Genomic DNA, 52,558 nt, shown 5'->3' with positions numbered 1-52,558 from the left:
GTCGGCCAAGACGCTGGCCGATCCGCGCAGCCGGCAGGCGCGCGCCGATCTCGCCACTTTCGCGTCCGATGAGCGCATGGTGCAGTTGTGCAATCTCGAAGCCATGGATCAGATCCGGCGATGGCGCACGGATTATCAGCCGGAGCGGGTCGTACCCTATGCAACGGCGCAGGAAAAAATCACTGGAACCACGATCGCCGCGAATGGTGCGGCTTTCCGCAGTCGCAGAAACTGGTATGGTCTGAAGTTCAGATGCCAACTGGCTGGCGACGGCGAAAGCGTCGTCGGCTTCGAATTCCTGGTTGGCGATCTGGTTCCCAAGGAAAAATGGGACGAGCTTGGCCTGCCGGCGGTGCATTGACCTGATACCGGCAGGCTTCATCAGGCAGCCAGCCGGCCGCAATTCCACGGCCGTTGTGTGGTGACCCAAAAAACCTTATCAAGGCGCACGACCGGGCGGTGGTCGTTGCCGTGATTTTGGCACACCTCATTCGCAACAGGATCGCGCTTCGCGCGTGGAAAAATGACAAAAACCCTTCGCAAATCCCTTCGCAAATTCGCCATTGCCATCCCGCTTCTTGCCCTTGGCTTCTATTTCATTCCCATCCTGACGACGATCTTCATCATCTGTGGCCTGATCGACGTGCTGCGCAACGACAGGAAGGATTTGTCACTGTTCAGCGGTTATTTCCTCGGCAATGGCCTGTTCACCTGGCTGCTTTCGCCGTTCAATCTGCTGGTCGATCTGCTGTGCTACAGAAATCCTGGCGTCTGGAAGCTGGAGCAGTTTCCCGCCGACTATCAGCGCGAGGTCAACGAGGTCCTGGACATCTTCAAGGCGCGCAAGGACGAGATCATTGCCGACATCGACGCCAATTTCGGCGCCGGCCGGCGCGGCATGTATGTCTATCAGTGGTACGGCAAGCACAGGATCGACAACGTCGCCGAGTTCAACAAGGATTTCAAATACATCAAGACCATCGCCGTTTCCGTGTTCAGCAAGCGCGAATCGACCTCCTGGCACTTCGGCCCGCTGCGGCTCAGCCTGCGCATTCTCTACAATCTGATCCCGGTGAAATCGGAGATTTTCGTCGAGTGCGGCAACGTCAAGAACTATTGGTACGACAATCCGCTGTTCATCTTCGACGACACGCTGCTGCATCGCTCGGTCAACGAGTATGACGGGCGCCGCTACTGCGTGTTCATGGACATCATCCGTCCGTCCCCGGTTCCCCGCCTCATCGCGGCCATGCTCGCCATCGTCTCGGTCAGCGTCGAGCGCATCAATTCCATGTTCTACAAGAACTGGAAGATGATTGGTTCGACCAAGAAGAAGGCCGGGACGACCTGAGCAGGCAAGTCCTCTAATGCAGCCGGCGCTGCAGGCTGCATTTTAGAATAGGTATGGCAAGCGACGATGTTCAATCTGCTTCTCGTTGTGGTCGGCGGCGGCATCGGCGCCGGCATTCGTCATCTCACCAGCATGGGCGCGCTGCGCCTTGTCGGCCCCAACTATCCCTGGGGTACGATGGCCATCAACATCGTCGGTTCGTTCGCCATGGGCCTGTTCATCGCCATCCTGGCGCGCCGCGGCGGATCGAACGAGCTCAGGCTGTTCGTCGCCACCGGCATCCTCGGCGGCTTCACCACTTTTTCCGCATTCTCGCTCGATTTCGCGACGCTGTGGGAGCGGGGAGCCACGCTGTCGGCGTTCGGATATGCCCTCGCCAGCGTCATTGGCGCCATTATCGCCCTGTTTCTGGGACTTTGGCTCGCAAGAACCGTTTCATAATGCTATTGCCGCGCCGAGAGCAGGCCGAGCCTGCTCGGGAAACGGATAAGCGAAAAGAATATGGCAGGCGTTGAACAGATCACGGTGGAGGCCGGCGAGGCGGGCATGCGGCTCGATCGCTGGTTCAAGACCCATTTCCCGGGCCTTGGTTTCGGCCACCTGCAAAAGCTGCTGCGCTCCGGCCAGATCCGCGTCGACGGCGGCCGGGTCAAGGCCGACACCCGCGTCGAGCCCGGCCAGATGGTCCGCGTTCCACCGCTCGAGGTGGACAAGAAGGGCGAGAGCGCGCTGACCGGTCACTCGATCCGCAACCAGGGCGATGCCGACGTCCTGGCGAAAATGCTGATCCACGAGGATCCCAAGGTTTTCGTCTTCAACAAGCCGGCGGGCCTTGCCGTGCAGGGCGGCTCGGGTGTCACCCGCAATGTCGACGACATGCTGGAGGCCTGGCGCAACCAGAAGGGCGAGAAGCCGCGGCTGGTGCACCGGCTCGACCGCGATACCTCGGGCGTGCTGGTCGTCGCCCGCACCCGCCTTGCCGCCATGAAACTCGCTGAAGCGTTTCGCGCCCGCGAGACCAAGAAGACCTATTGGGCGCTGGTCAAGGGCGTGCCGCCCAAGCGCGAGGACAAGATCTCGACCTGGCTGATCAAGGAGCCGACGCCGGACGGTGACCGCGTCCGTGTCGCCGCGCATGGCGAAAAGGGCGCCGACCACGCCGTAACCTACTACCGCATTATCGAGCAGGCGGCGCAGACGATGACCTGGCTGGAAATGGAGCCCTATACGGGCCGCACGCACCAGCTTCGCGTCCATGCCGCTTACATCGGCTGCCCGATCCTCGGCGATCCGAAATATTTCGAGGCCGACACCAACTGGGATTTTCCCGGCGGCATTCAAAACCGCCTGCACCTGCATGCGCGCCGCATCATCATTCCGCATCCAGACAAGGGCGTCATCGATGTCACCGCGCCGATGCCGCCGCATATGCGGCAGAGCTGGAACCTGATCGGCTTCGACGACGCCAGCGCGGAGGATTGATTGTGAGCGGCGCCGCCGACACGCTCGACCGGCGCGACACGGTCGACTTGGCCGCCGCTGCCATCATGGTCGGCCTGACATTTTCCTGGGGGCTGAACTACGTCGCCGCCAAGATCTCCTACGCCGGCTACGACCCCGTCTTCCTGTCGATCGCGCGCTCGATCATCGGCGGTCTTTGCGTCTTCGCCTGGTGCCGGTGGCGCGGCATAGCGCTTTTCACCCGTGATGGAACATTGCTCGCCGGCATCGCGGTGGGCGCGCTTTTCGGCATCGAGTTCCTTTGCCTTTATGTCGGTCTGGAGCACACCACCGTTGCCCGCAACACGCTGCTGGTCAACACAATGCCGTTCTGGATGCTGCTCGGCGGCCATTTCCTGCTCGGCGAGCAGATCACCCTGCGCAAGTTCCTTGGCCTGCTGCTGGCGTTTGCCGGCCTTGCCGCGGTTTTTTCCGACAAGCTTGGCGGTAGCGGAGACATGCTGTTCGGCGATCTCCTGAGTCTTGGCTCCGGATTTTTCTGGGCCTTGACCAACATCCTCATCAAGCGCTCGAAGCTGGTGGAGGCGAGTGCTGAAAAGCTTCTGCTCTATCAGCTCGCCGGTGCTGCAATCGTCGGCATATTGGTGCTGCCTCTCGCCGGTCCGCCCGTTCGCGACCCCACCGTGTTGCCGACTTTGGCTCTGCTTTTCCAGGCGGTCTACATCGTCGCCTTCACCTATGTGCTGTGGTTCTGGCTGCTGCGGCGCTATCCGGCGTCTGGCCTGTCCAGTTTCACCTTCCTGTCGCCGGTTTTCGGCGTTTTGTGCGGCGCCATGTTCTTGAATGAGCCACTGACCATGCGCATTTTTCTGGCACTTGGCCTGATTGCCGCCGGCCTGATCATCGTCAACCGGCCGGTGCGCAAGCTGACGCCGGTGTGAGAGAGACTTTTATGCGTGATATCCTCAACGACCTTGAAGCGGGCAAATATCTTTCCGATCCCGATCCGGTGCGTCGCGCCCAGATCCAGATGAAGACGCATCTGCCGAAACGCTTCTACAAGACCGTCTCGGTCGCGCCGGTGGACGGTGGCTTTGCCGTGCATCTCGACGGCAAGCCGGTGCGCACACCGGGCAAGGCACTGCTGGCACTGCCGACCGAGGCGGCGGCAGCGCTCGTCGCCGACGAATTCGCCGCACAGGGCGAGACCATTGATCCGGTGGCCATGCCGGTGATGCGGCTGGTGAACACTGCCATCGATGGCGTCGCCAGCGACCCGCAGGCGGTGCTGGAAGACATTCTGCGCTTCGCCTCATCCGATCTGCTCTGCTACCGCGCCGACGCGCCGCAGGGGCTGGTGGAGCGGCAGAACCAGCATTGGGACCCGGTGATCGACTGGGCGAGGGCGACGCTTGGAGCTCGCTTCAATCTCGCCGAGGGGATCATCCATGTCGAGCAGCCACGCGAAAGCATCGCCGTGCTGGGCAGCCATCTTGCCCAGCGCGCCGACCCGCTTCGGCTCGCCGCCATCCATGTGATGACCTCGCTGACCGGCTCGGCGCTACTGGCACTGGCTGTCGATTTCGGCGAACTCGACGCTGAGGCTGCCTGGGCTGCCGGCCATGTCGACGAGGACTGGCAGATCGAGCAATGGGGGCAGGACGCCGAAGCGGTCGCGCGCCGCGCGGCTCGCAAGCGCGACATGATGGCCGCTATCGGCCTGCTCGAAGCGCTCAAGGGCTGACGGGTTTCGCCGCTCGCTCCGCTTCATCCCGCAGCGCACCTAATACCAAAGTCATAATCCCAAAGACGCGCTGCCTTTGGCGGGCGCTTTCTGTCATTTTTTCCGGGATGGCTGTGCTTGAGTCCCGCGTTCGGAGGAGAACACGGACAAATGTCGCGCAGCATCGAGGACAAGGGTCTCACGGGAGGACAACTCAATGGCAATGGCATCAACCGCCGGCGGAGCAAGCCGCGGCATGACGCGAGAGGAGAAGAAGGTCATCTTCGCCTCCTCGCTCGGCACCGTTTTCGAATGGTATGATTTCTATCTCTACGGCTCGCTGGCAGTGTTCATTGGATCGACCTTTTTCAGTCCAGCCATTCCGGAAGCGACGCGCAACATCTTCGCGCTGCTGGCTTTCGCCGCCGGCTTCCTGGTGCGCCCGTTCGGCGCATTGCTGTTCGGCCGCATCGGCGACCTTGTAGGTCGTAAATATACCTTCCTTGTCACCATGACGATCATGGGCCTGTCGACCTTCCTGGTCGGCTTGCTGCCTGGTTATGCGACCTTGGGCATCGCCGCTCCCGTGATCCTGATCATCCTGCGCATGCTGCAGGGCTTGGCACTGGGCGGTGAATATGGCGGCGCGGCCACTTACGTCGCCGAGCATGCGCCGGACAACCGGCGCGGCTACTACACCTCGTGGATCCAGACCACGGCGACGCTCGGCCTGTTCCTGTCGCTGATTGTGATCCTGATCGTCCAGGCTTCATTGAGCAAGGAAAACTATGCTGCCTGGGGCTGGCGTATTCCGTTCATCGTGTCCTTCCTGCTGCTGGGCATCTCGATCTGGATCCGGCTTTCGCTTTCCGAATCGCCGACCTTCCAGCGCATGAAGGATGAGGGCAAGGGCTCCAAGGCGCCGCTGACGGAAGCCTTCGGCCAATGGAAGAATGCCAAGATTGCACTGCTGGCGCTGCTCGGTCTCACCGCCGGCCAGGCCGTGGTGTGGTACAACGGCCAGTTCTACGCGCTGTTCTTCCTGACCAACGTGCTCAAGGTCGACGCGCAGTCGGTCAACATCATGATCGCCATCGCATTGGCGATCGGCTCGATCTTCTTCGTCGTCTTCGGCTGGCTCTCCGACAAGATCGGCCGCAAGCCGATTATTATGGCGGGCCTTGCCTTGGCGATTGTCTGCACCTTCCCGCTGTTCAAGGCACTGACCTGGGCTGCCAATCCGGCGCTTGCCACGGCCCAGCAGAACACGCGGGCGACGGTGACGGCCGCGCCTGGCGACTGCAAGTTCCAGTTCAATCCAGTCGGCACGGCGAAGTTCACGACATCCTGCGATATCGCGACTTCATTCCTGACCAAGAACTCGGTTCCCTATGATGTGGTGTCGACGGCCGCGGCCGGAACACCCGCATCGGTCAAGATCGGCAACGAGTCGGTGGACTCTTATGATGCCGTCGCCGCTGGCGATCAGGCCAAGGCCAAGGACGCAGCCTTCGTGAAAGCGGTCAACATGTCGTTGCGGGACGGCGGCTATCCGCTGAAGCGCGCGGCAATCAAGGTTGCGGACCAGAAGCTCGACGCGTTTGTCGCCGCCAACCCGGAACTCAAGCTGGACGCCGCCGCCATCCGCGCCGGTGAGAAGGCGACGGTGCCGATCGACCAGGCGGTCAAGGACAAGCTGCTGACCACCGACGAGGCAGCTGGCGCACCTGAAGTCACCGTCTACAATATTCCGGGCGGCGGCGCGTTCGCCATGTTCGCCGATCCGGCGGCCGTGAACTGGCCAATGACGATCGGCATACTGTTCATCCTGATCCTGTTCGTGACCATGGTCTACGGGCCGATCGCGGCGATCCTGGTCGAGATGTTCCCAACCCGCATTCGCTACACCGGCATGTCGCTGCCCTATCACATCGGCAATGGCTGGTTCGGTGGCCTGCTGCCGGCCACCGTGTTTGCGCTCAGTGCCTACAAGGGCGACATCTACTACGGCCTTTGGTATCCGGTGGTGATCGCGGCGATAACGCTGGTCATCGGCATGATCTTCGTCAAGGACACGCTTGGCACCGACCTGCACGCCAAGGAATAACCGGCGCAACACCCATGAAAAAGCCCGGCGCGAGCAATCGCGCCGGGCTTTTTCTTTTCAGGCCAATTCGTTGACGAGTGCCGGTTGCCCTTTGTTGTCAGCTCTTGTGGCCCTGGGCCTCTTCCTCGATCGCCGCCTCGTGATACCAGCCATCGCCGAAATCCGTCTGTACACCCCGCAGTGAGGCAAGCTCTGCCGCAAACCTAGCCTTGCCGCTCAAATTTGAGGCAGAGGCGCGCGCTGCCGCCGGGAACACCAGAATTTTAGCCGACGGTCGCGTGGAAATGATTTCCATTGTCGGGTTCCTTTCTTCTGCCGAACCTTGTCGATTCAACTTGTTTCGAAGATAGGGTCTGCAATCAAGATAGGCAATATGCCTACGAAAAGATCAGTATTTGCCTACTATTTGTGCGTATTGCGGCTGTGACTGATCCGGGCGCATTGCTTAGGCGGCTTGCCAACTTCAATGGAATGCCGCGTCAATTTTGCCGCACCCTCCAGGCGAAGAATGGCACACGAATTGCATTTTAAGGATCCGGCAGGGCCGGCTGCTGAAGGCAGACGCAAGTCGACGCCGTTCAGTGTTCGGTGATCAAGCAACGAGAGGCTAGAATGACGAAATACAAGCTCGAGTACATTTGGCTCGATGGATACACCCCGGTCCCCAACCTTCGCGGCAAGACGCAGATCAAGGAATTCGCCGAATTCCCTGATCTCGAGCAGCTGCCGCTGTGGGGCTTCGATGGTTCCTCGACCCAGCAGGCCGAAGGGCACAGCTCCGACTGCGTGCTGAAGCCGGTTGCGGTCTATCCGGATCCCGCCCGCACCAACGGCGTGCTGGTCATGTGCGAAGTCATGATGCCTGATGGCGTCACGCCGCATGCCTCCAACAAGCGCGCCACCATCCTCGATGACGAGGGCGCCTGGTTCGGTTTCGAGCAGGAGTACTTCTTCTACAAGGACGGCCGCCCGCTCGGCTTCCCCGAGAGCGGCTATCCCGCACCCCAGGGCCCGTACTACACCGGCGTCGGCTATTCCAATGTCGGCTCAGTCGCGCGCCAGATCGTCGAGGAGCATCTCGACCTCTGTCTCGCCGCCGGCATCAACCACGAAGGCATCAACGCCGAAGTGGCCAAGGGCCAGTGGGAATTCCAGATTTTCGGCAAGGGCTCCAAGAAGGCCGCCGACCAGATGTGGATGGCCCGCTACCTGATGCAGCGCCTGACCGAGAAATACGGCATCGACATCGAATACCACTGCAAGCCGCTCGGCGACACCGACTGGAACGGTTCGGGCATGCACGCCAACTTCTCGACCGCCTATATGCGCGAAGTCGGCGGCAAGGCCTATTTCGAAGCGCTGATGGCGGCTTTCGACAAGAACCTGATGGACCACATCGCCGTCTACGGCCCGGACAACGACAAGCGCTTGACCGGCAAGCACGAGACCGCACCATGGAACCGGTTCAGCTATGGCATCGCCGACCGCGGCGCCTCGATCCGCGTGCCGCACTCCTTCATCAAGAGCGACTACAAGGGCTATCTGGAAGACCGCCGGCCGAACTCGCAGGGCGACCCCTACCAGATCGCGTCGCAGATCCTGAAGACGATCGCTTCGGTGCCGGCAAGCGCCCAGGTTTCGGCTGCGGCGTAAGCATTTCGGTATAGATGACAAGAAAGCCCCGGCGTTCGCGCTGGGGCTTTCTGCTTATGAGCCGATGAAAATGGCGCGGTGTCCGTCTAAAGCAATTCCAGGAAAAGTGTGAAACGGTTTTCCGTCCGGGATTGCGTCAAAACAAAGAGTTAGAGCGGTTCGCCGTTTCCGTGAAACGGTGAACTGCTCTAGCCGGGGACCGCACCCCGCGCCTTCAGCGCAGCCACAACCCTGTCATGCGGCAGGGCAGGCGTGCGGTTGCCGTCGCGGCCGATCATCTCGTGGTTGGCGACCAGGGCGTTGAGCACGGCCTCCTCGGCCGCCTGCACGACAGCGGCGTAGAAAGCGTCCATGCGCCCCCAGGGAATGAAGTCCATATGGCCGTAGCTCTCTTCGGTGGGCGGGCCTTTCGGGAAGCGGCCGTTGAGCGCGTCGGGATTGCCTGTCGAGAAGGCGAGAAAAATGTCGCCGGAGAAATGCGAGCCGGTGGTGCCGGTCCGCGCCAGGCCGAGCGGCACACGCCGCGCCAGCGCCTTGCATTGGCCGGGCAGCAACGGTGCGTCGGTGGCGACGATGCCGATGCAGGAGCCGGCGCCTGTCGGCTGGCCGCTGAAATAGGCTTCCATCGGATTGTCGGTCGCCAGTTCCTGCCCAAGCGGCACACCGGCGATGCTGAGTTCGTGGCGCGAACCGAAATTGGCCTGCAGGAACACGCCGACCGTGTAGTCGCGATGGCCGTAGCCGATCACCCGCGAGGCGGTGCCTGAGCCGCCCTTGAAGGCGTAGCAGTTCATGCCTGTGCCGCCGCCGACCGAGCCTTCCTCGATGCTGCCGGAGGCAGCGCTGTCGATCGCTGCCATGGCGTGGTCGACGGTGACATGCGAGCCGTTGATGTCGTTAAGGTAGCCGTCCCAGGTTTCCGCCACCACCGGCAGCAGCCACTGGCTGGTCATGGCAGGCTTGTTGCGCGCGTCCCAGTCGATGACGCCGCGATGGCAGGTGCCGACGGCATGGGTGTTGGTGATCAGGATCGGCAGGCTGAGGCTGCCGGCCTCCTCGATCCAGGATGCGCCGGTCATCTCGCCATTGCCGTTGAAGGAATGATAGCCGGCTGCACAGGCGAGACCGACGCCGTCGCGGCCGAACGGCAGGATCGCGGTCACACCGGTGCGCACCGGTCCGTGGCCGAGGCTGAGCTTGCCGTCGCCCTTAACAACAGTCGAATAGCCGACGAGAACGCCATCGACATCGGTGATGGCGTTGGCGTGTCCGGGCTTGCCTTGCAGGGGAATGCCAAGCGCCCGGGCGCGCTGCTTGCCGGCGGGCGTCATGTTGAGAACGGCTCTTTGGTTCATTGTGGTGATGCATCCCTGTGGTGGCGCCGGGGTTCAGCCGAGACGGCAACTCGTCGCGAGCTCGGCATAATGGGTGAGGATTGTCAGGGCAGCCTGATGATCGACCGCCGGAACGATGTTGGTGAGGTGGAGACCGAGCCCGTCCTCAAGCACCACCAGGCTGCGCGCGATGGTGTCGCTGCCCGTCTGCAGCTTGAAGATACCGGTCGCGGCGCCGGCTTCAAGGATGCCGACATAGATTGCCACCTGGCGCTCGAACAGCGTTATGTGGCGGGCAGCATAACTTGCGTCCGAACGCGAATAGGCGCCAAGCTCGAGCAGCAGCCGGCAGAGCTGGTCGTCCTTGTCGACCGGCAGCCCGCTCTCGATCATCGCCTTCAGTCGCGCGCGGGGATCGGCGATCGCGGCGACCGATGCGGCGCGTAGCGTGCAGAACCGCTCGACCGCCTTGCGCTGCACATCGTCCAGCAGGTCCTTCAAGCCGGGATAGTAATAGAGCAGGGCGCTCGAGCTCATCCCTGCCTCGTTGGCGACGTCACGCAAGGTGACGTCGGCCAGTCCGCGCCTGGCGATCATCGATTCCGCGGCTGCGACCAATGTCAGGCGGCGGTCGGTCTGCGTTTTGGGTCTGCCCATCTATGTTTCCTGAATTCAATTCAGTTTAAAACCGGCGTGTGAAATTTTGCAAGCACGCATACACCATATTCGTTGACGATTTCCGATCGTGTCGATAGGTTCCGCTGCGGAGGATAATTTTTATCTTATTAAAAAAATGGGAGGACAATGTCTACAAACGAAGCAACTACAGCGGCCCAGGCCGCGCCGGCCGCCAAAGGGCTCGACCGGGCGCTCAACGCGCTGGGCACGCTCATGATCGTTCTGTCGGCGGTGACGCCGGCATCATCGGTGTTCATCATCGTGCCGGGCGTCATTGCGCTGGCCGGCACCGGCTCATTTCTCAGTTTCGTCATTGCCGCCGTCATCGGGCTGTTTATGGCGTTCGTCTATGCCGAACTGTCGTCGGCCTATCCGATGGCCGGCGGCGAATACACGATGATCGGCCGCACGCTCGGCCGCTTCTGGGGCTTCGTCACGCTGGTGCTGGTGTTCGTCTCGATCGTGCTGATCGTCGCCGTCATCGCGCTCGGCGTCGGCACCTATCTCGGTGTCCTCATTCCCAACCTCAGTCCTCAATGGGTGGGTGTGGTGACGATCGCACTTGCCGGTACGGTCGCGGCAATGCGCATCAAGCTCAACGCCTTCGTCACCGGCATCTTCCTCGGCATCGAAATGCTGGCGCTGCTGATCCTGACCGGCCTCGGCTTCGCTCATGTCGAACGGCCGCTCTCCAGCCTGTTCACCGCACCGCAGCTGCTCGATGCCACCACCAGCACGCTGGTGCCGGCGTCGGCCGGCATCGTGCTGGCGGCAACCGCGGTTGCCCTGTTTGCCTATAATGGCTACGGCGCCGCCGCCTATTTCGGCGAGGAGACGCATGACGCCAAGCGCAACATCGGCAAGGTCGTGGTGTGGGCGCTGGTCATCACCGTCGCGGCCGAACTGATCCCGCTGACCGCGGTGCTGCTTGGCGCGCCGGATCTGGTTGCCTTGCTCGCCGCGCCGCAGAAGATCGAGTATTTCCTCGAGGCGCGCGGCGGCCATGCGTTGACGGTTCTGATCAGCCTTGCCATCGCCGTTGCCATCTTCAACGCGGTGATCGCCATCATCCTGCAGGCGGCCCGGCTGCTGTTCAGCTCCGGTCGCGACAAGACCTGGTTCGGCCCGATCAACGCCGCTGTCGCCTCGGTTCATGGCAGCTACGCCTCGCCCTGGATCGCCACCATCGTCGTGGCGGTGCTGGCGGCCGTTGCCTGCTTCATCGACATCAACCTGCTGCTGGTCGTCAGCGGCACGTCACTGGTGGTCATCTATGCCTTGCTGTGCGTGGCGGCGTTTGTCGGTCGCCGCAGCGGCACCACCGACGGCGGGCACTATCGCATGCCGCTCTTCCCGGTGCCGGCCATCCTCGCTTTCGTGGCGCTGATCTATGTCGCTTACCAGAACTACCTGGACGTCGCCTTCGGCCGTCCGAGCCTGATCGCGACGGGGCTGATCATGGTCGTGGCGGCGATCTATTACCTGCTGGTCCTGGCCAGGCGAACGGACTGGAACCTGCACGGTCCCGACGAGCTTGCAGGGTAGATCCACGTCCCTCCGACGGTCTGCTCTTTGCAAGAACCCCGGCCCAGGCCGGGGTTCTTTTTTGCCGCTACCCGGCAGATCGCATCTCCGGCCAAAAGCACCCAGAAAAAGTCAGGCAATTCCGGTAGTCGAGAATCCCACCGGAGTCCGGTCCGTCGCCGTGTCCGTTTCCAGCGATGGCTTGTCAGAAAGCCCGGAAAACCGCCTTTTCCAGCACTTAATCTGTGGCAAAGACCCTTCCATAAGCATCTGTTCAAGCAGCGAAATCTGCTATCCACAGCCCGGTTGGTGGCGTTGACAGATCGCATCGCAGCATGCGTATTCGCAGGTCTTGGGGTTACGTCACGCAATGCTGTTCGGACGGGCGGGGTTTTCTTGAACGGCGGCATTGGCGGGGGGCGCCGGACGAGCGGTCACTGTAGCCTGAGACAGTGCTCCGCTCGCTCCTGGCTTCATGTTCGCGATCGAACAATGATCCGCTTTCCATCCATCGGACTTTGCTGAGCTTGAGACTGACGTCACCGGATCGACGTGTCGTGCGTGCCAATGGACCCCGCGCTCATGAACCCAGGCATATGCGATCGTCGAAAACTCAACGCAAATACGCTGCTTATGTCGAGTCGGCCCGCTCTCGTGCGCCGATCGGTAGGCACGACCATCTGAGAGCAGCAAAGCCCTTGAAAGAGGGAAATCTTTCAAGGGCTTGAATATAATATTGAATCTTAGACGGAGTAGTACATGTCGTATTCGACCGGATGCGGGGTCATTTCGAAGCGCATCACCTCGGCCATCTTCAGCTCGATGTAGCTGTCGATCTGGTCGTCATCGAAGACGCCGCCGGCCTTCAGGAAGCCGCGATCCTTGTCGAGGCTCTGCAGCGCTTCACGCAGCGAACCGCAGACGGTCGGGATCTTCTTCAGTTCTTTCGGCGGCAGATCGTAAAGATCCTTGTCCATCGGCTGGCCGGGATGGATCTTGTTCTTGATGCCGTCGAGACCAGCCATCAGCAGCGCTGCGAAGCCGAGATAGGGGTTCGCGCCCGGATCGGGGAAGCGGATTTCGACGCGCTTGGCCTTCGGCGACGAGCCGAACGGGATGCGGCAGGAGGCCGAGCGGTTGCGCGCCGAATAGGCGAGCAGCACCGGCGCTTCGTAACCCGGCACCAGACGCTTGTAGGAGTTGGTGAGCGGGTTGGTGAAGGCGTTGATCGCCTTGGCGTGCTTGATGATGCCGCCGATGTAGAACAGGCAGCTTTCCGACAGGCCGGCATATTCATTGCCGGCGAAGGTCGGCTTGCCGTTCTTCCAGATCGACATGTGGACGTGCATGCCCGAGCCGTTGTCGCCGAAGATCGGCTTTGGCATGAAGGTCGCCGTCTTGCCGTAGGCATTGGCGACCTGGTGGACGACATATTTGTAGATCAGCATCTTGTCGGCGTTGCGCACCAGCGCGTCGAACTTGATGCCGAGCTCGTGCTGGGCAGCCGCCACCTCGTGGTGGTGTTTTTCGACGCGCACGCCCATTTCGGCGAGCACGGTCAGCATTTCGGAGCGCATGTCCTGCGCGCTGTCGATCGGCGGTACCGGGAAATAGCCGCCCTTGACGCGCGGACGGTGGCCGAGATTGCCGGTCTCATAGTCGGTGTCGTCGTTCGACGGCAGTTCGGTCGAGTCGAGCTTGAAGCCGGTGTTGTAGGGATCAGCCTTGTACTTCACGTCGTCGAAGACGAAGAATTCGGCTTCCGGGCCGACAAAGATGGTGTCGCCGATGCCTTCCGCCTTCATGTAGGCCTCGGCCTTCTTGGCCGTACCGCGCGGATCGCGGTTGTAGGATTCACCCGAAACCGGATCGAGGATGTCGCACAGGATGACCATGGTCGACTGCGCGAAGAACGGGTCCATGTGGACCGTTTCCGGATCGGGCATCAACACCATGTCGGACTCGTTGATGGCCTTCCAGCCGGCAATCGACGAGCCGTCGAACATCACGCCATCGGCGAACATGTCTTCCTCGACCTCGATGACATCCATCGTCACGTGCTGCAGCTTGCCCTTCGGGTCTGTGAAGCGCAGGTCGACGAATTTCACGTCGTTGTCCTTGATCTGCTTCATGATGTCTTTGGCTGTCGTCATGTCATGTATCCCTGTTTGATGACGTTTTTTGATGATGACGTTTTCAGGAGGATGGCCGGGTCAGGTCAGACCGCGTCCATGCCCGTTTCGCCGGTGCGGATTCGCACGACTTCCTCGATATTGGAAACGAAGATCTTGCCGTCGCCGATACGGCCGGTCTGGGCCGCCTTGCGGATGGCCTCGATCGCACCTTCGACCGCGTCGTCGCCAAGCACGACCTCGATCTTCACCTTGGGCAGGAAATCGACGACATATTCGGCGCCGCGGTAGAGTTCTGTATGGCCCTTCTGACGACCGAAGCCTTTTGCTTCGGTGACAGTGATGCCCTGCAGTCCGGCCTCCTGAAGCGCTTCCTTCACTTCGTCCAGCTTGAATGGCTTGATGATCGCTTCGATCTTTTTCATGTAAAAAGTGGCCTCCACTGCCAAAAAAACGGGTTGTGACCCCCCGCTTGCGCCTCCATCAAGCACGAACTGTGCCAATCGGACGGATTCGAAGCGGTCTCATACGATTTCAAAGCCGCGCCCTGCCGGGATGCAAATTCGCGTCATTCACTGCACCGGAAGCGGCATGGGCTGCTGGAGCCTACACAGCGCCAGCATCTGCGCCCGCACAAAAATTAGGCATATCGCCTATCCCTCAGGCAATTTCGTGCCTGCAATGCCCTCATGCCGACGATATGGCCGCAAATCTCGGCAACTCCCCTTTGTTTGCTTCGGATCGAAAATTGGACAATGCTTGATCGCATGCGGATCGGCAATCCATGAGCAGCGAACTTCTTACCTCCGCCGAAATGAGCGAGGCCGATCGGCTGACGATCGCCGCCGGTCCAACCGACGGTATCGGCCTGATGCGGCGAGCGGGTGAAGCGGTCGCGGCTGAGATTCTCAAGCGTTATCCCTCAGCGGCGCACGTCCATGTGCTGTGCGGCCCCGGCAACAATGGCGGTGATGGCTATGTCGTCGCCCGCATCCTGGCCGCCAGCGGCGTTAGCACAACGATCTGGGCATCCGGAGCGCCGAGGCCGGAAAGCGATGCGGCGCTCGCCGCCGCGGAGTGCCCGATCAAGCCCCGGCCGCTGTCTGGATTTAATGCCGAGGCCGGCTCGATCGTGGTCGACGCGCTCTACGGGGCAGGGCTGTCCAAGCCGATGTCCGGCGATGCCGTGAAGGCCGTCGATACCGCAACAGCCCTGCGCCTGCCTGTGGTCGCGGTCGACCTGCCGTCGGGCGTCTCGGGAACCAGCGGCGACATATTGGGCAAGGCGTTTCGCGCTGAGGTCACCGTCACCTTTGCGCGAAAAAAGCCTGGCCACCTTTTGCTGCCGGGACGCGGGCAATGCGGTGAAATCGTGCTCGCCGATATCGGCATCGGCGACGGCATCATCGCCCAGCTCGCCGTGTCGACCTTCGAGAATGTGCCGGACCTGTGGTTCCAGGAATTTCCCGTGCCGGCGGTGGACGCGCACAAATACAAGCGTGGCCATGTCGGCGTCTTTTCCGGCGGCCCCAGCGCTACGGGCGCGGCTCGGCTGTCCGCCATGGCTGCCGCCAGAAGCGGGGCAGGGGCGGTCACCGTGCTGTCGCCGCCCAATGCCATGCAGGTGAACGCGACGCACCTGACCTCGATCATGCTGCGCGAGGCGGGTTCGCTCGAGGATGTGCAGGAATTCCTGGCGGCGCGCCATCCCGAGGCGCTGGTGTTCGGACCGGGGCTCGGGCCAAAACCCAAGGTCGGCGATTTCGCCCTGCAGCTGATCAAGGCTTTGGCGGATGGTGGACGCGACGAAGCGACCGCGAGCCACGCCAGTGCGATCGTGCTGGATGCCGACGCCATCACCTCTCTGGCCCATCAGCCCTCAGCGCTGTTCGAAGCCGCCCGGCGGCTGAATGCTCCAGCGCTGGTGATAACGCCGCATGAGGGTGAATTCGGCCGACTGTTCCCTGATATCGCAGGCGACGAGACCCTGTCGAAACTGGCCAAGGCGCGTGCCGCCGCCGTGCGGTCCAATGCGGTCATCGTCTACAAGGGTGCCGACACTGTGATCGCTGCTCCCGATGGCAAGGCGGCGATCAATTCCAACGGCGCGCCGTGGCTGGCCACAGCCGGGTCAGGCGATGTGCTGTCGGGCATCATCGCCGGTCTGCTCGCACAGGGCATGCCGCCCTTCGAGGGGACCTGTGCGGCGGTTTGGCTGCATGCCGAAGCCGGCAGCCGGTTCGGACCCGGTCTGATCGCCGAGGATCTGCCGCTGGCGCTGGTGCCGGTGTTGCGCGAACTCTTCGACGCGCGCAAGGCTGCTCAATGAGCCGCGCCCTGACTCTGTTGCTCGCCACTCTCTTTGGCGGCTTCGTGGCGTCGACGGCACGCGCCGAAGACCCTGTGACCGTCGTCGACAATCCGGCCGTGCTCGCCGCACTCGATGCCAAGGGTTTCGGCTTCGCCGACGTTTTCGGGGTCGACGGCGAGGACGGTCTGAAGACGCTCTACGACGAGGCGCCGGCCTATCACGCCATCGTCGAAACAGTTGCCTCTGATGTTGCAGCACTGCGGGCCGACATGAAGGCCGGCGGGCGGCCGCTCTACGAGGTCACCGATGGCAATGTCGGCCGCATCATGGACATGCGCTGGCTGAAGACCGATGCCGCACGCTTTCGGCTGGTCGGCGTCGTCAACCGGCTCGACCGTCGCGACTTCGCAGTGCTGCAGGGCGACAAGAGCTGCGGCGAGGTGCGCTTCATCTACCGCCTTGCCTACAGCTTTCGGAAGAACAGCAAGCTGCTGGCGTCGCGCCTGCCGTTCAATTTCAATGCCGTCTACAGCGCCGCACCCGATGCCGATGGCGGCTGCGTCGGCACTGCCGGGCGCTGGACGCCACAGCTTGATGAGAGCGTCGATGCCGGCTGGCTGACCGGTGGACCGCTGGAGAAGGCCGGGTTGACCTTCAAGCAGCTGGAGCTCAACGCACAGGTGGTGCGCTTTCCCTCCGGTCAGGAAACCGAGTTTGGCGGGCAGGCTGCCTATCTCATGCGGATATTCGGCATCGATGGTGCTGATATCAGCGAGAAGTCGCTGGAAAACACGCCTGACACCGCACGGCTCTCGCAGGACGCGGCGCTGAAGGCACGGCTCGCCGCCTATGTCGGCGCCAACCTGCCGGCGGTTGACGAAGGTGTCTATGAAATCCCCGACGAGTTCCTGGCCAGGAAGATCATCTCATGGTCGACCTTCGGCAGTGCGCGGCAGGCCAATCATCCGTTTACGCAACAATTCCAACCCGCGGAATTCGCATCGCTCGATTATTCCACGCTGAAACTGGTGCGCACGCCGGAAGCGCTGGTCGAGCGGCTGGACAATGGCGCCTGCCAGGGGTGCCATCAGGCCGGCTCCACCGCCGGCTTCCATTTCATCGGCCTCGACGACGAGACGACGTCGCCGTTGAACCGCATCGAGGTCGGCATTTCACCGCATCTTCATGCCGAAATTCCGCGCCGCCAGGCCTGGCTTCGCGCCACGACCGAAGGCAAGCAGCCGAACCGCTTCCGGCCGCTCTCCTTTGCGCCGCCGGCGGCCTGGACGGATACTGCGGTCGATTACGCGCCGGCCGAGATGGCGATGCCGTGCCTGATGCCGGAGGATGCCGCCCGCTTCGGTGCGACCTGGCAGTGCGGCAGTGGCACCGTTTGCATGCCGTTGGCCACCGCTTCAGGCGTGCGGACGAAACTCGCGCAATGCCTGCTCCCCAAGGACAGCGAAAAGATGTTTTCCGGGCATCCCTGCCTGACCGGCTTGATCGCCAGCAATGCGGCGCAGCCTTTCAATGACCGCTACAGCATATCGGGCCAGTTCGCGGCCTTCGCACCGGATGTCTCGCGCACCGCTTACACCTGCCGTCCACCGAAGATCGGCGTGCCTGGCGGCATCGCCTATCGCGGCTGTGACGACAAGGACCGTGCCTTCGCAGCCTTCAAGGCCGGCAAGCCGATGCCGAACGAGATCTGCGGACTGGTCGGCGGCAAGAAATTCGACATCTGCGTGGCCACCAACAATTTCGACCAGTGCCTTGGCGGCGCCGTCAATCGCGGCAACCGGCCGGCCTGTTCGGCCGATCATTTCTGCCGCGAGGACTATATGTGCCAGTCGCTGCCACCGGACACGCCGGGCATCGGCAAGGTAAAAGGCATCGGCTTCTGCTCGCCGACCTATTTCATCTTCCAGATGCGCATCGACAATCACGCGACGCCGTGGGCCAGTGCTACCCGCGCCACGATGGGGGCAGGGTTTGGTGCGGCGGAGGAGCAGTAGACTTGTCGGTTGCGGGTGACGGCGATCAGTGAAAAAAGCGTCTCGCGGACACCGCCTTAGCGTTGAAGGTAGTCCTCCATCTGCCCGGTCCACGTCTTGTTGAATTCCGCAATTTGTCGTTCAGCTGTGTCTGGGCTCAGCAGCGTCGAGAGTGCCGTGACGGCTATCGGCTGGATGTCGGGCGCTTCCGCATATCCAAGTGCCGCCAGCCTCTGCGCCCATGATGGATGCGTCGACTTTTCGTCGTCGGGACGTTCCCATGCCCTGTGGGCGCAAGCACTCAGGCAAGTGTATTCCGACAATTGTCCAGCCATCTCCAGAAGGCGGTCGAGCGGGGGCCGTGGTGGACGCATTGCTCCCATCAATTCCCGGCGCAGTGGATCATAGACCTTTTCCTTGAAGTGAACGTCCGCCGCGGCAACAAGCAACAGTGCGCGTGCTGCCTGCTCAGCATTGCCAGAGGATGCCGCATGTCGGTCCGCCTTGATCTCTGCTTCGCGCGAAAGCCGGATATCTTCCCGCTCAAACGATTCCGATAGCCAGCCGATCGCCGCGTGAAGGAGGCTGCCTGAAATTGTCGCTCCGGGAGGAGCGTATTCGAAAACAAATCCGAAACTGTTCTCGAATTCAGCGAGATTGAGACCACCATTGGTGTCCTTGTTTCGCACATGCGCGTCCTCGTGGGCGAGAATTGCGGCGAGGGCCTTTTCATCGGTCACGGCAAGGAGGGGAATGCCAACGGTCAAAAACAGGCGGTTGCCGAGAAGGCCAAGAAGCGTACGCTCTTCCCGCACACTGGCGTTAAGGTTGTCCTCTAACGCAATAACCGTGCGCGCCGCCCGGCGCCGTCCAGCAACCGTTTCCCACAGCGCCCATAGTCCAGGCGCCTCCGCTCTGCTGACGCCTTTGACCTTGCTGCGCCGAAAACCGGCAAACAATGTGCCGAACAGGAATGCCACCGCAGTGGTCGCGATCGGCATTGCAACAAAGCCGCTGACGATGAACCAGACCGAATGGCTGTCGAGCAGGGTCATCCAGACGCAGAAAATGACGGCAGCGGGGACAACGAAAAACAGGACTGCAAACCTGCCAAATCGCCGTCCAGCGATGATGATCATTCGCGACATTCAGAATCACAGCGGGATGTTGTCGTGCTTCTTCCAAGGGTTCTGCATATTCTTGTTGCGCAGCATACGCAGCGCCCGTGCGATGCGGCGGCGGGTCGAGTGCGGCATGATCACCTCATCGATATAACCGCGTTCGGCGGCGACGAAGGGCGACAGGAAGCGATCCTCGTAAGCTTTTGTATGGGCTGCAATCTTTCCGGCGTCCCCGATGTCCTTGCGATAGATGATCTCGACCGCGCCCCTGGCGCCCATCACCGCGATCTGCGCCGTCGGCCAGGCATAGTTCATGTCGCCGCGCAGATGTTTTGAGGCCATCACGTCATAGGCGCCGCCATAGGCTTTTCTGGTGATGACGGTGATCTTCGGCACGGTGGCCTCGGCATAGGCGAACAGGAGTTTGGCGCCATGCTTGATCAGCCCGCCATATTCCTGCGCGGTGCCGGGCAGGAAGCCTGGAACATCGACGAAGGTGACGATCGGGATCGAAAAACAGTCGCAGAAGCGCACGAAGCGCGCCGCCTTGCGGCTGGCGTCCGAGTCGAGCACGCCGGCCAGCACCATCGGCTGGTTGGCGACGAAGCCGACCGTGCGGCCCTCGACGCGTCCGAAGCCGGTGACGATGTTCTTGGCGAAATTCTGCTGGATCTCGAAGAAATCGCCTTCATCGGCGACCTTCAGGATCAGCTCCTTGATGTCGTAGGGCTTGTTGGCGTTGTCGGGAATCAGCCGGTCGAGCGACAAATCGTGGTCGGTGACCGACTGGTAGCATTCGATCTCGGGAAGCTCCGATGTGTTGGAGGCCGGCAGCAGGTCGACCAGCCGGCGCATCTGCAGCAGCGCCTCGACGTCATTGTCATAGGCGCCGTCGGCGATCGAGGATTTCGTCGTGTGGACGGAAGCGCCGCCGAGGCTCTCGGCGGTCACCGTCTCGTTGGTGACGGTCTTCACCACATCCGGTCCGGTGACGAACATGTAGGAGGTGTCGCGCACCATGAAGATGAAGTCGGTCATGGCAGGCGAATAGACGTCGCCGCCGGCGCAAGGCCCCATAATCACCGAAATCTGCGGAATGACGCCGGAGGCGAGCACGTTGCGCTGAAAGATCTCGGCATAGCCGCCGAGGGCCGCCACGCCCTCCTGGATGCGCGCGCCGCCGGCATCATAGAGGCCGATGATCGGTGCCCGGTTGCGCAACGCCATCTCCTGCACCTTGATGACCTTCTCGGCGTGCGCTTCCGACAGCGAGCCGCCGAACACGGTGAAATCCTTGGCGAACACGTAGACCGGACGGCCGTTGACGGTGCCCCAGCCGGTGACGACGCCGTCGCCAGCGATCTTGGACTTCTCCATGCCGAAGTCGGTCGAGCGGTGCTCGACAAACATGTCGAATTCCTCGAACGAGCCCTCGTCGAGAAACACCTCGATGCGTTCGCGCGCGGTGAGCTTGCCCTTCTTGTGCTGGGCATCGATGCGAGCCTGGCCGCCGCCCATGCGGGCGATCTCGCGGCGGCGCTCGAGTTCCTTCAGCACGTCTTTCATTGATTACCTCCCAGGCCAGCGGCATTTCGTGGTAATCGTGCCGGCAAGCGAGCGCAAGCGCCGCTTGCGCTATGGGTTTTGCTGCGCTGCAACATGAAGCCCCTTGCATTCCGAAGCGAACTCAGCCATATGCACCCCATAGGCGCTTGGGCCGGGAACGAATCCGGCCTTCTCGACGAATGAGACTGGTTGCGTCTGTTTTCCCTCTTTCCGGTATATCGGCCCCTCTTTCCGGTACATCACAAAGCGGCGAAAAAGCCCCGTGGCATGATGCCTGCGGGCACGACAGCGCAGCCGCGCGGACGGAAACGTCCGCCGCCTTGTCGTTCCATGACAATTTGTTCGACGGTAGGTTGCGCCCTGCCGCCATCGATGTTTGCGGCCAGAAGCCGCGTGAAAGAAGATTATTTTGACCAACGAAAACACTTTGCCCGGTAGCAACACTGCGGAACTCACCGGTTTCGCGGCACTGGGTATTACGGGCGCGCTGCTCAAGGCCACCCATGCCGCCGGCTTCACCGAGCCAAAGCCGATCCAGGCGCAGGCGATCCCGCCGCAGATGGAAGGCCGTGACATTTTCGGCATCGCCCAGACCGGCTCCGGCAAGACCGCGGCCTTCGCGCTGCCGATCCTGTCGAAGATCATTGCGCTCGGCACCAAGCGCCGGCCGAAGACGGCGCGTGCGCTGATTCTGGCGCCGACGCGCGAACTCGCCGTACAGATCGAGGACACGATCAAGATCCTCGCCAAGGGCGCGCATGTTTCGACCGCGCTCGTGCTTGGCGGCGTCTCCCGCTTCAGCCAGGTGAAGAAGGTTGCTCCCGGCGTCGACATCCTGATCGCAACGCCCGGCCGGCTGACCGACCTGGTGCGTGAAGGCGACCTCGTGCTTGCCGACACCAAATGGCTGGTGCTGGACGAAGGCGATCGCATGCTCGACATGGGCTTCATCAACGACGTCAAGCGCATCGCCAAGGCGACCGCGCCCGACCGTCAGACGGTGCTGTTCTCCGCGACCATGCCCAATGAAATCGCCGAACTGGCGAAGGGCCTGCTGAAGAACCCGATCCGCGTCGAAGTCGCGCCGCAAAGCACGGCAGCGGCCGAGATCGTGCAAGGCGTCGTCTTTGCCCGCACCAAGCAGAAGCGCCAGGTGCTGTCGACGATGCTCGCCGATGAGGCGATGAAGTCCGTCATCATCTTTTCGCGCACCAAGCACGGCGCCGACAGGGTGACCAAGGACCTCGAGCGCGACGGCTTCAAGGCCGCCGTCATCCACGGCAACAAGTCGCAGAACGCCCGTCAGAAGGCGCTGAACGATTTCCGTGAGGGCTCGGTGCGCATTCTGGTGGCGACCGACATTGCGGCGCGCGGCATCGACGTGCCCGGCATCAGCCATGTCGTGAATTTCGACCTGCCGGACGAAGCGGAGAGCTACGTTCATCGCATCGGCCGTACCGGCCGCAACGGCATGGACGGCATCGCGATCACGCTTTGCGATCCTTCCGAGAACAGCAAACTGCGCCAGGTCGAGCGTATCATCCGCACCAAGCTGCCGATCGTTGCCGACCATCTCGGCAGCCCCGATCCGCAGCGCAATCCGGCCGAAAAGAACGAGCGCTTCGAGCCGGCCAATGACCGCAACGACCGCAATGGTCGTCGCGACGGCAGGCGGCCCGGTGGCGAGAACAAAGGCAACGGCTTTGGCAAGAAGCGCTTCGGCGACAAGCCGGCCTTCGCTGGCGAGCGCAAGCCGGAAGGCGCCAAGCCGGCCTTCAAGGGCAACAACAAGCGCCGCTTTGGCGGCAAGCGTCCGGCTGCGCGGGCTGCGTAAGCCAGACCGCGTTGTAATCAGTCAGGCTGGCTGATTGCCGAGACCGACAGGAAAGGGCGGCTGAAGCGATGCTTCGGCCGCCCTTTTTTCGTCTGCTCATTGGACCACCGCGTCGACCCAGACGGCGATCCTTTGCGCCAGAAATGCCGTGGTCGACGGCGACAGCGCGTCGCCGGCGATGACGTGGTTGTCCGGGTCGCCCGTGTCGTCGACCGGAACCAGTTCATGCGGCGCGCCCCAGCGCCCGGCAATCTCGCGGGTGCGGTCGGGCCGCACCACACTGTCCGAATCCGAAAAGATGAACAAGGCAGGGATGGTCGCCTTCTCAACCGGCGCGCCATAGGCAAGCTCGGTCAGTGCCTGCATCGGCAAGGTCGCCTCGATCGGGTAGCGGTAGGTCCAGAATTTTTCATGCAGCGCGTTGCGCGGCACGAAGCTGTGTTCCTTGCCGGCGACCACCCTGGCGATTTGTTTGCCCCACGGCATGGTCAGGATTTCGGCGCCCGAAGCCTTCACGCCGAAGTTCGGCGAGATGAACGCGATCGCCGCCACCCCGTCCGATGCGCCCGGCTGCGTTGCCGCCCATACTGCCAGCGAGCCGCCGGTCGAGGTCGAGATGACGATCACCTTGTCGCCGATCGCCCGGCCGATGGCGAGCGCCTCCTCATAGTCGTTGACCCAGGCATTGATGCTGCCTTGCGTCATCGCCGCGCCGTCCTGCCCATGACCGGTGAGGCGGGTGTAGAAGAGATTGGCGTCGAGCTGGTCAGCCACGTCGTCGGGCAGCGGGCGAACCTCGCCCTTCGAGGCGGAAAAGCCGTGGATGTAGACGATCGACAGCGGCGTCTTGGCATGCACCATCGGATTGGCCCAGACGATCTCCTTCTCCAGCCCGTCGCGGATTCCGGGTATGGCGGCTTCCACCTTTGCCACATAGGCCTGCGGATCGTCGCCGATGACCGAGGGATCGAAACGGATCGTGGTGTCGACGGGAACGCGTGGGCCGAGCAGGAAGGCCAGTGCGAGGATGGCGACAAGGCCCAGCACAGCAAGCACGATCCGTCGCCCCATCGCAGACTCCACGCAACACGATCTCAACCTATGGCGGCGGCCACCAACAGGCAACGGCGGCCCGAAGCGGGGCGCCTGCCAACTTTCGTCAGCGGATCTATTCGATTGGCGGCTTGCGGTCGTAATGCAGCGGCCGCGCCTTCCAGCTGGTCGTCAGGCTGATCACCCCTCTGCACAGCGGCCTCGGCAGCAGGCCGAGCAGTTTCAGAGGCCAGCTTGTCCGGCGCGGGAAGGTGACCTCGAAACCGCCGGACTTGATGCCCCGCGCCATGCGACGCGACGCGCGGCTGACTGGCATCAGCCCCGGCATCGGCAGCATGTTCTTCTCGGTCAGCGGGGTGTCGATGAAGCCGGGATTGAACACCTGGATGCGCACGTTCATCTTGTCGAAATCGTACTTCAGCGACTCGGCCAGGATGTTGATCGCCGCCTTGGTGCCGCCATAGGCGGCCGTTGTCGGCCAGCCGAAATAGGACGTCACCGAGCCAACCAGCACGACATGGCCGCGCGCCCGCACACGCATGCGTTCGATGACGGGCACCAGGCCATTGATGATGCCGAAATAGTTGACCTCGAAGGTTCGGCGAAAGTCGTTGACGACAAGATTTTCACCAGGCGTCGAAATGTAGTTTCCAGCGTTGAAGATGGCGAGCACGATGGGACCGAGTTCCTTCTCGATCGCGGCGACGGTTCTTGCCATGCGCGGCTCGTCGGTGACATCGCAGGGAAAGGCCGTGACACGGCCCGGCATCTGCGCGGTCTCGACGACAAGCGTGTCGATCGGATCGTCGTCGAGCGCTGTCACCGCCACGGCATAGCCCTGGGACGCAAGATCCCTGGCCAGCGCTCGGCCGATACCGCTTGAGCCGCCCGTGATCCAGGCGACGCCGTGCTTCGGGTTGGCCCGATAGAGTGTCATGCTGCGCCCTGTCGAGTTGTTGGTGCTTTGCTCTAGCGGTGAAGAAATCGAATGAAAAGGGTGCTTTTCATCGCCAGGCGGAAATGAACTGTGGGGCACGAAGGCGATGTTGAAAAGCGCCGGCGCAACAACAGCACCGCAAATGCGACTGGACCAGACAAATTCTTGCCTTGAAACCGAAGCTTCGGGTTTCTAGGGTTTCGGCGCACGCACACAAGGAATCCTGAATGCCCCGTTCTGTGATCGACGCGATCGGCAACACGCCTCTGATCCGCCTCAACAAAGCTTCTGAACAAACCGGCTGCGAGATCCTGGGCAAGGCCGAGTTCATGAATCCCGGCCAGTCGGTCAAGGATCGCGCGGGGTTGTTCATCATTCGCGACGCCGAGCAGCGTGGGCTGCTGAAGCCGGGCGGCGTCATCGTCGAAGGGACGGCCGGCAACACCGGCATCGGATTGACGCTGGTCGCCAAGGCGCTCGGCTATCGTACCGTCATCGTCATTCCGGACACACAGAGCCAGGAGAAGAAGGACACGATCAAACTGCTCGGCGCCGAGCTGATCGAAGTGCCTGCGGTGCCTTACAAGAACCCCAACAACTATGTGAAGCTGTCCGGCCGCCTTGCGGAGCAGATGGCGCGGACGGAGCCGAACGGGGCCATCTGGGCCAATCAGTTCGACAATGTCGCCAACCGCGACGGCCATATTCGCACCACGGCGGAGGAAATCTGGAACCAGACCGGCGGCAAGGTCGATGGCTTTGTCTCGGCGGTCGGTTCAGGCGGAACGCTGGCTGGCGTCGCCTTCGGGCTAAAGGCGAAAAGCAAGAATGTGAAGATCGCACTCGCCGATCCGCTGGGGGCCGCGCTCTACTCCTTCTACACCAGCGGCGAACTGAAGTCCGAAGGCAGCTCGATCACCGAAGGCATCGGGCAGGGGCGCATCACCGCCAATCTCGAAGGGTTCACGCCGGATTTTTCATTCCAGATCCCGGACGAGGATGCGCTGCCGATCGTCTTCGACCTGATCCAGGAAGAGGGCCTTTGCGTCGGCGGCTCGACCGGCATCAACATTGCCGGCGCGATCCGTCTGGCCAGGGAATTAGGCCCCGGCCACACCATCGTGACCATTCTTTGCGACTACGGCACACGCTATCAATCAAAACTGTTCAACCCGGAATTCCTGCGCGAGAAGCAGCTGCCGGTGCCGGGCTGGATGGAACTGACGAGCAAGATTTCGGTGCCGTTCGAGAAAGTCGCCTGATGGCGCACAAGACCGAAGCGCTGTTTCGCGACGATGCTTATCTGAAGACGGCTGAGGCAACGGTCGTGGCCGTCAACGATCGCGGCGGCATCATCCTCGACCGGACGATCTTCTACGCCACGTCAGGTGGTCAGCCGGGCGACACCGGTTATTTCGAGCGTGGCGACGGCAGCCGCATCGCCGTTGCCGCCACCATTACCGGCGAGATCAAGGACGAGATCATCCATGTGCCGGCGCCGGAGCAGGCCGTGCCACAGGTCGGCGAGAAGGTGAGGCTGGCGGTCGACTGGGAGCGGCGGCATCTCTTGATGCGCATGCATGCTGCCTGCCATCTGCTCACCGTCGTCTGTCCGTTTCCAATCACGGGTGCCGCGGTCTCCGAGGATGACAGCCGTGTCGATTTCGATGCTCCCGATGCCGGCTTCACCAAGGAGGACGTCACCGCCGGCCTGATGGACCTGGTGCGGGCCGATCACCCGATCTTCACCAGATTGATCAGCGATGAGGAACTGGCCGCCAACCCCAGCTTGGTCAAATCCAAGAATGTGCGGCCACCTGTCGGCACCGGCAAGATCCGCCTGGTCTGCATCGGCGACAACGCTTCGGTGGACAGCCAGCCCTGCGGCGGCACTCATGTCAAAAGCACCGGCGAAGTCGGCGAAATCCACATCGGCAAGATCGAGAAGAAAGGCCGCGAAAACAGGCGCTTCCGCATCCGCTTCGGCCCGATGCCGGCAAACTAAGGCACGTTGCGACCGACCTCTTGCGTGCTCTCTCAACCGGTCGCGAGACACCTCGTCTATGCAAAGTGGCGGAAGCTGGAAGGCGGTCGCTCCACCCATGCCTCGATCTGTTCGGTAACAAACTTGGCTGCCTGGTGGTGAATGAAGTGACCGGCGCCTGGCAGCGCCACCAGTGCGGTCACGTTGTCGACCTCGCGGAATGTGCCATCGAAAGCGTTGGCCGGAACATAGGGATCGTCGGTGCCGAACAGCACGAGGGTCGGTGCCTTGACGAGAGGCAGTTGTCCGATATCGGCCACTTTGCCAAGCGGTATGTTGGCCCTGTAGTAGCCAAGCATCGCCTCCGGATCGGATCGCCTGAGCGAGTCAACCAAGGCCTGCCTGTCCTGCGGATCGGCGACCCAGGCGGCGAGTTCGTCGATGTCCAGCATCTGGGCCGCGCCCGGCACCTGGAAGCGACGTATGTATCCGGTGATCTCGGCATTGGCCGGATCAGCGATAGCGCGCAGATGATTGCGCGGGTGCGGCGTAGACAACAAAACGAGATGGCGCACGACCTGCGGCACGCGTATGGCCAGCCACCAGGCGATAATGGCGCCCCAGTCGTGGCCGACAATCGCGGCCTGGGTCAGCTTTTCGGCTGCGAGGACGGCCAGCACGTCGTTGACCAGGTTTGTCAGCACATAGTTGCCGTATCCCTGCGGCGCATCGCTTTGTCCGAAGCCCCGCAGGTCCGGCGCGATCACGCGATAACGCCCGCAAAGCGCCTGCAGCTGTCGTCGCCAGCCCATCCCGTGATCCGGAAAGCCGTGCAGAAACACAATCGGCGGGCCAGAGCCCGCCGCCGTGTAGTGCAGTTTGACGTTGCCGTTTACCGCAACCTTGGATTCAAACGCCACGTCCAGTTCAGTCAATTGCAATCCATTCGACGCTGCAGTCCGAGCTCGATAGCCCGAACCGCTGGGCTACATCTTGACTTCGAGGCGCAGGAACGGCCCGTGGAACGTCTGGGTGCTCTTGTCGGAGAGAAGAAGAAGATTGTGCCACTGCTCGACCCGATAGCCAGCGGTGAAGGTGGTGTTCTCCCACGGCTTGAAGGTCACGCCGCCGGAAAGGTCGACATTCGTCACAACCTCGCTGGAGTGCCGGCTTTCGCTGACATTGACATCTGGATCGGCCGTAGGGCCGGTCTCATGCACATGCAAGCTAATCTTATCCGTTCGACGGCCCCACATCGCCGAGCCGGAAACCGCTCCGGTGAGCCCCCATGTCGAGCTGAGCGGATAATAGACTTCGGCGCCGAGGCGCGGGCCAATGCCGTAGAATTCCGATGAGCCGAGCTTGTCGGCATTGCCGCCCTTGTCGGCTGGATCATCCGGCGTTGCGGACACGTTGAAATTCAGTTCTTCCTTGGAGTGCAGCAAGCGCACGCCGCCGAAGAAGCGGATGTCGGCGCTCTGCACCTGGACGTGCTTGCCGATATCAAAATCCAGCGTCTGAAAATTGTAGCTGTTGCCGAACGATAGACCGATGACACCACCAGGTACCGTCTCGTCCAGATTGAAGTCATTATCCTGTCCAGCGTGAAAAGCGCCGGCGAGGCGCCAGTCGACATCCGGAGAAATCTGTTTGGTCAGCGCGACCGACCCATAAAGATCGCCAAAGTCGTTGCCGCTGCCCAGCTTGTCGCTGGTATCGCCAACCTTGTCGACATTAGACTGATAGACCGCGCCTTCAAACGCGATCTTGATGCGGGAATCGACCACGGCCGGATCGGTTACCTGTGCATCAGCCGCATGGGCAGCAACCACGCCGATCGACGTCACCGAAGCGGCGGACGCCGCAACCGTGGCAAGAAGTTTGCCTGAAACATGAGCACGCATTTTTTCCCCGCCTGGAATCAAAATAAATTCGCATTAGCCCACTCGCACACTAACGCAGCGGCATCTGGCGTCATAGCTGTTGCAATAATTTGTTCGGGCAGTGTTACGCGTTTGCCACAGAGGGCTTTTTATCCCTGCGAATCAAATATGATAGCGCTGGGTTTTCTGGTCGAGACGTCAGCGCAATGCCTGCGGCATTCATGGCTGCTTGGGGGCATTGATGGACAATCAGACGCAAATCGAAAGCGTTCTCAACAACCTCGTCTACGCGCTTTTTGCCCAAAGCGGGCAGGTGGGGCCGAATGGCAAGGCCCGCGACCTCGGCAATCTGACTGTCTTCGACAATCCCGAGGCCGTCGATGTCATCGTCAAGGCGCCGGAGCTCTTCCGAAAGAACTTCTCTCTGATCTCGGCGCTCGGGTTCAGCCGCTTCAACACCAACGATGAGGACTGGTCTGTCCGGCGCGGCATCACCCAGGATATTTACCTGGCAGCCGCCAAGCCGGCGCAGCAGCATCCCGTGGCGGAAATCTATGCCGCCAGTCTTTCCGGGAGCGAGGCGACGCTGCCCGCGATTCAGCAAGCCTTGTTCGCCGCATCAATGACGATATTCTACCGGGCTTTCGGCCTTGTGCCCGATATAGCGGCGACACTCTTGCTGCTCGATAGGGTGCGCGACGTGCTGAGGCGTCTCCAATTTTATTCCTGGGTGTCGCCGACGACCGCCGAACGTGCAAATGCCATCAAGGACGCCCGTGCGGTTATCGCCGATTTCGGATCGCAACTGATGGCGGATCCCCGGGCGGCCGCCGAGATGGACCGCTTCAGAAGCGAGGCCCGCGACGTTGAAGGCTTTTCGCCGGTCGAGGAGTTCGTCATGAACTTCTTCGCCGGCGTCGAGACAACGGTGACGACGGCACTTTGGGTGATCGATCGGATGGGAGCCAATCAGCAGGTGCAGGAGCGCATCCATGCCGAGGTCATCTCGGGCGAGGTGGACACGCCGTATACCGATTGCATCATTAACGAGACGATGCGTTATTTCCCCCCGATACCGTTTCTGACCCGCGAAGTCGGCGCCGATACGGTTCTCGATGGCCGGGACCTGCGCGCCGGGCAGCTGATCATGGTATCGATCATCGGTGTGCACCAGCATCCGGCCTTCTGGGAAAACCCGCGCACGTTCGACGCGAGCAGGAAGGAATTCATCGAGAACAGCTTCGACCGACGGGCCTTCATTCCGTTCCTCACCGGGCCGCGTATGTGCGGTGGCGCGCGTCTTGGCCGGCTTGAAGTCAAGGAGGCGGTTCTAGCTATCGTACGCCAGTTCGCTTTCAGTCGGGCCGACGATGTGATCCGGTTCGACTACGCGCTAGCATTACGCCCGGCGGAGGGGTCATCGGTCGGTGTTGCGCGTCGATGAAGCGCAAGGTCAGGCATGTTCCCGCCAAAACCGCCTGAGATAGTCCCCGAATTGCCTTCCGATCATGGTCTTGAACTCGACATCATGCGCATAGCGCTTGCTTGTCGATATGGCCTTTGACTTCAGTTCGAAGTCCGGGAACCAATCGCTCATTGTGACGGATGCGTTTTCCTGCTGGTTCGCGATAAAGTCTTCGTAGCAAACGTGAGCCACTCTGTGGCGATCAATGGTGTTCAGGTAATTTTTCCACCGGATCTCGCTGTCGAAAATGTACTGCGCAGTATCTCGGACAACCCTCTCGTTCAAAATTGTCACCGTGGGAATCCCAGGCAGTGTCTCCTGACTGTCGAACGGCTGGCCCGTATGGAGCATCGAGAGCAGGCTTATGGTCTGCTCTATCTTGTTTCTCCTGGAGAGGAAAACGTAGAACGAGTTGCCGTCGTCATCGCCGATCGAACTGCGCGCGAATGGCAGGTTTTCAAAAAAGATCTTAGCGCTGAATACGCCGTTTTCAGCCCGTTTCTTCAGGAGATGCCGACCGTAGGCCGGCGCCTGCTCATCGAGCTTTTCGAGGTCCATGGCGTCGTCGACCGACCATCGTCTCATCAACGGCAAGGCATATTGCCATTGAAAATACTCGGTGGGTATTCCCAGGCCGAACTGCTGCAAGACCTGGCAATAGGAATGCCCGGCGGTTCGCGGAGTCGTGCAAACCAGGATCTTGGCGGGATTTTCGACCGAGCTTTGGCGATCATAAGTCGCGGCTATATAGTCACTGTACAAATCGTCGAAATGCATTTTCCGAAACCAACCCCGCCACGACAAATCCAGTTTCAGACGGCAGACAGGAAACCCAGGATGAGCAGAGCCTGGTCCAGTGTCATCAGCGACGGCGGATCGCCCGCATCGATATTGTCGGCAAGCCACAGATCGGGCCGTGCCTTTCGCGTGCGGTCGATGGCCTGCCGGTCGATGACTTCGCTGCCACGCCCGTACATCATGAGGATGCGGGCGTCGATCTTGGCAGCGATTGGGAACAGATCGTAGTCGCGTCCGGCCATGGCGCCGAAATTCCCGGTCGTGGCCGGGTCATAGGCAAGTCGGAAGCCTTCCGGGCCGGTGGCGATCCTGTTTTCGACATAGCGGTTGAACACCGTTTCCTCGACCGAGCCCATGACGGCTCTGGAAGCGCTCAGATACTCCTTCGCCGCTGCGCGGGTCTCGAACTTGAGCGCACTTTCCTTCATGACCTCGCTTCTCATAGCGTCGACCTCAGGTCCGCCGAGCATTGGCACGTCGTTGAGAACGATTTTCGTAGCCTTGGAGCGGGTCATATGCAGAAACAACAGCAAGATCGTGCCACCCCACGAAGTGCCGATGAAGTGGTTCTCCGTCCCGGCGAACTCGCCAAGCGCACGCAGGCATTTGGAATAGACGTTGATGTCATATCCTGAACCCAGATAGGCGCTGCGCCCGCGCCCCAACAGGTCTGGGCAGATCACCAGGAAGCCATTGCGGCACAGGAATGTTGCGAGGTAGTCAAAGTCGGCACCATTGCCGGTGAAACCGTGCAGGCAGAAGACAGTCGCCCGCGGCGTGCCGGCCGGCCGCCAGATGCGCACGAACATTGCGGCGTAGCGATCATCCAGCCGGATGAGGATTTCCTGCGTCAGCGCCTCGGCGGAGTCAGCCGAATCCATCAGACGTCGCGCTTGCGGACGGCACGCTTGACCGAGCCGCGGTTGTCGATGAAGTCGCGTTTCCAGAATACCGACTTGTCGAGGTTGACGAGCTTGGCCTTCTTGATCAGCGGCAGGATATGGGACGAGGACCGCGTCGCCAGCACCGTCACCGCGGTGGCGTCGCCGCCGGGAAAGGGATTGAGTGGTCCGCCATTCGTCGCCCAGGCCTCGGCGATCTCGCGGCTGGTCTGGATCCAGCCGACATAAGCGACGATGGCGTCGTCAATCGAGCCGATCATGTGTGTCTGCTGGTCCAGTTGATAGCGCAGCGTCTTCACCATCAAGCCGAACTCGTAACCGTCAAAAGGCGGATAGTGCGCAATAAAATTGCAGACAAGCCCGAGCGAAACCGGATTGCTGGGAACACGGGAAAACAGCAGATTGCTCATGTCGAGATTTTATTGACCCCGCCCACCCCAGATCATAACCATCACTCCGTACTCGCCACGAAACACGAAAACAATCGGAATCAACGCACTGCCACGGCAGACCATGTCGTGCGCTCGCAACACATCCAGATTGTCGGGCCAGACATGATGTCGAACCGAAGGTCAGCCAAGGATCGTGGTCGGCCAAGAAGGCAGGCTCAATGTTGGCTAAAGACGAAGCAGGAGAACAAGAATGGCCCAAGACAGTCCTTTCACCGTCGACGCAGACTGGCTGCAGCAGCGTCTCGGCGAGCCGGGCCTGACGATTGTCGACGCGTCCTGGTATCTCCCGGCGCAAAAGCGCGATGCGCGCGGCGAATACGAGGCGGCGCACATTCCGGGAGCGCGGTTCCTGGATCAGGATGCGGTTTCTGACCCGGATTCGTCCCTGCCGCATACGTTGCCGTCGCCGCAGCATTTCGCCCAGTATGTGGGCGCCATGGGCGTCTCGGCCGATGACACCATCGTCGTCTATGACGGTCCGGGTTTCTTCTCCGCACCCCGGGCATGGTGGATGTTCCGGGTGATGGGCGTCTTCCAGACCTATATTCTGGATGGCGGCTTCGATGGCTGGAAAGCCGCCGGACGGCCGGTAACGGCCGAACGGACAAAGATCGCGCCAAGCGTGTTTCATGCCGATTTTGACGCAGATCGTGTCGCCAGCCTCGCTGACATGCGCCGGATCGTTGACACCAAAGCAAGTCAGATCGCCGACGCCCGTGGGCCGGGCCGCTTCACCGGCACCGAGCCTGAACCGCGCGCGGGGATCCGCTCCGGCCATATGCCTGGCGCGCGCAATTTGCCCTATTCGGTGCTGTCGGAGAATGGCGAGCTGTTGTCGAAGGACCGCTTGCGCAAGGTGATCGAGGAGGCCGGCATCGATCTGTCGAAACCCGTCGTCACCTCATGTGGTTCCGGCATTACAGCCGCGGCGGTGACGCTGGCGCTGGAAACACTTGGCCATACGAACAACAGGCTTTACGACGGCTCATGGACGGAGTGGGGTGGGCTTTCCGACACGCCTGTCGTGACCGGCAAGGAATGAAGACGATGGAAAACGGCGCGCTGGAAGACATTGAAGTCACGGTGACGTTCCTCGAGATGCATGTGCCGCCGGCCTATTCACCGCCTGTGCCCTATAACCGTCAGGTCGCCCTGCTGAAGACCAAGGATATTCCGCTGCATTTCTACCGCTATCTGATGGACCGGGTGGGGCGCAAATGGCACTGGGTCAATGTGCTGAGACTGGATGATGAGGAGCTTTCTGCCGGCATCCACCGCGAGGATCGCGACATCAGGGTACTCTATCTCGACGGCGCACCGGCCGGCTTCTTCGATCTCAAGCCGCATCTGCCCGAAGAGGTGGAACTCGCCTATTTCGGCATGATGGAACATGCCACCGGGCAAGGCATCGGCCGCTGGTTCCTGGGCTCTGCGATCGCCGCCGCCTGGTCGTACGGGCCGAAGCGGGTGACAGTGCAGACCTGCACGCTCGATCATCCGGCCGCTCTGCCGCTCTACCAGAAGCTCGGCTTTGCACCGGTGGCGCAGAAGAAGGAAATCGTGCATCCGCTGCCGTTCACCGAGCGCTCGGCCAGCGTCATGCGGCCGTGACATCAGCCGGAGTCTGACACCAGCCGGAATCTGAACTCGCCGTTCATCGGCGCTTCAGGCTGCCTTTGGCATGTTGCCCGCACCATCAATGCGGCCGAGGCCGAAGGAAACAAGACATGCTGACCCGCCGTACATTTGCCGCCGCGCTGATCGCGGCCATTGCCATGCCGAGCCTTGCCGCCGCGCAGGCGACAACGCCTTCGGCCGCGACGATCGAGCGGAAGCTCGAGGCGGCACCCCGGGTGAAGCTGCGGCCGAACGAGCGCGTCACTATCCGCGAATTCAAGCGGCGCCCGGATCTGCGTCGTATGGCCCGCTCGATCGATATCCAGTCGATCAACTTCGCCTTCGGTTCGGCGGCCATTTCCAACTCGCAATACGACAAGATCGAAAACATCGCCGATGCGCTGCGGCGCATTCTGCGCCGCGATCCGGGCGCCCGCGTGCTGATCGAGGGTCATACCGACGCCGTCGGCTCTTTCCAGTCGAACCAGGCCCTGTCCGAACAGCGCGCCGCTTCGCTCAAACGCACACTGGTGCGCGAATTCGGTGTGCCCGGCTATGCCCTGGAAACCGTTGGCTACGGTGAGGAGTTCCTGTTGGTGCAGACGCAGAACGAGAATTGGCAGAATCGCCGGGTGACGTTGCGCCGCTTCGACGATTTCATCCGCTAGTTCGCGAGCACCTAGGGTTGTCATTATCCGGCTTACCTAAGAGCCGTTGAGGGACCGCCGGTCGTCGGTCCTTCGACCTTGGCAGGAATCGGGTGGGAAGCAGCGGTGCGGGCATATAATTTCCGGTCAACGACACCGGAGATTTCACATGACCATCCAGTTCAAGGCCTTGCCCACGGAACACGTCAGGGCGCTGCAGCGCGGCGGCGCCGATGCCTACGGCCACACGCCTGAGCGAAAAATCTCCGACGGTGACGGCATGCCTTGCCGGCATTGCCTGAAGAACATCGCCGCCGGCGACGCTTACCTCATCCTGGCCTACCGGCCATTCCCGGAGCTTCAGCCCTATGCCGAAACCGGGCCGATCTTCCTGCATGCCGAGGAATGCGACCGTGCCGCCGGGAGCGATGCGCTTCCCGAAATTCTCGAAAGCCCCGACTATATCGTGCGCGGCTATGGCAGGGATGATCGTATCGTCTATGGCAGTGGCGGTGTCATCCCGACCGGCGACATCACCGCGCGGGCCGTGATCCTGTTGGAGCGCGACGATATCGCCTACGTCCATGTCCGCTCGGCGCGCAACAATTGCTATCAGTGCCGCATCGAGCGCGCATGAGGCGCCGGGATTGGCGACTGGAGACGCTGTCGTACTCCCGTCGCATAATCGCGATAAAAAGCCATTGTCGATCGATTTGCCGACCGCGGATGAACCGGCGGCAAAACTCGATATCGAGGAAGCGGGGCTTTGGCTCCGCTTTTTTGTTGCCTGCTTCTACCCCAAAGAAAAACCCGCCGGCATGGAACCGGCGGGTGAGACGGGAGGAAGCTGTCTTTTCGTGAAATCAGGCCGCGAGAACCGCTTTCGGCTCGACCAGTTCGTAGCCGAGCGCCTCGGCGACAGCCCGGTTGGTGATCTTGCCCTTGTGGACATTGAGGCCGTTGCGCAAATGGTGATCGTCGACCAGCGCCTTCAGGCCCTTGTCGGCAAGCTGCAGGCCATAGTGAAGCGTCGCATTGTTGAGCGCATGGGCTGACGTGACCGGCACCGCGCCTGGCATGTTGGCGACGCAATAGTGGATGACCCCGTCGACCTCGTAGGTCGGATCGGCATGAGTGGTTGCATGCGAGGTCTCGAAGCAGCCGCCCTGGTCGATGGCGACGTCGACCAGCACCGAGCCCTTCTTCATGCCTGAGAGCATTTCGCGCGTGACGAGCTTCGGCGCCGCGGCGCCGGGGATCAGCACGGCGCCGACGACGATGTCGGCCGAAAAACACTCTTCTTCCAGCGCCTCGACAGTCGAGTAACGGGTGTGGACGCGGCCGGCGAAGAGATCGTCGAGCTGGCGCAATCTCGGGATCGACCGATCGATGATGGTGACATCGGCGCCAAGCCCCGCCGCCATCCTGGCAGCATGCAGGCCGACGACGCCGCCGCCGAGCACGGTGACCTTGCCGGGCAGCACGCCGGGCACGCCGCCCAGCAGCACGCCGCGGCCGCCATTGGCCTTCTGCAGCGCCGTGGCGCCGGCCTGGATCGACAGGCGTCCGGCGACTTCAGACATCGGCGCCAGCAGCGGCAGGCCGCCACGATCGTCGGTCACGGTCTCGTAGGCGATTGCCGTCACGCCGGACGCAAGCAGGCCCTTGGTCTGCTCCGGATCCGGGGCAAGATGAAGATAGGTGTACAGGATCTGGCCTTCGCGCAGCTGCGCCCATTCGTTGGGCTGCGGCTCCTTGACCTTGACGATCATGTCCGATTTGGCGAACACGTCGGCGGCCGTCTTGGCAATCGTGGCGCCGGCGGCGCGATAGGCGTTGTCATCGGCGCCGATGCCGGCCCCGGCGCCGGTCTCGACCAGCACTTCATGGCCATGGGCGACATATTCGCGGACCGAGCCGGGGGTGAGGCCGACGCGATATTCGTGGTTCTTGATTTCCTTGGGGCAGCCGACGCGCATTTTCTTCTCCTGATCCGGCCCTTTTGGGCTCGTTCCCTGTATGAATGGAGTGAACCACGAATCGATGCGCAGGTGTTTGCGAATGCGCTTGCGCGGATGGGCGCGTTTCGATAATCGTTGCGCAAAATAGCAGGATATTCGCAGGATTCACGCAAAATGCCGCTCGACAGGATTGATATCGCCATTCTCGAGACTTTGCAGAAGGATGGCAGGATACCCAATGCAGCACTTGCCGAGAAGGTTGGCCTGTCGCAGTCGGCCTGTTCGCGCCGGCTCGACAATCTGGAGAAATCCGGAACCATCCGAGGCTACCACGCCCGGCTTTCCAATGCAGCACTTGGCCACCAGATGACGGCGATCGTGCACATATCGCTGTCGGGACAGTTCGAGAAGACGCTGTCGGATTTCGAGGCGGCGATCAAGCGCTGCCCGAACGTGCTGTCCTGCCATCTGATGTCGGGCGAGTACGACTATATTCTGAGGATCGCGGCAAAGGATCTCGTCGATTATGAGCGCATCCACAAGGAATGGCTGTCGGCGATGCCGCATGTGACGAAGATCAACTCGTCATTCGCCTTGCGTGAGATCGTCGACCGCACGGCGATGGGCATGAAGCCGGAAATGGCTTAACGCCAAAGGCACACCCTGACGTCCTTCCCAACATAGCATGCGCCTTCGCGGCGAAGTTCTCCCCAACCTTCACCGTGAGTTTCGGGAATGTCCGAGTTCCCATAGCCGTCCCAAACATCACCTTCCTTGTAGACAACTGCCCAGTAATCTTCGGACATTTCATCAGCCCCACTATGCGCATCAGGATAGTCGATACCTGCAAAAACTTGCCGAGGCCCCTGGATATTAAAATCGCCGCCCGTCTCGATTTGATAGGAGCATCTTCCGGATATGCGAGTCTGACCGCTAACAACAAGCAGGCAGCGGCCCCATTTGTAACCGCTCGGTAAACGATGCTGTGGTTGCGCAAGCGAAGGCGAAAAGGAAAACGCAATTGCAAGGGCAGCCGCTATGGTTCGTCCGATCATCTTGTCATCCGTTGTGAAGCAGCCAAAGAGCAACCCGACACTGTTGGATTCGCCCAGAGAGCACGTCGAAACGGTCCGCCGCGGCATGGTCCCGCTGAAGATCATATTATTTATCGACCAAGTCGGATTTTTGTCACGTGACATTTGCGCTGCTACACGGCGGGAGCGTGGCTCGATTGAAACGCGTTGGTCCGTAGCTGAGGTGTTTTTACGTCGGGTGATCCCGGCCAACCGGCTTGCTGCTGTCGTGTCCACATTTCGCAGCGAAACAGAAATCCGACCGGTCTCATTTTCCAAACAGGCTCTTAGGCCTCGGTGACGAGCCGATCCATCGGAATGTCATGCGGCTGCGGATAGATGGTCGCGATACGCTGCAGCCCATAGCCGACGCCGATGACCAGCGGCTTGAACGGCATCGCCGCCAGCGTGCGGTCGAAAAAGCCGCCGCCATAGCCCAGGCGGTAGTTCCCGGGATCGATACCGACGATCGGCGAGATGACGATGTCGGGCAGCACCGGATCGCCTTCGGCCGGGATCGGGATGTTCCAGATGCCTTTTTCCAGCCGGTCGCCGGATTTGTAGGCACGGAAGATCAGCGGTTGCCCTTTCTCCACGACGATAGGCAACGCTGTGCGGCCACCGCGCTCATTGACGGATGCCATCCATGGCCGCAAATCCGGCTCACCGCGAAACGGCCAGTAAAGACTGACCATGCGACCGGCGATCTCGCCGATGATCGCGTCGAGCCCTTCGGCAATACGCTGAGACATCGCCGTCCGCGCATCGGCGGAAACCGCCAGCCGCGCCGCGATCAGCCGTTCGCGCTCGGCCTTGCGCCAGCGCCTCACATCGGTCCAGTCGGATAGCGGCGCCCGGAATTCCGGATCGAGCTCGTGCATGAAGCAAGGCGGCGAGGAATACTGCGCCGGCCCATCGTGATCCTTGGCGCCGTCATGTTCGTTGGCCATGCCTCACCTCGTTGTACTGCTGAGCAAGGCTATACCCGGTCCCTGTGCACGACATGCGCATTCACGACATCGAGCGGCGAGTCCCAGGCAGTTGCACCAGATCGGGCCATTGTTGCGCTGCACAAAAATGCCTACATCAGGGTCGGCGAATTGCTCGCCTTGGTGAAATGAAATGAACCAAGCCAGCCATCAAGTTGTTGTTGTCGGCGCGGGTTTCGGTGGCCTCGAATTCACCCGCGCGCTTGGCGGCGCACCAGTGCGCATAACCATGATCGACAAGCGCAACCATCATCTTTTCCAGCCGCTGCTCTACCAGGTGGCGACGACGGCGCTGGCAACCTCCGAGGTTGCCTGGCCGATCCGCCACCTCCTGCGCAAGCGCAAGGACGTGACGACGCTGCTGGCCAACGTCACCGGCGTCGACCGTGCCGGCAAACGCGTGTTGCTCGATGACGGCAGCGCCGTCGCCTACGACACGCTGGTGCTGGCCACCGGCGCTCGCCATGCCTATTTCGGTCACGACGAATGGGAGCCTTTCGCGCCGGGCCTGAAGACGCTGGAAGACGCCACCACCATTCGGCGGCGCATTCTCTTGGCCTTCGAGCAGGCCGAGCGGGAAACCGATCCCGCCAAACGCCAGGCGCTGCTGACCATTGCGATCGTCGGCGGCGGGCCGACCGGCGTGGAATTGGCCGGCACCATCGTCGAGCTGGCGCACGACACACTGCGCGGCGAGTTCCGCAACATCGATACGCGGCAAACGCGCGTGGTGCTGATCGAGGCCGGCGACCGCATCCTTGCCAATTTCGCGCCAAAACTCTCCGACTATGCCTCGAAGGCACTCGAGCGGCTCGGTGTGACGGTCGAACTCGGGCGGGCTGTCACGCGCTGCGATGCCGAGGGCGTCGTCTTTGGCGACAGGCAACTGGCGGCCCGGACGATTCTGTGGGCAGCAGGCGTTGCCGCTTCGCCCGCCGCCGAATGGCTGGGAGCGAAGGCGGACCGCGCTGGCAGGGTGCTCGTCGAACCTGACCTCAGCGTGCCCGGCAGCCCGGAGATTTTCGTCATCGGCGACGCCGCCCTTGTGCTGCGGCCCGATGGCCGGCCGGTACCCGGCGTGGCGCCTTCCGCCAAGCAGGAGGGCCGACATGTTGCGGCCACTATCAAGGCCAGGCTTGATGGTGACACGACCGCGCGTCCTTTCCACTACAGGCATGCCGGCGATCTGGCGACGATCGGCAAACGCGCCGCCGCGATCGATTTCGGCTGGATCAAGCTTACGGGCTGGCTCGCCTGGTGGCTCTGGGGTATCGCCCACATCTATTTTCTGATCGGTTTCCGAAACCGGCTTGCGGTTTCCCTGAGCTGGCTATGGATCTACGTCACAGGCCAGCGCAGCGCCCGGCTGATCACCCAGGGCGACGACGACAAGACCTGACTTTCTTCACTGTCCCGTTCATCCGCACGTCATCTGTTGCTGGTCGACTGACGTTCCGATGCACGCAACTTGTTGAATGGACTCAGGTCGATTTCGGCGCGAAGTTCGCTTCGGGGCAGGGCGTGTCACGTTGTCGATGAGGAGAAAACATGTCGCAACTGCTCCATCCCGTCTCCCGCCGCGGTTTCCTCGCTGGCACCGTAGCCACAGGGGCGCTGATCGTGCTTCATCCCTTCTCCGCCCGCGCACAGGCCAACCAGGCGCATCTTCGGATCATGGAAACCACCGACATCCATGTGAACGTGCTGCCTTACGACTACTACGCCGACAAAGCCAACGACACGATGGGCCTGTCGCGCACGGCATCCCTGATCGACGCGGTGCGCAAGGAAGCCAGCAATTCGATGCTGATCGACAATGGCGACCTGCTGCAGGGCAACCCGATGGGCGACTACATCGCCTATGAGAAGGGCCTGAAGGACGGCGACCTGCATCCGATCATGAAAGGCATGAATCTGCTCGGCTACGAGTGCTCGACGCTGGGCAACCACGAATTCAACTACGGCCTGTCATTCCTGGACAAGGTGCTGGCCGGCGCCAATTTTCCCTTCGTCTGCGCCAACCTGATCCGCGGCACCGAGTTGGCCTCGAACCCGCGTGACGACAAGCTCTATCTCAAGCCCTATGTCATCCTCGACAAGAAGATCAAGGACGGTTCGGGCGCCGAGCAGCCGATCAGGATCGGCATCATCGGCTTCGTGCCGCCGCAGATCATGGTCTGGGATCTCAAGAACCTCGAAGGCAACGTCAAGACGCGCGACATCGTCGAGGCGGCCAAGGCCTGGCTGCCGCAGATGAAGGAGGAGGGCGCCGACATCGTCATTGCGCTCTCGCATTCCGGCATCGACGTGAAGCAGGGCGACATGCTGGAGAACGCCTCCTTCTTCGTCGCCGGTGTCGACGGCATCGATGCGGTATTCACCGGTCACCAGCATCTGGTGTTCCCCGGCAAGAAGGATTTCCAGTCGCTCGATGGTGTCGACACGCAGAAAGGCACGCTGCAGGGCAAACCTGCCGTTATGGGTGGCTTCTGGGGCTCGCATATGGGGCTGATCGACCTGATGCTGGAGCGCGACGGGTCGAAATGGAAGGTCGTTTCAGCCACCTCCGAGGCACGGCCGATCTTCGAACGCGTCGACAACAAGAACAAGCCGACTGTCGCCGACGACAAGCGCATCATCGCGGCACTCGAACAGGACCACCAGGCGACACTGGCCTATGTGCGCCGCCCCGTCGGCAAGACCTCCGCGCCGCTCTATTCCTATTTCGCGCTGGTCGCCGACGACCCGTCGGTGCAGGTCGTCAGCCAGGCGCAGACCTGGTACCTCAGGGATATTCTGAAGAACACGCAATGGAAGGATATGCCGCTGCTGTCGGCGGCCGCTCCGTTCAAGGCCGGCGGGCGCAACGGCGCCGACTACTATACCGACGTGCCGGCCGGCGATATCGCCATCAAGAACGTTGCCGATCTTTACCTCTATCCGAACACGGTGCGGGCGGTGGAAATCACCGGTGCGCAGGTCAAGGAATGGCTGGAAATGTCGGCCGGCATCTTCAACCGGATCGAGCCAGGGAAGGCCGACCAAGCCCTCATCAACACCGACTTCCCATCCTACAATTTCGACGTCATCGACGGCGTCAGCTACAGAATAGACCTGTCGCAACCGCCGAAATACGATGCCAAGGGCGGGCTGGCGAACGCCGGCGCCAATCGTATTGTCGACCTGAGTTTCGATGGAAAACCAATTGATCCCAAACAGAAATTCGTCGTTGCGACCAACAATTATCGTGCCGGCGGCGGCGGCAATTTCCCCGACATTAATGCCTCGAAGATCATCTACGAGGCGCCGGACACCAATCGCGACGTCATCGTTCGCTACATCGTCAGCGAGGGTACGATCAACCCATCGGCGGACGACAACTGGTCGTTCGCGCCATTGCCTGGAACCAGCGCCGTGTTCGAAACCGGCGCCAGGGCCAAGGATTTTATTGCGCAGGTGAAATCGCCCAAGATCGAGCCGGCGGGCGAGGGCGAAGCAGGCTTCGCGAAATACCGCATCCTTCTTTGATCGCGGCCGTTCGAAGGGCTCGATTCCGCGCCGACGTGGCGGTGTCGACTTACGCCTTGTAGACGACCTGGCGCACGTCGATGTAGCTGGCGCGGAATCCGGCCTCGCAATAGTGCAAGTAGAACTCCCAGAGCTTCTTGAAGCGGTCGTCGAAGCCGAGCGGGACGATCTTCTCCCATGAGGCCCAGAACCGGTGGCGCCATTCGGCGAGCGTGCGCGCGTAGTCATCTGGAAACACGCGCTCGCGCAGATGGGCAAGGCCATGATCCTTGCCGAGTGCCTTCAGGATCGACGGTGTCGGCAGCATGCCGCCCGGGAAGACGTAGCGCTGGATGAAATCCGGCCTTGCGCGATACGTGTCGTAGGCGGCTTCGTTGATGGTGATGATCTGCAGGCCCGCGGTGCCGCCGGGCCTAAGGCAGGCCTTCATCTTGCCGAAAAACACCGGCCAGTATTTCTCGCCGACCGCCTCGAACATTTCGATCGAAGCGATGCGGTCATAGGTGCCGGTTTCGTCGCGATAATCCTGCAGCTTGATGTCGACCTTGTCGGCGAGCCCGGCCTTGGCGATGCGCGCCTTGGCGAAGTCGTGCTGTTCGCGGCTGATCGTCAGCCCGGTCACCCGGCAGCCGATCTCGCGTGCCGCGAATTCGGCGAAGCCGCCCCAGCCACAGCCGATTTCCAGCACGTGGTCCTTCGGACCGATCCCTGTATCCTTCGCCAACGCACGATATTTGGCGGCTTGCGCGCTTTCCAGGTCGTTGGCACCTGTCGTGTAGAGCGCCGAGGAATAGGTCATGCTCGGATCGAGCCATTCCTTGTAGAAGGCGTTGCCGAGGTCGTAATGCGCCGAGATGTTGCGTTTCGAGCCGGTGCGCGTGTTCTGGTTGAACCAGTGGCGAATGCGCTGGACGGTGTTGATCAGCCAGTTGGTGCCGCCCGCGATACGCTCGCCGACAACCGAATTGACCACGAACAGCTCCAGGAAGCTGGTCACATCGGGGCTTTCCCAATCGCCGTCCATGTAGGATTCGGCAACGCCGATCGTGCCGCCGGCAAAGGCGCGGCCGGGCAGGCGCCAGTTCTTGAGCACCAGTTCGGCGTCCGGGCCAGGTCCTTTGCCGCCGACGAGGACGGCGCGCCCGTCCGGCATCCTGACCTTGAGCGACCCACGCGGCAGGTTCATCGCCGCCGACAGCACCATCCGGGCCTTGGCCGGCAGGCCCTTGACGATCTCGGCAAAATTGAATTCGTCGAGCCTGACCGCGTCGCTCAACGCTACGCCAAAATGTTCCTTGTGTGCCATCTCACGCCCCTGGATTTCCGCGGTGTCGGCGCAAATTGCCGGGCCACGGTTCTCTTGGATCATTCGCCGGGTTCGAACGCCTTTGCCTCATCCCGGGTGCTGACCGGCTCAGTGAAGGGCGGGCTCGAACGAAAGCGCGCGCTCCTTTTCCCCTGAGCTTCAGCACTTTCCAGTGAATCCCTGCGACAATCTTCCACGTCATGAGGGGGGACTTCAAGAGGCAGGCTGCAAGCGGGGCTGTGCCAAGCGGTTTGCTCTCGCTGGCGTGGGGCTGCCTTTTGCACAGCAAAGGCCGAACGCGCCAAAAACGCCTATGGCTGCTCCCTTGCTTGTGCGATAGATTTAGCCATGCGTTATGTAGTCGTCATTGCCGCCATCGCTTTCTTCCTGATCTGGGACGGCCTATACAATCAGGGTCGGTACCTGGACTCCACGGTGCGAGCTGTCTCGCACGTCGTGCGATCCGTCACCGGGTAGCGTCCATTCGAACGACTGGCAGCCGCGACATCCTTGTCGATTGACGCCACCGTCCTGCCGTCACAAAAGACCCCAGCATTTTGATCGAGGAGGCGGGGTTGATCCGACATATCGTTTTCTTCAGCGCGCGGCGTAAAGAGGATGTCGAGGCTGTGCGCACCGGTCTGTTGGCGCTCGGCAACATCCCCCATTCCAGCCTTTTCGAAGTCACCTTGAACACGAAGGTCGATCCGCTGTCGGATGAGGTCGACGTTGTCGTCTATGCGGAGTTCGCCGATGACGCCGCGCTGGCCGCCTACAAGGCGCACCCGCTCTATGCGCAGACCACCAGCAAGGTCAAACCGATGCGTGAGTTGCGCTATTCCGCCGATGTCATGGCAGGGAGCTAATTGAGGCCTTGCTCCAGCTGGTGCCTTTTTCGACGTCCCGTGAACTGTTGGGGCGAACTGGCTGGGATTGCGATCAAGTCTTGAACCGCTTTGCGGAATGATGCACATCGCGCCTGCATGACCCTAACCACAGAAGCCGGCCCTCGTCCGCTCGATCACCTGGTGCTGCCGACGCAGAGCCTTGAGGTGGCGCGAGCCCGGCTCACCGCGCTTGGCTTCGTCGTTGCCCCAACCGGGATCCATCCCTTCGGAACCGAAAACTGCTGTGTGTTCCTCGCCGACGGCGCCTATCTGGAGCCGCTGGCGATCGGTGATGAACAGGCCGCGATGCAGGCCATTGCAGAGGGCAATGTGTTCGTCACGCGCGACCGCATCTATCGTGAGAGCCACGGCGATGATGGCTTTTCTGCGGTGGTTCTCTCTGCCGGCAACGTCGACGCCGACCATGCGCGCTACCTCGAAGCCGGCATCTCGGCGGGAGGCATGCTGAGCTTCTCGCGCGCCTTCACGGACACGGCGGGCAAAAGCGACATCGCATCGTTCAAGCTCGCCTTCGCGGCCGGAGCCGAGGCCACGGACGCCTTCCTGTTTGCCTGCGAGCGGGTCAACGCGCCGAAGGTGGACCGCGCGGCTTTGCAGGCCCACGCCAACGGTGCCACCGGAATCGTTGAAGTGGTGGCGGTCAGCGACCGGCCGGCCGAACAGCATGGATTGATTTCTGTGGCGGTGGACGATCCGGCCACCAATGGGCAGGGCAGCACGTTTCACTTGCCGAATGCAAATTTGAGCGTGCTTGACCCCGCGTCCTTCACCGCACGCTTTGGCCTGCCGGCCGGCGCGCCGACAGACCTTCGCTTCGCCGCGGTGGTCTTTTCGGTCCGGCGAGCCGATGTGACATCGAGGCTGCTTGCAGCCAACTCCATCCAATACGATATAGCGGGCAATGATATTGTCGTGCAGCCTGCACCCGGACAGGGCGCGGCCTTCATCTTCCGGGAGATCCCATGAGCAAGCCGCAAGCGCCTAATTCGATGGCGCCCAATTCGTCGGTAACAGTCGGCAATGTCGTCTTCGACAACAATGCAGCCTTGGCGCTGATCGCTGGCCCATGCCAGTTTGAATCGCGTCAGCACGCCTTCGACATGGCCGGCGCGCTGAAGGAACTGACCGGCAAGCTCGGCATAGGCCTCGTCTACAAGACCAGCTACGACAAGGCCAACCGCACCTCGCTGTCGGCGACCCGGGGTGCCGGCATGGACGCAGCCCTTCCCGTCTTCGACGAACTGCGCAAGGAATTTTCGCTCCCCGTGCTGACCGATGTCCACACCGAGGAGCAGTGCGCCATCGTCGCGCCGCATGTCGATGTCCTGCAGATTCCGGCATTCCTGTCGCGCCAGACCGACATGCTGATCGCCGCCGCCAAAACCGGCAAGGTGATCAACGTGAAGAAGGGGCAGTTCCTCGCCCCCTGGGACATGAAGAACGTCGTCGCCAAGATCACCGGTTCCGGCAACGCCAATGTGCTGACCACCGAGCGCGGCGCGTCCTTCGGCTACAACACACTGGTGTCCGACATGCGCGCTCTGCCCATCATGGCCGAGATCGGCGCGCCGGTGATCTTCGATGCCACCCATTCGGTGCAGCAACCGGGCGGGCAGGGTGGCTCCTCGGGTGGTGAGCGCCGCTTTGTCGAGACGCTGGCCCGCGCGGCCGTCGCTGTCGGCGTTGCCGGCGTGTTCATCGAGACCCATCAGGATCCCGACAACTCGACCTCTTCCGACGGCCCGAACATGCTGCCGTTGAAGGACATGCCGGCCCTGCTCGAGCGGCTGATGGCATTCGATCGCATCGCCAAGGGGCTCTGAAACGTCCCGAGGGATGCTTCCGGCATCGCATCAGTTGTTCTGGCCCGACCGCCTCATGTCGATCGCGAAGACCGCATAATAATCGACGCCCGGCATCGGCGCTGTGACCGTCAGGATCCAGCGGACATTGCCGTGCTGGCGCTCGTAGACCGGCGGTCCGTTGGATGGCAGCGCGTCCGCAGGGATTGCGAAAGCAAAGGGGATACCCGCGCTCGACTGCACCGAACCACGCGGGATGACGAGCTTTTCCTGGTATTTGAGTTCTTCCTTGTAGGTCGATTTGTCCTCCGCGATGGTGTTCACAATCGGTCCGCCGACGCGGTAGGTGCGAATGCAACGAAGAAGGACGGTGTAGTCGCCGCTGGGGCTGAGGTCGCGGCTGGAGCGAACCAGGCCCTCGAAGCGTCCGCCGGGTCTTGCCGGACCGGCCTGCAGTGTCGTCGCGCCGAATTTGCGCACGCGCAGCGTGTCGCGGACCGCCTTCGGCAATGCGTAGAGCCCGATCAGCGCGAACACGACCGGCACGAAGACGAGCGGATTGAATTCGCGGTCGGTGACATCGAAGTTGAGCGGCAGTTCGAAATACCAGGGGATCAGGATGGCGATCAGCACCATGGCGCCGGCAAAGAAGTAGCCGCTGGACGCGTTGGCGGCATTGGCGTCGACCACCGGCGGCTGCGCCGCTGCTGGCTGCTGACTGCGCCTTCGGGCCATTGCCGCCTCCCCAAACGACCGGACGCCCCTTCAATGCCACCCGGGCGGCGGCATGACAATGGCACCCAGGGTCGCCGGTGCTTGTGGAAGGCATAAGCCGGCTGTACGCTCCCCCGGCAAATGAGCGTTTTGGCTGGAGGAAGCCCATGTCTGTTGCCCGCGTCACCGAAATCACCTCGTCGTCGAAGAAGAGCTTTCAGGACGCTATCGAGAAGGGAATTGCGCGCGCGTCGAAAACCCTGAAGAACGTCGAAGGCGCCTGGATCCAGGACCAGAAGATCGTTGTCGAAGACGGCAAGATTGCTGCCTATCGCGTCAACATGAAGGTCACCTTCATCCTCGCGGAGTGATCGGCTAGACAAGGGCGGCTATGTCGTGCCGTTCTCCAAGGAGCAACTGAAGGCGGCGCCTGCCTATTCGATCAACGAACTGGCCGGCGCGGATGGCGAGACCGCTCGCGACGCCTCCTACGACTACTACAAGGTCACGCCTTACTGGCACTGACAGCCCAAAACCAAAATGGCCCCGTCTCGACGGGGCCATTTTGTTTTGATGCGGCAGCTATTCGCCGATGTGCAAGGGGGCCATCGCCTTGGGCTGCGACTGCTGATTGTCGCACGACGTCAGAAAGGCCGCCGCGATCAGGAACAGACTCACGATACCACTCAACTGGGACATGGCGAAACTCCTCGTGTTTCGCCCCGCGCCCCCGCACCATAGCCGCAAGCCGGTCTGCCGTACATGACTTATGATGACAGCAATTTGCGCTTCGTGAATCGTTCGGGGTTGACGCCACTGCAATAATTGCAAACGGGCCGATTGCCTTTTACGGCACTTTGGCTAAGACGTGCGCGACATCCTTCAGATCAATCGAGGACATCGCAATGACCGCCATCATCGACATTGTCGGGCGTGAAATCCTGGACAGCCGTGGAAACCCGACCGTCGAGGTCGATGTCATTCTCGAAGACGGCTCGATGGGCCGCGCGGCGGTGCCGTCGGGCGCCTCGACCGGTGCCCACGAGGCCGTCGAACTGCGCGATGGCGGCGCCCGCTATCTCGGCAAGGGCGTGCTCAAGGCCGTCGAGGCGGTGAACGGCGAGCTGTTCGAGGCCATCGGCGGCATGGAAGCCGAAAACCAGATCCATATCGACCAGACAATGATCGAGCTTGACGGCACACCCAACAAGAGCCGGCTCGGCGCCAACGCCATTCTCGGTGTGTCGCTGGCGGTGGCGAAGGCGGCGGCCGATGCTTCCGGCCTGCCGCTCTACCGTTATGTCGGCGGCACCAAGGCGCATGTCCTGCCGGTGCCGATGATGAACATCATCAATGGCGGCGCGCATGCCGACAACCCGATCGACTTCCAGGAATTCATGATCCTGCCGATCGGCGCGCCGACGCTGCGCGAAGGCGTTCGCTGGGGTTCGGAAATCTTCCACACGCTGAGGAAGAAGCTGAAGGATGCCGGCCACAACACCAATGTCGGCGATGAGGGCGGCTTTGCCCCGAACCTGAAAAGCGCGCCGGTGGCGCTCGACTTCATCATGGAATCGATCGAGCAGGCCGGCTTCAAGCCGGGCGAGGAGATCGCGCTCGGCCTCGATTGCGCGGCGACCGAGTTCTTCAAGGACGGCAACTACGTCTATGAGGGCGAGAAGAAGACGCGTGACCCCAAGGCGCAGGCCAAATACCTGGCCAAGCTCGCCGCCGACTATCCGATCATCTCGATCGAGGACGGCCTTGCAGAGGACGACTGGGAAGGCTGGAAGTACCTGACCGACCTGATCGGCAAGAAGACCCAGCTGGTCGGCGACGACCTGTTCGTCACCAACACCGCAAGGCTGCGCGACGGCATCCGCATGGGCGTTGCCAATTCGATCCTGGTCAAGGTCAACCAGATCGGCTCGCTGACCGAAACGCTCGACGCCGTCGAGACTGCACACAAAGCCGGCTACACCGCCGTCATGTCGCATCGCTCGGGCGAGACCGAGGATTCGACCATCGCTGATCTCGCGGTTGCCACCAATTGCGGACAGATCAAGACCGGCTCGCTGTCGCGCTCGGACCGTATGGCCAAATACAACCAACTGATCCGCATCGAGGAAGAACTCGGCAAGCAGGCAAGCTATGCCGGCAAATCGGTGGTCAAGGGCTGATCCGGAAAAACTCGGGATCCCCGGATATCGGATGAAAGGGCGGGAGCATTCCCGCCCTTTTTCATTTCGGCTCGCCAAACCGGTCACCCGTAACCGTCCGTTAAGCACAATCGGGCGAAAAAGATCATGAGCCGCCTGAGTTCGCGGCCGAGAGGAATCGGGCGATGTGGACGCGTCAGCACAAGCAGAGAAACACCGGCCGGCTGATCATTCCCTCGCTCTGCGTGGCGTTCCTGGCCTATTTCGGCTTTCATGCCTATCACGGTGAATTCGGCATCTATTCGAAATATCAGCTGGAAGCCCAGACGGTTGCGCTGCAAGGTCAGCTCGATGCGATCAAGGCGCGCCGCATGGAACTCGAACGCCGCGTTCGGCTGATGCACGAAGGCACGCTGGAGAAGGACATGCTCGACGAGCAGGCGCGCAAGGCGCTCAATCTGTCCCAGGCTGATGAAATCACCATCATGTTGCCGGCGTCGGCGAAATAACCGATATCAAGTTAATCGCCAATATTTTCAATGATTTTAATCGCTTAGGCGCATGCCAGCTATGCAAATTCGGCATGGCGCAACGCTTTAACGCGTGTTAGCCTCCCTGAAATCGGTGGGGAGGAGCTGATCTCCCCAGAGCAGATTTCATCTGCTCTAATGTCCACAAAGAGACGCCAACAGGGAGTGATGCATGGCCACCGCCGCCAGAAAAGCGCCTGCCAAATCCAAATCCGACGGCAAATCGGGGCTTTCCGCACCCAAGCCTGCCGAATTCACCAGGGACGAAGAGCTTGCCGCCTACCGGCACATGCTGCTCATCCGTCGCTTCGAGGAAAAGGCCGGCCAGCTTTACGGCATGGGCTTCATCGGCGGCTTCTGCCATCTCTATATCGGCCAGGAAGCGGTCGTCACCGGTATGAAGATGGCGCTGATCGACGGCGATCAGATGATCACCGCCTATCGCGACCACGGCCACATGCTGGCGATGGAGCTGTCACCGCGTGGCGTCATGGCCGAGCTAACCGGGCGTCGTGGCGGCCTGTCACGGGGCAAGGGCGGCTCCATGCACATGTTCTCCAAGGAAAAGCATTTTTACGGCGGCCACGGCATCGTCGGCGCGCAGGTGTCGCTCGGCACGGGCTTGGCCTTCGCCAACCGCTACCGCGACAACAACAATGTCTCGCTGACCTATTTCGGCGACGGTGCGGCCAACCAGGGCCAGGTCTACGAAAGCTTCAACATGGCCTCGCTGTGGAAGCTGCCGGTGATCTACATCATCGAGAACAACCGCTATGCCATGGGCACCTCGGTCTCGCGCTCGTCGGCGGAGACCGATTTTTCGCATCGCGGCGCTTCGTTCAAGATTCCCGGCATCCAGGTCGACGGCATGGACGTCCGCGCGGTCAAGGCAGCGGCCGATCTGGCCACCGAATGGTGCCGTGCCGGCAACGGCCCATTGATCCTCGAAATGCAGACCTATCGCTATCGCGGTCACTCGATGTCCGACCCGGCGAAATACCGCTCGAAGGAAGAAGTGCAGAAGATGCGCTCCGAGCATGACCCGATCGAACAGGTCAAGGCGCGGCTGATCGAGAAGAAGTGGGCGACCGAGGACGAGCTCAAGACCATCGACAAGGAGGTCCGCGACATCGTCGCCGACGCCGCCGAATTTGCCCAGAACGACGCGGAGCCGGATCCGTCCGAGCTCTGGACCGATATCGTATTGTAACGGGAGAGCAAGGACATGCCGATCGAAATTCTCATGCCCGCTCTGTCGCCGACCATGGAAGAGGGCAATCTTTCTAAATGGTTGAAGAACGAGGGCGACAAGGTCGTCGCCGGCGACGTCATCGCCGAGATCGAAACCGACAAGGCGACGATGGAAGTCGAAGCCGTTGACGAAGGCACGCTGGGCAAGATCCTGATTGCCGCCGGCACCGAAGGCGTCAAGGTCAACACACCCATTGCCGTGCTGCTGCAGGACGGCGAAAGTGCCGGCGATATCGGCAAGTCCGCGGCTCCCGCCAAGGCGGAAGCACCTGCGAAGGCAGAGGCTCCGGCCGCCGCCGAGGACAAGGCTGAGGCCGCTAAGCCTGCCGCCGCGCCGGTGGCTGCTGCCCCGAAAACGGAAATCGCCGCCGATCCGGACATTCCGGCCGGCACGGAAATGGTCTCGACCACGGTGCGCGAAGCGCTGCGCGATGCCATGGCCGAGGAAATGCGCCGCGACGGCGATGTCTTCGTCATGGGCGAGGAGGTTGCCGAATACCAGGGCGCCTACAAGATCACGCAAGGGCTGCTGCAGGAATTCGGGCCGCGGCGCGTCGTCGATACGCCGATCACCGAGCATGGCTTTGCCGGCGTCGGCGTTGGTGCTGCGATGGCCGGCCTGAAGCCGATCGTCGAGTTCATGACCTTCAACTTCGCCATGCAGGCGATCGACCAGATCATCAACTCCGCCGCCAAGACGCTCTATATGTCGGGCGGCCAGATGGGCGCGCCGATCGTGTTCCGGGGACCGAACGGCGCCGCCGCCCGGGTCGCTGCCCAGCACTCGCAGTGTTATGCCGCCTGGTACAGCCACATTCCGGGCCTGAAAGTGGTGATGCCTTACACCGCCGCCGACGCCAAGGGCTTGCTGAAGGCTGCAATCCGCGATCCGAACCCGATCATCTTCCTCGAGAACGAAATCCTCTACGGCCAGTCCTTCGACGTGCCGAAGCTGGATGATTTCGTGCTGCCGATCGGCAAGGCGCGCATCCACAAATCAGGCAAGGACGTCACCATTGTCTCCTTCGGCATCGGCATGACCTATGCGGTGAAGGCGGAAGCCGAACTGCGCGGCATGGGCATCGACGTCGAGATCATCGATCTCAGGACCATCCGCCCGCTCGACCTCGACACCATCATCGCCTCGGTCAAGAAGACCAACCGGCTGATCGTTGTGGAAGAGGGATACCCGCAGAGCTCGGTCGGCGACCATATCGCCAACCAGGTGTCGCAGCGCGCCTTCGATTTCCTCGACGCGCCGGTCATCACCATTGCCGGCAAGGATGTACCGATGCCTTATGCGGCCAACCTCGAGAAGCTGGCTTTGCCAAACGTCGGCGAAGTCATCGAGGCGGTCAAAGCCGTCACGTATCGCTGAACCGGGCGGGAGGACAAAATGCCAATCAACATCACCATGCCGGCCCTGTCGCCCACGATGGAAGAGGGCAATCTGTCCAAGTGGCTCGTCAAGGAGGGCGATCATGTTTCGCCGGGCGATGTCATCGCCGAGATCGAGACCGACAAGGCGACGATGGAAGTCGAAGCTGTCGATGAGGGCACGGTTGCAAAACTCGTCGTTCCCGCCGGAACCGAAGGCGTCAAGGTCAACGCGCTGATCGCCGTGCTTGCTGCCGAAGGCGAGGATGCAGGCGCTGCCGCGAAAAGCGGTGGCGGTGCTGCACTAGCCAAAGCGGAGGCCAAGCAAGACAAGGCGCCAATCTCCCCACCCGTGGGGGAGATGTCGACGAAGTCGACAGAGGGGGGCGCTGTCCCGCCAACGTCTCATTCTGTCGCGCCCCCCTCTGGCCTG

Annotated in this window: 51 protein-coding genes and 1 pseudogene; 32 read left to right on the top strand and 20 right to left on the bottom strand. The window is 61.7% G+C overall.

All coding sequences use genetic code 11. The annotated features are described in order from the left end of the window. The 7 genes from FCU66_RS35085 to FCU66_RS35055 form a co-directional block, all read left to right on the top strand. Nucleotides 1-361: DUF930 domain-containing protein (locus FCU66_RS35085; protein WP_136625478.1), on the top strand; the 361-nt coding region annotated here is incomplete at its 5' end. Nucleotides 362-523: 162 nt separating this feature from the next. Further along, nucleotides 524-1,351 (top strand): aspartyl/asparaginyl beta-hydroxylase domain-containing protein, encoded by an 828-nt coding sequence (locus FCU66_RS35080; RefSeq protein WP_136622449.1) that lies wholly within the window; start codon nt 524-526, stop codon nt 1,349-1,351. Nucleotides 1,352-1,417: 66 nt separating this feature from the next. Further along, nucleotides 1,418-1,792, top strand: a complete 375-nt coding sequence (gene crcB / locus FCU66_RS35075; protein ID WP_136622450.1) for a fluoride efflux transporter CrcB — start codon at nt 1,418-1,420, stop codon at nt 1,790-1,792. Nucleotides 1,793-1,852: 60 nt separating this feature from the next. After that, nucleotides 1,853-2,833, top strand: a complete 981-nt coding sequence (locus tag FCU66_RS35070; RefSeq protein ID WP_136622451.1) for an RluA family pseudouridine synthase — start codon at nt 1,853-1,855, stop codon at nt 2,831-2,833. 2 nt (nt 2,834-2,835) lie between these two features. Beyond that, nucleotides 2,836-3,753 (top strand): DMT family transporter, encoded by a 918-nt coding sequence (locus FCU66_RS35065; protein ID WP_136622452.1) that lies wholly within the window; start codon nt 2,836-2,838, stop codon nt 3,751-3,753. Between the two features lie 11 nt (nt 3,754-3,764). Further along, nucleotides 3,765-4,556 (top strand): ATP12 family chaperone protein, encoded by a 792-nt coding sequence (locus FCU66_RS35060; protein WP_136622453.1) that lies wholly within the window; start codon nt 3,765-3,767, stop codon nt 4,554-4,556. A gap of 196 nt (nt 4,557-4,752) precedes the next feature. Further along, entirely contained in the window at nt 4,753-6,642 is a 1,890-nt protein-coding gene (locus tag FCU66_RS35055) for an MFS transporter (RefSeq protein ID WP_136622454.1), read from the top strand. A gap of 97 nt (nt 6,643-6,739) precedes the next feature. On the opposite strand, the gene FCU66_RS35050 is transcribed toward FCU66_RS35055, so the two are convergent. After that, nucleotides 6,740-6,937: a DUF2735 domain-containing protein gene (locus FCU66_RS35050; RefSeq protein ID WP_136622455.1), complete on the bottom strand. Its 198-nt coding sequence runs from the start codon at nt 6,935-6,937 to the stop codon at nt 6,740-6,742. 317 nt (nt 6,938-7,254) lie between these two features. On the opposite strand from FCU66_RS35050, the gene FCU66_RS35045 reads away from it, so the two are divergent. After that, nucleotides 7,255-8,295, top strand: coding sequence for a glutamine synthetase beta-grasp domain-containing protein (locus FCU66_RS35045; RefSeq protein ID WP_127260164.1), 1,041 nt, complete (start codon nt 7,255-7,257; stop codon nt 8,293-8,295). A 188-nt stretch (nt 8,296-8,483) separates the two neighbouring features. Here FCU66_RS35045 and FCU66_RS35040 read toward each other — a convergent pair whose 3' ends face one another. Then, on the bottom strand, nt 8,484-9,650 hold the full coding sequence (locus tag FCU66_RS35040; protein WP_206077185.1) for a DmpA family aminopeptidase: 1,167 nt from the start codon (nt 9,648-9,650) through the stop codon (nt 8,484-8,486). Nucleotides 9,651-9,683: 33 nt separating this feature from the next. Continuing rightward, on the bottom strand, nt 9,684-10,286 hold the full coding sequence (locus tag FCU66_RS35035) for a TetR/AcrR family transcriptional regulator (protein WP_136622456.1): 603 nt from the start codon (nt 10,284-10,286) through the stop codon (nt 9,684-9,686). Between the two features lie 147 nt (nt 10,287-10,433). Between FCU66_RS35035 and FCU66_RS35030 the strand changes: the two genes are divergently transcribed. After that, on the top strand, nt 10,434-11,852 hold the full coding sequence (locus FCU66_RS35030) for an APC family permease (protein ID WP_136622457.1): 1,419 nt from the start codon (nt 10,434-10,436) through the stop codon (nt 11,850-11,852). A 722-nt stretch (nt 11,853-12,574) separates the two neighbouring features. On the opposite strand, the gene glnA is transcribed toward FCU66_RS35030, so the two are convergent. Then, nucleotides 12,575-13,984, bottom strand: coding sequence for a type I glutamate--ammonia ligase (gene glnA, locus FCU66_RS35025; protein WP_056588641.1), 1,410 nt, complete (start codon nt 13,982-13,984; stop codon nt 12,575-12,577). A 65-nt stretch (nt 13,985-14,049) separates the two neighbouring features. Further along, the gene (locus FCU66_RS35020) at nt 14,050-14,388 is read right to left on the bottom strand and encodes a P-II family nitrogen regulator (RefSeq protein ID WP_006205430.1); all 339 of its coding nucleotides are present in this window, start codon (nt 14,386-14,388) and stop codon (nt 14,050-14,052) included. A gap of 359 nt (nt 14,389-14,747) precedes the next feature. Here FCU66_RS35020 and FCU66_RS35015 point away from each other — a divergent pair, with 359 nt between their 5' ends. Together FCU66_RS35015 and FCU66_RS35010 are read left to right on the top strand one after the other, a co-directional pair. Further along, nucleotides 14,748-16,292, top strand: a complete 1,545-nt coding sequence (locus FCU66_RS35015) for an NAD(P)H-hydrate dehydratase (protein ID WP_136622458.1) — start codon at nt 14,748-14,750, stop codon at nt 16,290-16,292. Beyond that, nucleotides 16,289-18,289 (top strand): hypothetical protein, encoded by a 2,001-nt coding sequence (locus FCU66_RS35010; RefSeq protein WP_136622459.1) that lies wholly within the window; start codon nt 16,289-16,291, stop codon nt 18,287-18,289. Before FCU66_RS35015 ends, FCU66_RS35010 begins: the two co-directional genes overlap by 4 nt. Before the next feature lie 56 nt (nt 18,290-18,345). Here the strand turns inward: FCU66_RS35010 and FCU66_RS35005 are convergent, their stop codons facing one another. Then, nucleotides 18,346-19,407, bottom strand: coding sequence for a M48 family metallopeptidase (locus FCU66_RS35005; protein ID WP_168992209.1), 1,062 nt, complete (start codon nt 19,405-19,407; stop codon nt 18,346-18,348). Nucleotides 19,408-19,422: 15 nt separating this feature from the next. Beyond that, nucleotides 19,423-20,955 carry an acyl-CoA carboxylase subunit beta gene (locus FCU66_RS35000; protein ID WP_136622461.1) on the bottom strand — a complete coding sequence of 511 codons (1,533 nt, stop codon included), beginning with the start codon at nt 20,953-20,955 and terminating at the stop codon, nt 19,423-19,425. A 409-nt stretch (nt 20,956-21,364) separates the two neighbouring features. Here FCU66_RS35000 and FCU66_RS34995 point away from each other — a divergent pair, with 409 nt between their 5' ends. Further along, on the top strand, nt 21,365-22,789 hold the full coding sequence (locus tag FCU66_RS34995; RefSeq protein WP_136622462.1) for a DEAD/DEAH box helicase: 1,425 nt from the start codon (nt 21,365-21,367) through the stop codon (nt 22,787-22,789). Between the two features lie 96 nt (nt 22,790-22,885). Here the strand turns inward: FCU66_RS34995 and FCU66_RS34990 are convergent, their stop codons facing one another. Then, nucleotides 22,886-23,860, bottom strand: coding sequence for an alpha/beta hydrolase (locus tag FCU66_RS34990; protein WP_136622463.1), 975 nt, complete (start codon nt 23,858-23,860; stop codon nt 22,886-22,888). 97 nt (nt 23,861-23,957) lie between these two features. Beyond that, a complete protein-coding gene (locus tag FCU66_RS34985) occupies nt 23,958-24,779 on the bottom strand; it encodes an SDR family oxidoreductase (protein WP_136622464.1) in 822 nt (273 codons plus the stop codon). A gap of 227 nt (nt 24,780-25,006) precedes the next feature. Between FCU66_RS34985 and FCU66_RS34980 the strand changes: the two genes are divergently transcribed. Both FCU66_RS34980 and FCU66_RS34975 read left to right on the top strand, forming a co-directional pair. Next, nucleotides 25,007-26,041 carry a cysteine synthase A gene (locus FCU66_RS34980; protein WP_136622465.1) on the top strand — a complete coding sequence of 345 codons (1,035 nt, stop codon included), beginning with the start codon at nt 25,007-25,009 and terminating at the stop codon, nt 26,039-26,041. Continuing rightward, entirely contained in the window at nt 26,041-26,784 is a 744-nt protein-coding gene (locus FCU66_RS34975) for an alanyl-tRNA editing protein (protein ID WP_136622466.1), read from the top strand. Before FCU66_RS34980 ends, FCU66_RS34975 begins: the two co-directional genes overlap by 1 nt. A gap of 56 nt (nt 26,785-26,840) precedes the next feature. Here the strand turns inward: FCU66_RS34975 and FCU66_RS34970 are convergent, their stop codons facing one another. Together FCU66_RS34970 and FCU66_RS34965 are read right to left on the bottom strand one after the other, a co-directional pair. Continuing rightward, nucleotides 26,841-27,698: an alpha/beta fold hydrolase gene (locus tag FCU66_RS34970; protein ID WP_136622467.1), complete on the bottom strand. Its 858-nt coding sequence runs from the start codon at nt 27,696-27,698 to the stop codon at nt 26,841-26,843. A gap of 51 nt (nt 27,699-27,749) precedes the next feature. After that, nucleotides 27,750-28,610, bottom strand: a complete 861-nt coding sequence (locus FCU66_RS34965) for an Lpg1974 family pore-forming outer membrane protein (RefSeq protein ID WP_136622468.1) — start codon at nt 28,608-28,610, stop codon at nt 27,750-27,752. 277 nt (nt 28,611-28,887) lie between these two features. Here FCU66_RS34965 and FCU66_RS34960 point away from each other — a divergent pair, with 277 nt between their 5' ends. Next, entirely contained in the window at nt 28,888-30,090 is a 1,203-nt protein-coding gene (locus FCU66_RS34960; RefSeq protein WP_136622469.1) for a cytochrome P450, read from the top strand. A 9-nt stretch (nt 30,091-30,099) separates the two neighbouring features. On the opposite strand, the gene FCU66_RS34955 is transcribed toward FCU66_RS34960, so the two are convergent. Genes FCU66_RS34955 through FCU66_RS34945 form a run of 3 tightly spaced genes read right to left on the bottom strand, consistent with a single transcriptional unit; the run spans nt 30,100 to nt 32,221 of the window. Continuing rightward, entirely contained in the window at nt 30,100-30,888 is a 789-nt protein-coding gene (locus FCU66_RS34955; RefSeq protein WP_136622470.1) for a Stf0 family sulfotransferase, read from the bottom strand. Between the two features lie 35 nt (nt 30,889-30,923). Continuing rightward, nucleotides 30,924-31,790: an alpha/beta fold hydrolase gene (locus tag FCU66_RS34950; protein WP_136622471.1), complete on the bottom strand. Its 867-nt coding sequence runs from the start codon at nt 31,788-31,790 to the stop codon at nt 30,924-30,926. After that, nucleotides 31,790-32,221 (bottom strand): hypothetical protein, encoded by a 432-nt coding sequence (locus FCU66_RS34945; protein WP_136622472.1) that lies wholly within the window; start codon nt 32,219-32,221, stop codon nt 31,790-31,792. The genes FCU66_RS34950 and FCU66_RS34945 overlap by 1 nt, the downstream gene beginning before the upstream one ends. Nucleotides 32,222-32,453: 232 nt before the next feature. Here FCU66_RS34945 and sseA point away from each other — a divergent pair, with 232 nt between their 5' ends. The 4 genes from sseA (at nt 32,454) to FCU66_RS34925 (ending at nt 35,164) form a co-directional block, all read left to right on the top strand. Then, nucleotides 32,454-33,305 carry a 3-mercaptopyruvate sulfurtransferase gene (gene sseA / locus FCU66_RS34940; protein ID WP_136622473.1) on the top strand — a complete coding sequence of 284 codons (852 nt, stop codon included), beginning with the start codon at nt 32,454-32,456 and terminating at the stop codon, nt 33,303-33,305. A gap of 5 nt (nt 33,306-33,310) precedes the next feature. Continuing rightward, nucleotides 33,311-33,874, top strand: coding sequence for a GNAT family N-acetyltransferase (locus tag FCU66_RS34935; RefSeq protein WP_136622474.1), 564 nt, complete (start codon nt 33,311-33,313; stop codon nt 33,872-33,874). A 116-nt stretch (nt 33,875-33,990) separates the two neighbouring features. Further along, entirely contained in the window at nt 33,991-34,548 is a 558-nt protein-coding gene (locus FCU66_RS34930) for an OmpA family protein (RefSeq protein ID WP_136622475.1), read from the top strand. 148 nt (nt 34,549-34,696) lie between these two features. Continuing rightward, nucleotides 34,697-35,164 carry a DUF1203 domain-containing protein gene (locus tag FCU66_RS34925; protein WP_136622476.1) on the top strand — a complete coding sequence of 156 codons (468 nt, stop codon included), beginning with the start codon at nt 34,697-34,699 and terminating at the stop codon, nt 35,162-35,164. A gap of 226 nt (nt 35,165-35,390) precedes the next feature. Here the strand turns inward: FCU66_RS34925 and ald are convergent, their stop codons facing one another. Then, nucleotides 35,391-36,506, bottom strand: a complete 1,116-nt coding sequence (gene ald / locus FCU66_RS34920) for an alanine dehydrogenase (RefSeq protein ID WP_136622477.1) — start codon at nt 36,504-36,506, stop codon at nt 35,391-35,393. 156 nt (nt 36,507-36,662) lie between these two features. Between ald and FCU66_RS34915 the strand changes: the two genes are divergently transcribed. Further along, a complete protein-coding gene (locus tag FCU66_RS34915) occupies nt 36,663-37,136 on the top strand; it encodes an Lrp/AsnC family transcriptional regulator (protein ID WP_010909317.1) in 474 nt (157 codons plus the stop codon). Here FCU66_RS34915 and FCU66_RS34910 read toward each other — a convergent pair. Both FCU66_RS34910 and FCU66_RS34905 read right to left on the bottom strand, forming a co-directional pair. Further along, the gene (locus FCU66_RS34910) at nt 37,133-37,840 is read right to left on the bottom strand and encodes a hypothetical protein (RefSeq protein WP_136622478.1); all 708 of its coding nucleotides are present in this window, start codon (nt 37,838-37,840) and stop codon (nt 37,133-37,135) included. The genes FCU66_RS34915 and FCU66_RS34910 overlap by 4 nt on opposite strands. 8 nt (nt 37,841-37,848) lie before the next feature. Next, complete coding sequence (locus FCU66_RS34905; RefSeq protein WP_168992211.1) at nt 37,849-38,442, bottom strand: 5-formyltetrahydrofolate cyclo-ligase; 594 nt, start codon at nt 38,440-38,442, stop codon at nt 37,849-37,851. A gap of 241 nt (nt 38,443-38,683) precedes the next feature. Between FCU66_RS34905 and FCU66_RS34900 the strand changes: the two genes are divergently transcribed. Together FCU66_RS34900 and FCU66_RS34895 are read left to right on the top strand one after the other, a co-directional pair. Continuing rightward, nucleotides 38,684-39,949 carry an NAD(P)/FAD-dependent oxidoreductase gene (locus tag FCU66_RS34900; RefSeq protein WP_136622480.1) on the top strand — a complete coding sequence of 422 codons (1,266 nt, stop codon included), beginning with the start codon at nt 38,684-38,686 and terminating at the stop codon, nt 39,947-39,949. A 149-nt stretch (nt 39,950-40,098) separates the two neighbouring features. Beyond that, nucleotides 40,099-42,078: a bifunctional 2',3'-cyclic-nucleotide 2'-phosphodiesterase/3'-nucleotidase gene (locus tag FCU66_RS34895; protein ID WP_136622481.1), complete on the top strand. Its 1,980-nt coding sequence runs from the start codon at nt 40,099-40,101 to the stop codon at nt 42,076-42,078. Between the two features lie 49 nt (nt 42,079-42,127). Here FCU66_RS34895 and FCU66_RS34890 read toward each other — a convergent pair whose 3' ends face one another. Further along, nucleotides 42,128-43,384, bottom strand: a complete 1,257-nt coding sequence (locus FCU66_RS34890) for an SAM-dependent methyltransferase (protein ID WP_136622482.1) — start codon at nt 43,382-43,384, stop codon at nt 42,128-42,130. A 1-nt stretch (nt 43,385) separates the two neighbouring features. Then, entirely contained in the window at nt 43,386-43,586 is a 201-nt protein-coding gene (locus FCU66_RS42710; protein WP_425462884.1) for a hypothetical protein, read from the bottom strand. Between the two features lie 373 nt (nt 43,587-43,959). On the opposite strand from FCU66_RS42710, the gene FCU66_RS34885 reads away from it, so the two are divergent. The 3 genes from FCU66_RS34885 (at nt 43,960) to kdsA (ending at nt 46,115) form a co-directional block, all read left to right on the top strand. Next, nucleotides 43,960-44,250, top strand: coding sequence for a Dabb family protein (locus FCU66_RS34885; RefSeq protein ID WP_136622483.1), 291 nt, complete (start codon nt 43,960-43,962; stop codon nt 44,248-44,250). A 117-nt stretch (nt 44,251-44,367) separates the two neighbouring features. Next, nucleotides 44,368-45,258, top strand: a complete 891-nt coding sequence (locus FCU66_RS34880; RefSeq protein WP_136622506.1) for a VOC family protein — start codon at nt 44,368-44,370, stop codon at nt 45,256-45,258. After that, entirely contained in the window at nt 45,255-46,115 is an 861-nt protein-coding gene (kdsA, locus tag FCU66_RS34875; RefSeq protein ID WP_136622484.1) for a 3-deoxy-8-phosphooctulonate synthase, read from the top strand. The genes FCU66_RS34880 and kdsA overlap by 4 nt, the downstream gene beginning before the upstream one ends. Before the next feature lie 30 nt (nt 46,116-46,145). Here the strand turns inward: kdsA and FCU66_RS34870 are convergent, their stop codons facing one another. Further along, nucleotides 46,146-46,829 (bottom strand): hypothetical protein, encoded by a 684-nt coding sequence (locus tag FCU66_RS34870; protein WP_136622485.1) that lies wholly within the window; start codon nt 46,827-46,829, stop codon nt 46,146-46,148. A 146-nt stretch (nt 46,830-46,975) separates the two neighbouring features. On the opposite strand from FCU66_RS34870, the gene FCU66_RS34865 reads away from it, so the two are divergent. From FCU66_RS34865 to FCU66_RS34830, 7 genes and pseudogenes are all read left to right on the top strand, one after another. After that, on the top strand, nt 46,976-47,179 hold the full coding sequence (locus FCU66_RS34865; protein ID WP_027045027.1) for a dodecin family protein: 204 nt from the start codon (nt 46,976-46,978) through the stop codon (nt 47,177-47,179). A gap of 7 nt (nt 47,180-47,186) precedes the next feature. Further along, nucleotides 47,187-47,333, top strand: a pseudogene (locus FCU66_RS42610) (PRC-barrel domain-containing protein); the annotation flags it as partial. A gap of 380 nt (nt 47,334-47,713) precedes the next feature. Further along, a complete protein-coding gene (eno, locus tag FCU66_RS34850; protein WP_136622487.1) occupies nt 47,714-48,988 on the top strand; it encodes a phosphopyruvate hydratase in 1,275 nt (424 codons plus the stop codon). A 164-nt stretch (nt 48,989-49,152) separates the two neighbouring features. Further along, a complete protein-coding gene (locus FCU66_RS34845) occupies nt 49,153-49,476 on the top strand; it encodes an FtsB family cell division protein (protein ID WP_013531480.1) in 324 nt (107 codons plus the stop codon). A 193-nt stretch (nt 49,477-49,669) separates the two neighbouring features. Then, nucleotides 49,670-50,707, top strand: coding sequence for a pyruvate dehydrogenase (acetyl-transferring) E1 component subunit alpha (gene pdhA, locus FCU66_RS34840; protein ID WP_136622488.1), 1,038 nt, complete (start codon nt 49,670-49,672; stop codon nt 50,705-50,707). Between the two features lie 15 nt (nt 50,708-50,722). After that, on the top strand, nt 50,723-52,126 hold the full coding sequence (locus FCU66_RS34835; protein ID WP_136622489.1) for a pyruvate dehydrogenase complex E1 component subunit beta: 1,404 nt from the start codon (nt 50,723-50,725) through the stop codon (nt 52,124-52,126). Nucleotides 52,127-52,144: 18 nt separating this feature from the next. Further along, the coding region (locus tag FCU66_RS34830) for a biotin/lipoyl-containing protein (protein ID WP_136625477.1) at nt 52,145-52,558 on the top strand (414 nt) is incomplete at its 3' end.

Source organism: Mesorhizobium norvegicum (assembly GCF_004919685.1).
Taxonomy (GTDB): domain Bacteria; phylum Pseudomonadota; class Alphaproteobacteria; order Rhizobiales; family Rhizobiaceae; genus Mesorhizobium; species Mesorhizobium norvegicum.
This window is presented reverse-complemented; position numbering and strand designations above follow the sequence as displayed.

Excerpts from the sequence above, each read along its gene's own strand:
- FCU66_RS34960 (WP_136622469.1), top strand. The coding sequence starts at position 28,888 with ATGGACAATCAGACGCAAATCGAAAGCGTTCTCAACAACCTCGTCTAC.
- FCU66_RS34915 (WP_010909317.1), top strand. The coding sequence starts at position 36,663 with ATGCCGCTCGACAGGATTGATATCGCCATTCTCGAGACTTTGCAGAAG.
- FCU66_RS34950 (WP_136622471.1), bottom strand. The coding sequence starts at position 31,790 with ATGGATTCGGCTGACTCCGCCGAGGCGCTGACGCAGGAAATCCTCATC.
- FCU66_RS35035 (WP_136622456.1), bottom strand. The coding sequence starts at position 10,286 with ATGGGCAGACCCAAAACGCAGACCGACCGCCGCCTGACATTGGTCGCA.
- FCU66_RS34935 (WP_136622474.1), top strand. The coding sequence starts at position 33,311 with ATGGAAAACGGCGCGCTGGAAGACATTGAAGTCACGGTGACGTTCCTC.
- FCU66_RS35060 (WP_136622453.1), top strand. The coding sequence starts at position 3,765 with ATGCGTGATATCCTCAACGACCTTGAAGCGGGCAAATATCTTTCCGAT.
- FCU66_RS34975 (WP_136622466.1), top strand. The coding sequence starts at position 26,041 with ATGGCGCACAAGACCGAAGCGCTGTTTCGCGACGATGCTTATCTGAAG.
- FCU66_RS34880 (WP_136622506.1), top strand. The coding sequence starts at position 44,368 with ATGACCCTAACCACAGAAGCCGGCCCTCGTCCGCTCGATCACCTGGTG.
- FCU66_RS34955 (WP_136622470.1), bottom strand. The coding sequence starts at position 30,888 with ATGCATTTCGACGATTTGTACAGTGACTATATAGCCGCGACTTATGAT.
- FCU66_RS34845 (WP_013531480.1), top strand. The coding sequence starts at position 49,153 with ATGTGGACGCGTCAGCACAAGCAGAGAAACACCGGCCGGCTGATCATT.
- FCU66_RS34925 (WP_136622476.1), top strand. The coding sequence starts at position 34,697 with ATGACCATCCAGTTCAAGGCCTTGCCCACGGAACACGTCAGGGCGCTG.
- FCU66_RS35080 (WP_136622449.1), top strand. The coding sequence starts at position 524 with ATGACAAAAACCCTTCGCAAATCCCTTCGCAAATTCGCCATTGCCATC.
- sseA (WP_136622473.1), top strand. The coding sequence starts at position 32,454 with ATGGCCCAAGACAGTCCTTTCACCGTCGACGCAGACTGGCTGCAGCAG.
- FCU66_RS35050 (WP_136622455.1), bottom strand. The coding sequence starts at position 6,937 with ATGGAAATCATTTCCACGCGACCGTCGGCTAAAATTCTGGTGTTCCCG.
- eno (WP_136622487.1), top strand. The coding sequence starts at position 47,714 with ATGACCGCCATCATCGACATTGTCGGGCGTGAAATCCTGGACAGCCGT.
- FCU66_RS34865 (WP_027045027.1), top strand. The coding sequence starts at position 46,976 with ATGTCTGTTGCCCGCGTCACCGAAATCACCTCGTCGTCGAAGAAGAGC.
- FCU66_RS35030 (WP_136622457.1), top strand. The coding sequence starts at position 10,434 with ATGTCTACAAACGAAGCAACTACAGCGGCCCAGGCCGCGCCGGCCGCC.
- FCU66_RS34890 (WP_136622482.1), bottom strand. The coding sequence starts at position 43,384 with ATGGCACACAAGGAACATTTTGGCGTAGCGTTGAGCGACGCGGTCAGG.
- FCU66_RS42710 (WP_425462884.1), bottom strand. The coding sequence starts at position 43,586 with ATGACGTGGAAGATTGTCGCAGGGATTCACTGGAAAGTGCTGAAGCTC.
- FCU66_RS34990 (WP_136622463.1), bottom strand. The coding sequence starts at position 23,860 with ATGGGGCGACGGATCGTGCTTGCTGTGCTGGGCCTTGTCGCCATCCTC.
- FCU66_RS34900 (WP_136622480.1), top strand. The coding sequence starts at position 38,684 with ATGAACCAAGCCAGCCATCAAGTTGTTGTTGTCGGCGCGGGTTTCGGT.
- FCU66_RS35070 (WP_136622451.1), top strand. The coding sequence starts at position 1,853 with ATGGCAGGCGTTGAACAGATCACGGTGGAGGCCGGCGAGGCGGGCATG.
- FCU66_RS34945 (WP_136622472.1), bottom strand. The coding sequence starts at position 32,221 with ATGAGCAATCTGCTGTTTTCCCGTGTTCCCAGCAATCCGGTTTCGCTC.
- ald (WP_136622477.1), bottom strand. The coding sequence starts at position 36,506 with ATGCGCGTCGGCTGCCCCAAGGAAATCAAGAACCACGAATATCGCGTC.
- FCU66_RS35040 (WP_206077185.1), bottom strand. The coding sequence starts at position 9,650 with ATGAACCAAAGAGCCGTTCTCAACATGACGCCCGCCGGCAAGCAGCGC.
- FCU66_RS34980 (WP_136622465.1), top strand. The coding sequence starts at position 25,007 with ATGCCCCGTTCTGTGATCGACGCGATCGGCAACACGCCTCTGATCCGC.
- FCU66_RS34895 (WP_136622481.1), top strand. The coding sequence starts at position 40,099 with ATGTCGCAACTGCTCCATCCCGTCTCCCGCCGCGGTTTCCTCGCTGGC.
- FCU66_RS35020 (WP_006205430.1), bottom strand. The coding sequence starts at position 14,388 with ATGAAAAAGATCGAAGCGATCATCAAGCCATTCAAGCTGGACGAAGTG.
- FCU66_RS35005 (WP_168992209.1), bottom strand. The coding sequence starts at position 19,407 with ATGATCATCATCGCTGGACGGCGATTTGGCAGGTTTGCAGTCCTGTTT.
- FCU66_RS35000 (WP_136622461.1), bottom strand. The coding sequence starts at position 20,955 with ATGAAAGACGTGCTGAAGGAACTCGAGCGCCGCCGCGAGATCGCCCGC.
- FCU66_RS35010 (WP_136622459.1), top strand. The coding sequence starts at position 16,289 with ATGAGCCGCGCCCTGACTCTGTTGCTCGCCACTCTCTTTGGCGGCTTC.
- FCU66_RS34870 (WP_136622485.1), bottom strand. The coding sequence starts at position 46,829 with ATGGCCCGAAGGCGCAGTCAGCAGCCAGCAGCGGCGCAGCCGCCGGTG.
- FCU66_RS35045 (WP_127260164.1), top strand. The coding sequence starts at position 7,255 with ATGACGAAATACAAGCTCGAGTACATTTGGCTCGATGGATACACCCCG.
- FCU66_RS34905 (WP_168992211.1), bottom strand. The coding sequence starts at position 38,442 with ATGCACGAGCTCGATCCGGAATTCCGGGCGCCGCTATCCGACTGGACC.
- FCU66_RS34930 (WP_136622475.1), top strand. The coding sequence starts at position 33,991 with ATGCTGACCCGCCGTACATTTGCCGCCGCGCTGATCGCGGCCATTGCC.
- crcB (WP_136622450.1), top strand. The coding sequence starts at position 1,418 with ATGTTCAATCTGCTTCTCGTTGTGGTCGGCGGCGGCATCGGCGCCGGC.
- FCU66_RS34985 (WP_136622464.1), bottom strand. The coding sequence starts at position 24,779 with ATGACACTCTATCGGGCCAACCCGAAGCACGGCGTCGCCTGGATCACG.
- kdsA (WP_136622484.1), top strand. The coding sequence starts at position 45,255 with ATGAGCAAGCCGCAAGCGCCTAATTCGATGGCGCCCAATTCGTCGGTA.
- FCU66_RS35055 (WP_136622454.1), top strand. The coding sequence starts at position 4,753 with ATGGCAATGGCATCAACCGCCGGCGGAGCAAGCCGCGGCATGACGCGA.
- FCU66_RS35015 (WP_136622458.1), top strand. The coding sequence starts at position 14,748 with ATGAGCAGCGAACTTCTTACCTCCGCCGAAATGAGCGAGGCCGATCGG.
- pdhA (WP_136622488.1), top strand. The coding sequence starts at position 49,670 with ATGGCCACCGCCGCCAGAAAAGCGCCTGCCAAATCCAAATCCGACGGC.
- FCU66_RS34835 (WP_136622489.1), top strand. The coding sequence starts at position 50,723 with ATGCCGATCGAAATTCTCATGCCCGCTCTGTCGCCGACCATGGAAGAG.
- glnA (WP_056588641.1), bottom strand. The coding sequence starts at position 13,984 with ATGACGACAGCCAAAGACATCATGAAGCAGATCAAGGACAACGACGTG.